The 54,245-nt window shown below is 65.9% G+C and carries 49 protein-coding genes (1 of these 49 only partly in view); 25 read left to right on the top strand and 24 right to left on the bottom strand.

What is annotated here, in order from left to right:
* Positions 1 to 694 precede the first annotated feature (694 nt).
* From ACZ9AQ_RS15765 to orn, 3 genes are read right to left on the bottom strand one after another with little or no spacing between them, the layout of a single operon-like run.
* Entirely contained in the window at positions 695 to 1,765 is a 1,071-nt protein-coding gene (locus ACZ9AQ_RS15765) for a glycoside hydrolase family 43 protein (protein WP_429204445.1), read from the bottom strand.
* A 49-nt stretch (positions 1,766 to 1,814) separates the two neighbouring features.
* Positions 1,815 to 4,319 (bottom strand): hybrid sensor histidine kinase/response regulator, encoded by a 2,505-nt coding sequence (locus ACZ9AQ_RS15760; RefSeq protein ID WP_429204444.1) that lies wholly within the window; start codon positions 4,317 to 4,319, stop codon positions 1,815 to 1,817.
* Between the two features lie 60 nt (positions 4,320 to 4,379).
* Positions 4,380 to 4,964 (bottom strand): oligoribonuclease, encoded by a 585-nt coding sequence (orn, locus tag ACZ9AQ_RS15755; protein ID WP_429204443.1) that lies wholly within the window; start codon positions 4,962 to 4,964, stop codon positions 4,380 to 4,382.
* A gap of 98 nt (positions 4,965 to 5,062) precedes the next feature.
* Here orn and ACZ9AQ_RS15750 point away from each other — a divergent pair, with 98 nt between their 5' ends.
* The 7 genes from ACZ9AQ_RS15750 (at position 5,063) to ACZ9AQ_RS15720 (ending at position 11,141) form a co-directional block, all read left to right on the top strand.
* Positions 5,063 to 6,325, top strand: coding sequence for a M48 family metallopeptidase (locus ACZ9AQ_RS15750; RefSeq protein WP_429204441.1), 1,263 nt, complete (start codon positions 5,063 to 5,065; stop codon positions 6,323 to 6,325).
* Entirely contained in the window at positions 6,322 to 6,654 is a 333-nt protein-coding gene (locus tag ACZ9AQ_RS15745; RefSeq protein WP_429204439.1) for a 4a-hydroxytetrahydrobiopterin dehydratase, read from the top strand. The genes ACZ9AQ_RS15750 and ACZ9AQ_RS15745 overlap by 4 nt, the downstream gene beginning before the upstream one ends.
* The gene (gene rsgA / locus ACZ9AQ_RS15740) at positions 6,651 to 7,553 is read left to right on the top strand and encodes a ribosome small subunit-dependent GTPase A (RefSeq protein WP_429204438.1); all 903 of its coding nucleotides are present in this window, start codon (positions 6,651 to 6,653) and stop codon (positions 7,551 to 7,553) included. Before ACZ9AQ_RS15745 ends, rsgA begins: the two co-directional genes overlap by 4 nt.
* 248 nt (positions 7,554 to 7,801) lie before the next feature.
* On the top strand, positions 7,802 to 8,725 hold the full coding sequence (gene argF, locus ACZ9AQ_RS15735; RefSeq protein ID WP_429204436.1) for an ornithine carbamoyltransferase: 924 nt from the start codon (positions 7,802 to 7,804) through the stop codon (positions 8,723 to 8,725).
* A gap of 112 nt (positions 8,726 to 8,837) precedes the next feature.
* A complete protein-coding gene (locus ACZ9AQ_RS15730) occupies positions 8,838 to 10,070 on the top strand; it encodes an argininosuccinate synthase (protein WP_429204435.1) in 1,233 nt (410 codons plus the stop codon).
* Positions 10,071 to 10,205: 135 nt separating this feature from the next.
* Positions 10,206 to 10,529: a YkgJ family cysteine cluster protein gene (locus tag ACZ9AQ_RS15725; RefSeq protein WP_429204434.1), complete on the top strand. Its 324-nt coding sequence runs from the start codon at positions 10,206 to 10,208 to the stop codon at positions 10,527 to 10,529.
* A gap of 69 nt (positions 10,530 to 10,598) precedes the next feature.
* Positions 10,599 to 11,141, top strand: a complete 543-nt coding sequence (locus ACZ9AQ_RS15720; RefSeq protein ID WP_429204432.1) for a GIY-YIG nuclease family protein — start codon at positions 10,599 to 10,601, stop codon at positions 11,139 to 11,141.
* 6 nt (positions 11,142 to 11,147) lie between these two features.
* On the opposite strand, the gene blaOXA is transcribed toward ACZ9AQ_RS15720, so the two are convergent.
* From blaOXA to murB, 6 genes are all read right to left on the bottom strand, one after another.
* Positions 11,148 to 11,876, bottom strand: a complete 729-nt coding sequence (blaOXA, locus tag ACZ9AQ_RS15715) for a class D beta-lactamase (protein ID WP_429204457.1) — start codon at positions 11,874 to 11,876, stop codon at positions 11,148 to 11,150.
* Entirely contained in the window at positions 11,770 to 12,732 is a 963-nt protein-coding gene (bla, locus tag ACZ9AQ_RS15710; RefSeq protein WP_429204430.1) for a subclass B3 metallo-beta-lactamase, read from the bottom strand. The genes blaOXA and bla overlap by 107 nt, the downstream gene beginning before the upstream one ends.
* Positions 12,733 to 12,753: 21 nt before the next feature.
* The gene (locus ACZ9AQ_RS15705; protein ID WP_429204428.1) at positions 12,754 to 14,472 is read right to left on the bottom strand and encodes a penicillin-binding transpeptidase domain-containing protein; all 1,719 of its coding nucleotides are present in this window, start codon (positions 14,470 to 14,472) and stop codon (positions 12,754 to 12,756) included.
* Entirely contained in the window at positions 14,469 to 14,852 is a 384-nt protein-coding gene (locus tag ACZ9AQ_RS15700; RefSeq protein WP_429204426.1) for a BlaI/MecI/CopY family transcriptional regulator, read from the bottom strand. Before ACZ9AQ_RS15700 ends, ACZ9AQ_RS15705 begins: the two co-directional genes overlap by 4 nt.
* A 73-nt stretch (positions 14,853 to 14,925) precedes the next feature.
* On the bottom strand, positions 14,926 to 15,633 hold the full coding sequence (locus ACZ9AQ_RS15695; protein WP_429204424.1) for an SDR family oxidoreductase: 708 nt from the start codon (positions 15,631 to 15,633) through the stop codon (positions 14,926 to 14,928).
* 28 nt (positions 15,634 to 15,661) lie between these two features.
* A complete protein-coding gene (gene murB, locus ACZ9AQ_RS15690) occupies positions 15,662 to 16,690 on the bottom strand; it encodes a UDP-N-acetylmuramate dehydrogenase (protein WP_429204422.1) in 1,029 nt (342 codons plus the stop codon).
* Between the two features lie 142 nt (positions 16,691 to 16,832).
* Between murB and ACZ9AQ_RS15685 the strand changes: the two genes are divergently transcribed.
* Positions 16,833 to 17,318 (top strand): YajQ family cyclic di-GMP-binding protein, encoded by a 486-nt coding sequence (locus ACZ9AQ_RS15685; protein ID WP_429204420.1) that lies wholly within the window; start codon positions 16,833 to 16,835, stop codon positions 17,316 to 17,318.
* A gap of 178 nt (positions 17,319 to 17,496) precedes the next feature.
* A complete protein-coding gene (locus ACZ9AQ_RS15680) occupies positions 17,497 to 18,765 on the top strand; it encodes a nitronate monooxygenase (RefSeq protein ID WP_429204419.1) in 1,269 nt (422 codons plus the stop codon).
* Positions 18,766 to 19,058: 293 nt separating this feature from the next.
* On the opposite strand, the gene ACZ9AQ_RS15675 is transcribed toward ACZ9AQ_RS15680, so the two are convergent.
* Positions 19,059 to 20,606 carry a catalase gene (locus ACZ9AQ_RS15675; protein WP_429204417.1) on the bottom strand — a complete coding sequence of 516 codons (1,548 nt, stop codon included), beginning with the start codon at positions 20,604 to 20,606 and terminating at the stop codon, positions 19,059 to 19,061.
* A 251-nt stretch (positions 20,607 to 20,857) separates the two neighbouring features.
* Here ACZ9AQ_RS15675 and ACZ9AQ_RS15670 point away from each other — a divergent pair, with 251 nt between their 5' ends.
* The 4 genes from ACZ9AQ_RS15670 (at position 20,858) to ACZ9AQ_RS15655 (ending at position 26,515) form a co-directional block, all read left to right on the top strand.
* Positions 20,858 to 23,167 carry an FdhF/YdeP family oxidoreductase gene (locus tag ACZ9AQ_RS15670; RefSeq protein WP_429204416.1) on the top strand — a complete coding sequence of 770 codons (2,310 nt, stop codon included), beginning with the start codon at positions 20,858 to 20,860 and terminating at the stop codon, positions 23,165 to 23,167.
* Positions 23,164 to 24,069 carry a formate dehydrogenase accessory sulfurtransferase FdhD gene (fdhD, locus tag ACZ9AQ_RS15665; protein ID WP_429204415.1) on the top strand — a complete coding sequence of 302 codons (906 nt, stop codon included), beginning with the start codon at positions 23,164 to 23,166 and terminating at the stop codon, positions 24,067 to 24,069. Before ACZ9AQ_RS15670 ends, fdhD begins: the two co-directional genes overlap by 4 nt.
* Before the next feature lie 94 nt (positions 24,070 to 24,163).
* The gene (locus ACZ9AQ_RS15660) at positions 24,164 to 24,319 is read left to right on the top strand and encodes a hypothetical protein (RefSeq protein ID WP_429204413.1); all 156 of its coding nucleotides are present in this window, start codon (positions 24,164 to 24,166) and stop codon (positions 24,317 to 24,319) included.
* A 36-nt stretch (positions 24,320 to 24,355) separates the two neighbouring features.
* Positions 24,356 to 26,515, top strand: coding sequence for a sensor domain-containing protein (locus tag ACZ9AQ_RS15655; protein WP_429204411.1), 2,160 nt, complete (start codon positions 24,356 to 24,358; stop codon positions 26,513 to 26,515).
* Between the two features lie 140 nt (positions 26,516 to 26,655).
* On the opposite strand, the gene ACZ9AQ_RS15650 is transcribed toward ACZ9AQ_RS15655, so the two are convergent.
* Positions 26,656 to 27,594, bottom strand: coding sequence for an exopolyphosphatase (locus tag ACZ9AQ_RS15650; RefSeq protein WP_429204410.1), 939 nt, complete (start codon positions 27,592 to 27,594; stop codon positions 26,656 to 26,658).
* 259 nt (positions 27,595 to 27,853) lie between these two features.
* Here ACZ9AQ_RS15650 and ACZ9AQ_RS15645 point away from each other — a divergent pair, with 259 nt between their 5' ends.
* The 4 genes from ACZ9AQ_RS15645 (at position 27,854) to ACZ9AQ_RS15630 (ending at position 32,524) form a co-directional block, all read left to right on the top strand.
* The gene (locus ACZ9AQ_RS15645) at positions 27,854 to 29,155 is read left to right on the top strand and encodes a sensor histidine kinase (protein WP_429204409.1); all 1,302 of its coding nucleotides are present in this window, start codon (positions 27,854 to 27,856) and stop codon (positions 29,153 to 29,155) included.
* 118 nt (positions 29,156 to 29,273) lie between these two features.
* On the top strand, positions 29,274 to 30,041 hold the full coding sequence (locus ACZ9AQ_RS15640; RefSeq protein WP_429204408.1) for a LytR/AlgR family response regulator transcription factor: 768 nt from the start codon (positions 29,274 to 29,276) through the stop codon (positions 30,039 to 30,041).
* Positions 30,042 to 30,154: 113 nt separating this feature from the next.
* Positions 30,155 to 31,333 (top strand): PAS domain-containing sensor histidine kinase, encoded by a 1,179-nt coding sequence (locus tag ACZ9AQ_RS15635; protein ID WP_429204407.1) that lies wholly within the window; start codon positions 30,155 to 30,157, stop codon positions 31,331 to 31,333.
* Positions 31,334 to 31,495: 162 nt separating this feature from the next.
* Positions 31,496 to 32,524, top strand: a complete 1,029-nt coding sequence (locus ACZ9AQ_RS15630; protein ID WP_429204405.1) for a porin — start codon at positions 31,496 to 31,498, stop codon at positions 32,522 to 32,524.
* 284 nt (positions 32,525 to 32,808) lie between these two features.
* Here the strand turns inward: ACZ9AQ_RS15630 and ACZ9AQ_RS15625 are convergent, their stop codons facing one another.
* The 4 genes from ACZ9AQ_RS15625 to ACZ9AQ_RS15610 all read right to left on the bottom strand — a co-directional run bounded on the left by ACZ9AQ_RS15625 (position 32,809) and on the right by ACZ9AQ_RS15610 (position 35,828).
* A complete protein-coding gene (locus tag ACZ9AQ_RS15625) occupies positions 32,809 to 33,462 on the bottom strand; it encodes a GNAT family N-acetyltransferase (protein WP_429204403.1) in 654 nt (217 codons plus the stop codon).
* Positions 33,463 to 33,700: 238 nt separating this feature from the next.
* Positions 33,701 to 34,201, bottom strand: a complete 501-nt coding sequence (locus ACZ9AQ_RS15620) for a YaiI/YqxD family protein (RefSeq protein ID WP_429204455.1) — start codon at positions 34,199 to 34,201, stop codon at positions 33,701 to 33,703.
* A gap of 11 nt (positions 34,202 to 34,212) precedes the next feature.
* Positions 34,213 to 34,890, bottom strand: coding sequence for a class I SAM-dependent methyltransferase (locus tag ACZ9AQ_RS15615; RefSeq protein ID WP_429204401.1), 678 nt, complete (start codon positions 34,888 to 34,890; stop codon positions 34,213 to 34,215).
* Positions 34,890 to 35,828, bottom strand: a complete 939-nt coding sequence (locus ACZ9AQ_RS15610; RefSeq protein ID WP_429204399.1) for a CysB family HTH-type transcriptional regulator — start codon at positions 35,826 to 35,828, stop codon at positions 34,890 to 34,892. The genes ACZ9AQ_RS15615 and ACZ9AQ_RS15610 overlap by 1 nt, the downstream gene beginning before the upstream one ends.
* 185 nt (positions 35,829 to 36,013) lie before the next feature.
* Between ACZ9AQ_RS15610 and ACZ9AQ_RS15605 the strand changes: the two genes are divergently transcribed.
* Genes ACZ9AQ_RS15605 through cobA form a run of 6 tightly spaced genes read left to right on the top strand, consistent with a single transcriptional unit; the run spans position 36,014 to position 42,010 of the window.
* Positions 36,014 to 37,702 (top strand): nitrite/sulfite reductase, encoded by a 1,689-nt coding sequence (locus ACZ9AQ_RS15605; RefSeq protein WP_429204397.1) that lies wholly within the window; start codon positions 36,014 to 36,016, stop codon positions 37,700 to 37,702.
* Positions 37,695 to 38,252 (top strand): DUF934 domain-containing protein, encoded by a 558-nt coding sequence (locus tag ACZ9AQ_RS15600; RefSeq protein WP_429204395.1) that lies wholly within the window; start codon positions 37,695 to 37,697, stop codon positions 38,250 to 38,252. Before ACZ9AQ_RS15605 ends, ACZ9AQ_RS15600 begins: the two co-directional genes overlap by 8 nt.
* A gap of 11 nt (positions 38,253 to 38,263) precedes the next feature.
* The gene (locus tag ACZ9AQ_RS15595) at positions 38,264 to 38,980 is read left to right on the top strand and encodes a phosphoadenylyl-sulfate reductase (protein ID WP_429204394.1); all 717 of its coding nucleotides are present in this window, start codon (positions 38,264 to 38,266) and stop codon (positions 38,978 to 38,980) included.
* Between the two features lie 31 nt (positions 38,981 to 39,011).
* Positions 39,012 to 39,947, top strand: coding sequence for a sulfate adenylyltransferase subunit CysD (gene cysD / locus ACZ9AQ_RS15590; protein WP_429204392.1), 936 nt, complete (start codon positions 39,012 to 39,014; stop codon positions 39,945 to 39,947).
* Positions 39,947 to 41,275: a sulfate adenylyltransferase subunit 1 gene (locus ACZ9AQ_RS15585; RefSeq protein ID WP_429204390.1), complete on the top strand. Its 1,329-nt coding sequence runs from the start codon at positions 39,947 to 39,949 to the stop codon at positions 41,273 to 41,275. The genes cysD and ACZ9AQ_RS15585 overlap by 1 nt, the downstream gene beginning before the upstream one ends.
* A gap of 18 nt (positions 41,276 to 41,293) precedes the next feature.
* Positions 41,294 to 42,010 carry a uroporphyrinogen-III C-methyltransferase gene (cobA, locus tag ACZ9AQ_RS15580; protein WP_429204388.1) on the top strand — a complete coding sequence of 239 codons (717 nt, stop codon included), beginning with the start codon at positions 41,294 to 41,296 and terminating at the stop codon, positions 42,008 to 42,010.
* A gap of 109 nt (positions 42,011 to 42,119) precedes the next feature.
* Here the strand turns inward: cobA and ACZ9AQ_RS15575 are convergent, their stop codons facing one another.
* The 3 genes from ACZ9AQ_RS15575 to lptF are packed head-to-tail and all read right to left on the bottom strand — an operon-like array spanning position 42,120 to position 44,841.
* Positions 42,120 to 42,503: a sirohydrochlorin chelatase gene (locus tag ACZ9AQ_RS15575; protein WP_429204386.1), complete on the bottom strand. Its 384-nt coding sequence runs from the start codon at positions 42,501 to 42,503 to the stop codon at positions 42,120 to 42,122.
* Entirely contained in the window at positions 42,503 to 43,687 is a 1,185-nt protein-coding gene (gene lptG, locus ACZ9AQ_RS15570) for an LPS export ABC transporter permease LptG (RefSeq protein ID WP_429204385.1), read from the bottom strand. Before lptG ends, ACZ9AQ_RS15575 begins: the two co-directional genes overlap by 1 nt.
* A complete protein-coding gene (lptF, locus tag ACZ9AQ_RS15565; protein ID WP_429204384.1) occupies positions 43,684 to 44,841 on the bottom strand; it encodes an LPS export ABC transporter permease LptF in 1,158 nt (385 codons plus the stop codon). The genes lptG and lptF overlap by 4 nt, the downstream gene beginning before the upstream one ends.
* Before the next feature lie 64 nt (positions 44,842 to 44,905).
* On the opposite strand from lptF, the gene ACZ9AQ_RS15560 reads away from it, so the two are divergent.
* Positions 44,906 to 46,399: a leucyl aminopeptidase gene (locus ACZ9AQ_RS15560; protein ID WP_429204383.1), complete on the top strand. Its 1,494-nt coding sequence runs from the start codon at positions 44,906 to 44,908 to the stop codon at positions 46,397 to 46,399.
* Positions 46,400 to 46,473: 74 nt separating this feature from the next.
* Here the strand turns inward: ACZ9AQ_RS15560 and ACZ9AQ_RS15555 are convergent, their stop codons facing one another.
* The 3 genes from ACZ9AQ_RS15555 to ACZ9AQ_RS15545 form a co-directional block, all read right to left on the bottom strand.
* A complete protein-coding gene (locus ACZ9AQ_RS15555) occupies positions 46,474 to 46,860 on the bottom strand; it encodes a hypothetical protein (RefSeq protein WP_429204382.1) in 387 nt (128 codons plus the stop codon).
* 140 nt (positions 46,861 to 47,000) lie between these two features.
* Positions 47,001 to 47,201 (bottom strand): DUF1653 domain-containing protein, encoded by a 201-nt coding sequence (locus tag ACZ9AQ_RS15550; RefSeq protein WP_429204453.1) that lies wholly within the window; start codon positions 47,199 to 47,201, stop codon positions 47,001 to 47,003.
* Positions 47,202 to 47,216: 15 nt separating this feature from the next.
* Entirely contained in the window at positions 47,217 to 47,561 is a 345-nt protein-coding gene (locus ACZ9AQ_RS15545) for a phiTE_015 family protein (RefSeq protein ID WP_429204381.1), read from the bottom strand.
* 458 nt (positions 47,562 to 48,019) lie between these two features.
* Here ACZ9AQ_RS15545 and xth point away from each other — a divergent pair, with 458 nt between their 5' ends.
* On the top strand, positions 48,020 to 48,787 hold the full coding sequence (gene xth, locus ACZ9AQ_RS15540; protein ID WP_429204379.1) for an exodeoxyribonuclease III: 768 nt from the start codon (positions 48,020 to 48,022) through the stop codon (positions 48,785 to 48,787).
* An 81-nt stretch (positions 48,788 to 48,868) separates the two neighbouring features.
* Here xth and ACZ9AQ_RS15535 read toward each other — a convergent pair whose 3' ends face one another.
* The 3 genes from ACZ9AQ_RS15535 to acnD form a co-directional block, all read right to left on the bottom strand.
* Positions 48,869 to 51,475, bottom strand: coding sequence for a bifunctional diguanylate cyclase/phosphodiesterase (locus ACZ9AQ_RS15535; protein ID WP_429204378.1), 2,607 nt, complete (start codon positions 51,473 to 51,475; stop codon positions 48,869 to 48,871).
* A 141-nt stretch (positions 51,476 to 51,616) separates the two neighbouring features.
* Positions 51,617 to 52,807, bottom strand: a complete 1,191-nt coding sequence (gene prpF / locus ACZ9AQ_RS15530; protein ID WP_429204377.1) for a 2-methylaconitate cis-trans isomerase PrpF — start codon at positions 52,805 to 52,807, stop codon at positions 51,617 to 51,619.
* Positions 52,808 to 52,920: 113 nt separating this feature from the next.
* On the bottom strand, positions 52,921 to 54,245 hold the 3' portion of the coding sequence (gene acnD / locus ACZ9AQ_RS15525) for a Fe/S-dependent 2-methylisocitrate dehydratase AcnD (protein ID WP_429204375.1). 1,294 nt of this gene lie beyond the right edge of the window; the window shows 1,325 of its 2,619 coding nt (coding positions 1,295-2,619); the start codon falls outside the window, past its right edge — the gene reads right to left on this strand; it ends in the stop codon at positions 52,921 to 52,923.

Below are 54,245 nucleotides of genomic sequence, written 5' to 3'. Positions count from 1 at the left end.
CCGAAGCTGAGGCAAACTATTACAAGCAGTTGAGCAGTCAGGCTATCCCGGCCTGACTCACACTAACCGGCCTCCACGAAAGCCGGGGCGGTTCAGAACGCGGGCGTAGCGTCTGCGCGATTGGTGACGCGAGTCGGACGGCGACAATGCCGTGGAAACGCATGGTCGCGAATCGACACCACAATACAAGCATGCCGGTGACAGGCAGGCGCGCCGCAACCAAAAGCAAGCGATTGGGAACGATAGGATTGTTGGGGTGAACTAGCACCTGGACAGCCAAGCCTTTTGACGTACCCGCCATGCGTCGGGATACGGATGGTAGTCGGACGAGTGTGTCGTCGCATACTCTCCACGGCCGTACATCGAATAGTATTTCGTCATCGCTTCGATATGGGATGCAGCCTCGAACGTCGCGACCAGGCGAGCCCTTTCGCCAAGTGTCGCTCTGAAAGCGTCTCCGTCCGGCCCAGCCAAGCATAACCCTTCAAGCGCTTGCCCATTCTCATCCAGCTCTTCCCAAACCTCATGCAATAACAACGCCATTCCAGCTCCATAGTTGAATGACCGGCCTTGGCCGGAAGCGGCAGAACAAATCCCTTGCTCACTATGTTCTCGGCCAGACTGACGCCGTTGCCCGGCTGCCTTCTCATTTCCTGCAGCAGCATCGAGCAGCCTCGTCAGCCGCTCGCCACCCTCAGCCGCCGGTCGACATCGGCCGCGGCGCCACACCCTCCGTGGTCATGACCACCGGCTTGATCGTACCGTCCGCATTGAAGTACAAATGCTCGATGGCCATCTCGCGATGATGTCCATCGTTGTCGTTCAGTGGCCGGCGGTGGTAGACGATTACCCAGTCGTCGGTGCCGGGAATATTGGCCACCGAATGATGCCCCGCCCCTTTGGCGATGGTCGTGTCCTGCTGCAAGATGGTGCCGATGCGCTTGAACGGGCCGAACGGCGACTTGCTCATCGCATAGGCGACGCGATAGTCCGGTCCCGTCCACCCGCCTTCCGACCACATGAAGTAGTACACGCCATTGCGCTTGACCATGAACGAACCCTCCACATACGCCGGGTCGGGCGTGATCTCCTTGTAGGTGGTCCCGTCCGGGAACGGCACCACGCTCAGCAGGTCTGGCGCCAGCTTGACCACGTTGGCGTGCTTCCAGCCGCCGTAATACATATATATCTGGCCGTCGTCGTCCTTGAACACCATCTGGTCGATCGGCTGGGCGCCGTTGTGGATCTTGTCGATCAGCGGGCGGCCCAGCGCATCCTTGAACGGCCCTTCGGGACGGTCGCTGACCGCCACGCCGATGCCGCCCGGCTGGCCGTTGGCCTTGATGTCGTTGGCGCCGAAGAACAGGTAGTACTTGCCGTTGTGCGCGATGGCGGACGGCGCCCACACGGCATATGCCGCCCACGCGACGTTCTCGACGTCGAGCACCTGGGTATGCCTGGTCCAGTTGACCAGGTCGGTCGACGAGAAGGCGTCGAGGAAGGTCTGCTTCAGGTAGGGTTCCCAGATCAGGTCGAACCTGGCGCGCATCCGCTCCTGCTCCGGGGTGAAGGCGCGCGAGGTGCGCGGGGCGCCGTAGTGGTCCGAATAGGTGGGGTAGATCCAGTACTTGTTGCCGTAGATCCGGATTTCGGGGTCGGCGTACCAGCCGGGGACGATCGGGTTGGCGGCCTGCAGGGACAGGCCGGCGCTGCTGAGCAAGGCGAGTGCGAACGTTTTAGCGATGAAGAGCGGTTTTTCTTTCATCTGGTCTCCTTGTTGGTTTTTCGGCGGCGCGACCGCCTTGGGCTCCCGCCTACGCGGGAGCGACGTTGGCCTGCTTGTTCTGCTCCTGCGTTGCCCCTGCTTCGCCCCGCACGCCATCCAGGACGCCCAGCAGCACATCGACATTGACCGGCTTGACCAGGTGATGCGCAAAGCCGGCAGCCAGCGCGGCGTCGCGGTCCTGCTGCTGGCCGTAGCCGGTGACGGCGATCAGGGTGGCGCCCGCGGTCGCCGGGTCGGCTTTCAGGCGGCGCGCCAGTTCGCGCCCGTCCATGTCGGGCAGGCCGATGTCGAGCAGGCAGGCGTCCGGCCGCATGCCGCGTGCGCGCTCGAGCGCCGGCAGCGAGGCGTACTCGATCGCCACCTCATGGCTCTGGGTCGACAGCAGCAGGCCCAGCGTCTCGGCGGCATCGATATTGTCGTCCACCACCAGGATGCGCAAGGGCGCGGCGCCGGCCGGACGGGCGGCGCCCGGCGCGGGCGCCGGCGCGTCTTCTTCGTGCAGCAGCGGCAGGCTGATCACGAAGGTGCTGCCTTTACCCAGGCCCGGGCTGGAACAGCCCACCGTGCCGCCGTGCAGCTCGACCAGGTGCTTGACCAGGGCCAGCCCCAGGCCCAGGCCGCCCTGGGAACGATCGGACGAGCGCTCGGCCTGGGTGAACAGGTCGAACACGCGGCCGGTGAGTTCGCGGTCCATGCCGATGCCCTCGTCGCGCACGCTCAGCACCAGGCGCGTGCCCAGCACCTCGGCGCGCAGGTCGATGCCGCGCCCCGAGGGCGTGTACTTGGCGGCGTTGCCCAGCACATTGGCCACCACCTGCACCAGGCGCGCCTTGTCGCCGCGCACCGCGGCGTGTTCCGGCGGCAGGCGCACGCCGAGCTGCTGCGAGCGCGCATCGATCGCCGGCCGCACCTGCTCCACCGCTTCTTCGACCACGGTGCGCGCCGCCACCCGCGCCTGGCCCAGGGTGATCAGGCCGCGCGTGACGCGCGACACGTCGAGCAGGTCGTCCACCAGGCGCGTCATGTGGCGCACCTGGCGTCCGATGATGGTGCTGCTCTGGTGTACCCGGCGCTCGTCCATATTGCCCAGCCGCAGCAGCTCGGCGGCGGCGCTGATCGGCGCCAAGGGGTTCCTCAACTCGTGCGCCAGCATGGCCAGGAATTCGTCCTTGCGGCGGTCGGCTTCCATCAGCTTTTCTTCGGCCAGCTTGCGGTCGGTGATATCGCGGAAGAAGGTGGCGATACCGCCGTCCTGGGTCGGATAGGCGCGGATGTCGGTCCAGATGCGGCGCCCGTCGGGGAACACGCGGCACTCCTCGGCGGCGCCGGCGCGGCGCGTGTCCATCACGCGGTGGTACATGCGGCCGGCCTCGCTGTCGGCCATGGCGGTGAACACGTCCCAGTGGTTGCGGCCGATCACCTCCTCGCGCGTGACGGCGCAGATGCGCAGGCCCTCGGCGTTCATGCGCTGCACGATCCAGTTGCGGTCGAACAGGGCGAAGCCTTCGGAGATGTTGTCGAAGATGTCGCGGCTGCGGTCGCGTTCTTCGCGCAGCAGCGCCTGCGCGCGCGCGGTCTCGGCCGCGCCCCAGGTGCGCTCGGCCACGTCGCGCGCGAGCTGGACGTCGTGGCAGGTCCAGGAGCGCGGCGTCGGCGCATCGACGCCCAGGCAGGCGATCAGGCGGCCGGCTTTCACCAGCGGCACCACCAGCATGGCGCCGATCCGCTCGCCCTTCCAGGCGGCGCGCAGGGCTTGCGCGCGCGGGTCGTTGGCCGCATCGTGGATCTGCACCACGGCGCCGCTGCGCAACTCGTCCACCACCGCCGGACCGAAGTCGTGCAGCGGCGAACGCATTGCGGCCGGGGCGGCGCCGTCCTGGGACCACAGGCGCGGCACGTCCAGGCGGCCGCTGAGCGGATCGATCTCGGCATACAGCACGCGCGCCGCGCCGAGCTCCACCCCGAGCAAGGCGCTGGCCGTGGCGATCACCTCGCCCGGATCCTCGATCGGGCCCAGCGCATCGGACACCCTGAGCTGGAAGGCGGCGCGCCGTTCGGCCAGCACGCGGCCGGTGGTTTCCATGCAGGTGCAGAACAGGCCGCCGACCTGGCCGGCCGCATCGACCAGCGGGGCATACGAGAAGGTGAACCAGGCGCGCTCGGGATAGCCGTTGCGCAGAAGGCTCAGCTCGAGGTCTTCGAAGAACACCGCCTCGCCCGCCACCGTGCGCTCGGCCAGCGGCCCCAGCTCGGGCCAGGCTTCGGGCCACACCTCGGCGAACGGCAGGCCGGGCGAGCACGGGTAGCGCCCGCCCAGGATGGGGATGTAGGCGTCGTTGAACAGGAAGGCGAACTGCGGACCCCACGCGATGAACATCGGGAAGGACGAATGCAGCATCATGTCCACCGCCGTGCGCAGCGACGGTGGCCAGCCCTCGGGAGGGCCGAGGCTGGACGTCCGCCAGTCGTGGCCGCGCATGCGCGCCGCCACCTGGCCGTCACTCGAAAAAGCGGGATGCGGGAGCGGAACCATACCGCCAATTGTCGCATACCTGCTTGTCAATACCGTGCAGTTTTTTCTGCTTTTGCCGGGCTATTTCTGAATGAAATGCTCGCGGTAATAGCGCAGTTCTTCGATCGACTCGGTGATGTCGGCCAGCGCCGTATGCTTCTGGTGCTTCTTGAAGCCGGTAGCGACTTCCGGCTTCCAGCGGCGGCACAGTTCCTTCAGGGTCGACACGTCCAGATTACGGTAGTGGAAGAAGGCTTCGAGCTTCGGCATGCCGCGCGCCATGAAGCGGCGGTCCTGGCAGATCGAGTTGCCGCACATCGGCGATTTATTCGACGCAACGTATTGCTTGAGGAAGGCGATCAGTTCCTGCTCGGCCTGGGCTTCGCTGACGGTCGAGGCTTTCACACGGTCGATCAGGCCCGACTTGCCGTGGGTGCCCTTGTTCCAGTTGTCCATCTTGTCCAGCGTCGCGTCCGACTGGTGGATGGCGAACACCGGGCCTTCGGCGATGATGTTCAGCTCGGGGTCGGTGACGACCACCGCCACTTCGATGATGCGGTCGTTGTCCGGATCCAGGCCAGTCATTTCCATGTCGACCCAGACCAGGTTGAAATCGTTTTGACGCGGCACCGCGGCGGACTCGGTGGTTGGTGTAGCTTGTGACATAATTCTCTCTTTGCCTAGACTTGTTTCACTCAGGTGGTTCACGCTTAGTTTTCACGCATCGTTTCACGCTTAATCCTGCATTTTCTCACAGGCACAGAATGTCCTCATTCGGGTTTTCGCTTTTGTTCGTCGTTTTTTTCGTGCTGACCATGGTGCTGCGCACCTGGCTGGCCGCGCGCCACATCCGGCACATCGCGCGCCACCGCGCCAGCGTGCCGGCCGAGTTTGCGCCAAAGGTGCCGCTGGCGGCGCACCAGAAAGCGGCCGACTATACCGTCGCCAAGACCCGGCTCGGCCTCATCGGCATGCTGTGGGGCGGCGCGGTCCTGATCGGCTTCACCCTGCTGGGCGGCCTGCAGCTGCTGTCGCTGGCGCTGCTGCCGCTGCTGGGGCCGGGCCTGTGGCACCAGCTGGCGCTGGTGGTGGCCTTCGGCGTCATCTCCGGCCTGCTCGACCTGCCGCTGGACTGGTACCGCCAGTTCGTGCTGGAGCAGCGCTTCGGCTTCAACAAGATGACGCCCGGCCTGTGGTTCACCGACCTGGTCAAGAGCACGATCATGGGCGCCGTCATCGGCCTGCCGCTGCTGTGGGTGGTGCTCACGCTGATGGAAAAGTCGGGCGACCTGTGGTGGCTGTACACCTGGCTGGTGTGGAGCGGGTTCCAGTTGCTCATGATCGCGATCTACCCGAGCGTGATCGCGCCGATGTTCAACAAGTTCACCCCGCTCGAAGACGCCAGCCTCAAGCAGCGCATCGAGGGCTTGATGGCGCGCGTCGGCTTCGCCTCGCGCGGCCTGTTCGTGATGGATGGCAGCAAGCGCAGCGCCCACGGCAACGCCTATTTCTCGGGCTTCGGCCGCGCCAAGCGCATCGTGTTCTTCGACACCCTGCTGTCGCGCCTCGAGCCGCAGGAGATCGAGGCCGTGCTGGCGCACGAGCTGGGCCACTTCAAGCTGCGCCACATCGTCAAGCGGGTCGCCGTGATGTTCGCCATGTCGCTGGCCTTCCTGGCCCTGCTCGGCTACCTGAAAGGCCAGGCCTGGTTCTATACCGGCCTGGGCGTGCTGCCCTTCATGAACGCTTCGAACGACGGCATGGCCCTGGTGCTTTTCATGCTGGTGCTGCCGGTGTTCACCTTCCCGCTGGCGCCGCTGTCGTCGATCACTTCGCGCAAGCACGAGTTCGAGGCCGACGCCTTCGCCGCGCAGCACACCGACTACCGCGACCTGGTATCGGCCCTGGTCAAGATGTACGAGGACAACGCCTCCACGCTCACCCCGGACCCGCTGCACTCGGCCTTCTACGATTCGCATCCGCCGGCCTCGGTGCGCGTGAAACACCTGACGCTGGCGGGCGCATGAAGCTCGAGCATCGCAACTGCGTCCGCCGCGCGACAGCGCTCGATCCGCTGGCGATCCAGGCCCTGCTTGCCGACGTACCCGGCTGGAGCGCGGCCGACGGCATCCTGTGGCGCGAATTCCGCCTGCCGGACTACCGCGCCACCATCGCCTTCGTGAACGCGGTGGCGCAGGTCGCCGAGTCGCAGGACCACCATCCGGAAATGACGGTCGGCTATGCGACCTGCCGCGTCGCCTGGAGCACCCACTCCGCCGGCGGCGCCCTGACTGAAAACGATTTTATCTGCGCCGCGAAAGTGAATGCGCTTTACCCTGGAATGACTGGCGCATGAGCGAACTGACCGGAATCATCATCGCGGCCCACGGCCGTCACTACCTGGCCGACGTGGACGGCGAAAAGCTGCAATGCGTCACGCGCGGCAAGAAGACCAACGTCGCCGTGGGCGACGTGGTGCACCTCAAGCGGACTTCGAACGACCAGGCCGTGATCGAACGGATCGCCGACCGCACCACCCTGCTCTATCGCTCCGACCAGTACAAATCGAAGCTGCTGGCGGCGAACATCTCGCGCCTGTTCATCGTCGTCGCCACCGAGCCGGGCTTCACCGACGACCTGGTGTCGCGCGCGCTGGTCGCCTGCGAGGCGGCCGGCATCGAGGCCCACCTCATCCTGAACAAGACCGACGTCGAAGACCTGCTGCCGCGCGCGCGCGAACGGGTCGCGCCGTACGCCGCGCTGGGTTATCCGGTGCACGAGGTGTCGGCCACCGGGCAGCCCGAACAGACCGTGGCGACCCTGGCCCCGCTGCTCGAAGGCCACTCGTCGATCTTCATCGGCCAATCCGGCATGGGCAAGTCGTCGATGATCAACCTTCTGGTGCCGGACGCCGACATCGCGGTGCGCGAGATCTCGGCCGCCCTCGACACCGGCAAGCACACCACGACCTTCACCCGCCTGTACCGGCTGTCCGGCGCGGGTGGCAAAACGTCCACGATCATCGATTCGCCGGGCTTCCAGGAATTCGGCCTGTACCACCTGACGGAAGGCATGCTGGAACGCGCCTTCGTCGAGTTCAAGCCCTACCTGGGCGGCTGCAAGTACTACAACTGCCGCCACTTGGCCGAACCGCAGTGCGCCGTGCTGGACGCGGTCGCCGATGGCAAGATCGCGCGCATGCGCCACGCGCTGTATGCGCAGCTGTTGCACGAATCCTCGCAAACCTTGTACTAGGAAAGCACTGATTGATTCATGGCGGCGGTCCCGACACATCAAAAAATGCCCTGCTGCGTTGCAAATCCTCGCCATGCCACGCGGTATGGCTGCGATTGGCGCGCGGCCGGCGAGGCCTTGCCGGACGCATTGTTATGTTGCCAATCCCATCCGCCAGAATAGATCCGTGCGTCCCTGGAGACTATACTTTCCCTAACGAAAAGAGAAACCCCTTATAATTCAAGGGATAACATTCGAGTTGACCCATTATGCCAGGCACCACTCCGATCAAGCACTTCCTGCAATTCTCCGACTTCACGCGCGACGAGTTCGAATACGTCATCAAGCGCGCGGCGATCATCAAGCGCAAGTTCAAGGCCTATGAGGTCTACCACCCGCTGGTCGACCGCACCCTGGTGATGGTGTTCGAAAAGAGCTCGACCCGTACCCGCCTGTCGTTCGAGGCCGGCATGCACCAGTTGGGCGGCGCCGCCATCTACCTGAACACCCGCGACAGCCAGCTGGGCCGCGGCGAGCCGGTCGAAGACGCCGGCCAGGTGATGAGCCGCATGTGCGACATCATCATGGTGCGCACCTTTGGCCAGGACATCATCGACCGCTTCGCCGCCAATTCGCGCGTCCCGGTCATCAATGGTTTGACCAACGAACACCATCCCTGCCAGGTGCTGGCCGACGTGTTCACCTTCTGGGAGCACCGTGGCTCGATCGCGGGCAAGACGGTGGCCTGGATCGGCGACGCCAACAATATGCTGTACTCGTGGCTGCAGGCAGCCGAGGTGTTCGGCTTCCACCTGAACGTCTCGACGCCGAAGGGCTACGAACTGGACCCAAGCCTGGTCAACACCCAGCGCTACACCCTGTTCGACGATCCGGCGGACGCCTGCCAGGGCGCCCACCTGGTCACTACCGACGTCTGGACCAGCATGGGCTACGAGAAGGAAAACGCGGAGCGCCTGAAAGCCTTCGACGGCTTCATCGTCGACGAAGCCAAGATGGCGCGCGCGGCCAGCGACGCCCTGTTCATGCACTGCCTGCCCGCGCACCGCGGCGAGGAAGTCTCGGCCGGCGTCATCGACGGCCCGCAATCGGTGGTCTGGGACGAAGCCGAGAACCGCCTGCACGTGCAAAAAGCCCTGATCGAGTACCTGCTGCTCGGTCGTATCGAAGATTGATTTTTACGCCTGAAGCTTGATCGTTGGCCATTCATCCTGTTGTAATGGCAGGATGAATTTGCGCGCCAGCTGACCATACCTCCCCTACTATCCCTCCATCACTGGAACTCCCATGAGCGACATCAAGAAAGTAGTCCTTGCCTATTCCGGCGGTCTCGACACCTCCGTCATCCTGAAATGGCTGCAGGATCATTACAACTGCGAAATCGTCACCTTTACCGCCGACCTCGGCCAGGGTGAGGAACTGGAACCGGCGCGCGCCAAGGCGCTGAAGTTCGGCATCAAGCCGGAAAACATCTACATCGACGACGTGCGCGAGGAGTTCGTGCGCGACTTCGTGTTCCCGATGTTCCGCGCCAACACCGTCTACGAAGGCGAATACCTGCTGGGCACCTCGATCGCGCGTCCGCTGATCGCCAAGCGCCTGATCGAGATCGCCAACGAGACCGGCGCCGACGCCGTCTCGCACGGCGCGACCGGCAAGGGCAACGACCAGGTGCGCTTCGAGCTGGGCGCCTATGCGCTGAAACCCGACGTCAAGATCATCGCGCCATGGCGCGAATGGGACCTGCTGTCGCGCGAAAAGCTGCTGAAGTACGCGGAAGACGCCGGCATCGCGGTCGACATGAAGCACAAGAACGGCGGCGCGCCGTACTCGATGGACGCCAACCTGCTGCACATCAGTTTCGAAGGCCGGCATCTGGAAAACCCGAGCGCCGAAGCCGAGGAATCGATGTGGCGCTGGACCGTGTCGCCCGAAGCGGCACCGGACGAAGCCGAGTACCTGGACATCGAATACGAAAAGGGCGACATCGTCGGCCTGAACGGCAAGCGCCTGTCGCCGGCCGCCGTCCTGACCGAGCTGAACCGCCTGGGCGGCAAGCACGGCATCGGCCGCCTGGACCTGGTGGAAAACCGCTACGTCGGCATGAAGTCGCGCGGCTGCTACGAAACCCCGGGCGGCACCATCATGCTGCGCGCGCACCGCGCGATCGAATCGATCACGCTGGACCGCGAAGTGGCGCACCTGAAGGACGACCTGATGCCGCGCTACGCCAGCATGATCTATAACGGCTACTGGTGGGCGCCGGAACGCGTCGCGCTGCAGACCCTGATCGACCACACCCAGCAGACCGTGAACGGCTGGGTGCGCATCAAGCTGTACAAGGGCAATGTGATCGTCGTGTCGCGCGATTCGAAGACCGATTCGCTGTTCGACATGAACATCGCCACCTTCGACGAAGACGGCGGCGCCTACAACCAGGCGGATGCGGGCGGCTTCATCAAGCTCAACGCGCTGCGCATGCGGATCGCGGCCAAGGCGCGCGCCAAGCGCGGCCAATAAGGCGGCCAGCAAGGTGACCAATAAGGTGACCAACAAGGGCTGACGGAACCGGCTTCGCAGCCGGTGTCGAACCGATCGGAAAGCCGCCTTCGGGCGGCTTTTTTTCGTCCCGCGTCCGCGCTAGAATTGGCCACCATGAGCGCCGACGACGTCCCTGCCTGCCTGAGCTGCGGAGCGTGTTGCAAGAGCTACCGCGTGTCCTTCTACTGGGCCGAAGCCCTCGACCTCGGGCTGCCCGACGCCATGACCGAACAGGTCACGCCGCATATCGCGTGCATGAAGGGCACCAATGCGTCCCGCCCCTACTGCGTCGCCCTGGCAACGGGCGATGCAGGACCGATGGCTTGCGGCGTGTATGCGCAGCGGCCGTCGGCATGCCGGGAGGTCCAGATCGGAGATACCAAGTGTAATGCGGCGCGTGAGCGGCATGGGTTGGGAGTGATCGGGGGCGTGACGTGATGGCCTGGATGGTCGTTGGCGGGGGCGGTGTGCGCGCGAACTTGGGTTCCCGCCTGCGCGGGAACGACATTGAGGCTGATCGTGGTGTGCGTGCGAACTTGGGTTCCCGCCTGCGCGGGAACGACATTGAGGCTGATCGTGGTGCGCGTGCGAACTTGGGTTCCCGCCTGCGCGGGAACGACGTTGAGGCTGATCGTGGCGCCTTCACGGCACGACTCCGGCCACGCAACGGAGCACGTCGTTCCCGCGAAGGCGGGAACCCAAGTTTCCTTGAGTCGCCACAATCCCATTCCACGCCATCCAGCGCAGGCTGCTCGCATGGACAAACCTTCCTACGTCTATATCCTGGCCAGCCGCCCCTACGGCACGCTCTATATCGGCGTCACCTCCGACCTCATCAAACGCGTATGGCAGCATCGGGAAGCCGCAGTAGCCAGCTTCACGAATCGGTACAACGTCAAACGCCTCGTCTGGTACGAAATCCACACCGACATCACCCAAGCCATCCTGCGCGAAAAACAGCTCAAGCGCTGGAACCGCGACTGGAAAATCAACCTGATCCAGTCCACCAACCCGGCCTGGCACGACCTGTACGCCTCGATATGTGGCTAGGAAGGTCTACAACAACCCCAACGACTGCAGGGCCGCCTTCCCGAGCGGCACCCGACTGGCGGCCGCGGCCTCGTCGGTAATATCGACGTTCAGGGCGAACGCATACACGTTGCCCTCTTTCTCGACCCAGCCGACCCACCACCCGATCTGGTTATTGCGGTCGTCGGGCATGTACCAGCCGGTCTTGGCGTACAGATTCGGGTTGTCCTCCTGGCGCACGATCTCGCGCACCGCCGCCAGCGCGGCTTTCGGGAACGGCAGCTTGCCCTGCGCCAGCCGGCCCAGGAAGCGGGTCTGCTCGAGCGCGCTGATCTTCAATGGCCCGTCCAGCCAGAAGGCGTCGATGACCGAACCTGTCTCCATATTGCCGTAGTCGAGCCGGCGCAGGCCTTCGCGCATGCGCGCCATGCCGATGCGGCGCGCCAGCTCCTTGTACACCGGGACGTTCGACACCCTGATCGCCTCGCGCAGCGGCATGTCCCTGGCCCATTGCGGCAGGTAGGTCGGCCCACCGCCATAGGGCAGCACGTCGTCGACGCTGGACACGGCGCCGGTGGCCAGGCCGATCAGCGAATTGGGAATCTTGTAGGTCGACGCCGGGACGTAGCGCACGGCGGCGCGCTGGCGGTCATGCCCGGTGTAGACGTTGGCGGCGACGTCGTGCACGACGAAGGTGCCGGTCACGCCCGCCTGGTCGAACATCTCGGTAATCCTGGCGTCGTCGCGCCAGACGATGGCCGGCGTCTTCGCTTCCGTCGCCAGCGTCTTCGCCAACTGCGCGCGGCCCTTGTCGGCGTAGGCGCGGCAGGCGGCCCTGTCGACGAAGGCCGCGTTGCCGAGCGTGGCGCCGCCACAAGTCGCTGCCTTCCGGGTGCGCCGAGACCAGCACGTCGCACGGCAGCGCCGCGACGGTCGCGATCGAGCGCTCGATATCGCTGCGCGCGTTCGGATAGGCCGGGTCGCCGCTGTAGCGGAAGGCCCCGGCGCCGATGGCGTTCAGGCTGTCGGCGTACACCATGTTCAGGCGCTTGCCGCCATCGTTCGATGCCCAGGTCCAGGTCGAGCCGCCCTGCGTGTGGCCGGGCGTCGCATGCAGGGTGACGGCCAGCGGGCCGACCCTGACCGTCTCGCCGTCGCGCACGACGCCGACCTTGGCGACCGCCGCCATGTCGAGTTCGAGCAGGCTGGCATATTGTGGATCGCCGCGACTGGCTTTGCCGGAACGCAGGACCGGCGCCGCGGCCGGCGTGGCCCTGACCTCGGCGCCGGACAGCTGCTGCAGCTCGGCAATGCCGCCCGCGTGGTCGACGTGCTCGTGCGAATTGAGGATGATGCGGATGTCCTCGACCTTGAAACCGAGCTTGCGGACGTTGGCCGCGATCTGGCTGGCCGCGCCCGGACTCGCGCCGTCGATCAGGATGTGGCCCTGCTTCGACGTGATCAGGACCGAACTCAGGCCGCGCGTGCCGACGTAATAGCTGTCGCTCGACAGGTCGAACGGTTCCTGCGGCGTGTTCCAGCCGCCGGCGGATGCGAACGGCATGCACGCAACGAGTCCCGCCGCGGCCAAGGCCAGGCTTGTGATCTTCATGAAGTGTTCCTCAGGGTGGGGTCAGAGCGCGTCCAGCCGTGCCGGCAGTTCGCGCAGGAAGGCTTCTTTCAATAGCGGTCCGGCCGCGCGCTGCGGGTGCTGCCGGTCGAGGGTCAGGCGCGCGAACACGATCGTGCGGCCATCCTTGCTGGCCCAGCCGACGAACCAGCCATAGCAACGCGGCGGATCTTGCGCGCCCGTGGGCGGCTCCAGCACGGCGGTGCCGGTCTTGGCGTACACGTCCCAGCCGTTCGGCAGCGCGGGCAGCCGCAACAGCGTCTGCGTCATGTCGTAGGCGTGCGGCGTCAAGCCCAGCTCGCGGTTGACGATCCTGCGCAGGAAGGCCGCCTGCTCCTGCGCCGAAATCTGCAGCGAAGAACCGATCCAGGCAGCGGCGACGCCGCCCGACAGGTCCCGGTTGCCGTAATCAAAGCGCTCCATGTACGACTGCAGGCCTTCCAGCCCGAGGCGCGTCGTGACCTGCTGCGCATACCACACGGTCGAGTTGCGGATCCAGCTGGTCGGGTCGGTGGTGGTGCGCCAGGCCGGCAACCAGTCGATATAGCCTGGCTTGAACGGCAGCGCCGGGGTGCGGGCGTCGGCCAGGATGCCGGCGTCATAGCCGGCCAGGCTGACCGCGATATTGAAGGTGGAGGCCGGCGTGGCGCGCACGTCGCAATCGCCCTGCTCGACCAGGGGCGCGCCGCTCGCGGCGTCCAGCATCAGGGTGCAATCGAGCCTGGCCGGCTGGCCGCTCCAGGCCAGCGCCGGCTGCAGCGCCAGGTTGCCGCCGAAGGCCAGCGCCAGGGTCGCGAAGCCCGCGCCGCGGGCCCAGGCCGCGTGCCGCGCCGCGCCGGGCGTGCGGATCAGTTCTACCCGGGCCGCCAGCGTATCGGGGGTGACGCCGCCGAACGCCAGGGCGCCCCTCATGCCACGGTGCGCATGGTGCTGCAGGCGCAGCTGCGCGACCAGGGCGGCGGCGTAGGCGCGGCGCTCGAACGGCGGCCGGCCGCGCAGCACGTCGCGGTCGCACCCGAGTTCCTGCGCCCAGGCGAGTCGGTCGCGCAACAGGCGCATGGCGGGATTGAACCAGCACAGCGCCTGCAGCGCGGCGCCCACCGTCAGCCACCACAGGTCGCCGCGGCGCCAGTGCGTCAGCTCGTGGGCCACGATCAGCTCGCGCTGCAGCGGATCGATGTCGCGCAAGCCCCGCGGCAGCAGCAGGCGTGGCCTGAAGGGGCCGACCAGCATGGGTGGGATCGGGGCGTCGACTTCAACGACGGCTGGGTACGCCGGATGCGCCTGGGGCGTCCCATGGCGCAGCAGCCGATGCACGGTGCGCTGGCCGCGCCACAGCCGGCCGAGCATCCAGGCCAGGCCGCAGGCATAGGCCGACGCCCAGGCCCAGGCCAGCCACGCGAGCCACGAGCGCTGATCCACGATGGAGGCCGGCACGCCGGCGGCGAGGCCGGACTGCGCGAGCGCGGCCGGCATCGCCGCCGCGCTCACGTCGACTTCGAACACCGGGTGCATCGGCGCCTGCTGCGCCGGCGGCGCGAGCAGCAGCAGGAAGGTGGCCGCGATCGCGGCCTGCCCCAGCAGCCAGGTCGAGCGCTGCATGGCCAGCGCCGGCAGCGCACGCCGCGCCAGCCAGGCCGCGCCCCATACCGCCAGCCCGGCCGCCACGCAGCCGGCGCTGGCGAACAGGAAGCGGATGGCGAGCTGGTCGAGCGCGTTCATGGAGCGCCATCCTGGTCATCGGGCCAGTCGTTGAGCAGCTGCTCCAGGCGCGCCAGTTCGGCGTCGTCGACCAGCTTGCTGCCGGTGAACATATTGACGGGCAGCGGCGTGTCGATCTCCATCACGCGCCGGCCGAAATCATGGGCGAAGGCGGCCAGGGTGTCGACCTTGTCGCTCACCGCCTCGTACACCTGCACGCCATGGCGCAGCTCCTGGCGCACCATCTTCTTCTCGAGCATGCGTTCGAGCGTCTTGCGGGTCGACGAATACGACCACGCCAGTTCCCCGGCCACGGCGTCGTGGATTTCGCGGGCGCTCAGCGGCTGCCGGCGCCACAGGGCTTTGAGCAGGCTCAGTTCGGAGATCGAGGGGACAGCCATGGGACAACTCCATCATGCGACGATGGACGCAATGATGCGACAAACGTCGCACGGCTGTCAACGGGCATGTCGATCAAGTCCGCAAATCGTCGACCGGTTCGCTGCCGAAGCCCGGCGCCAGCAGGTAGTCGACCAGCTTCTGCGCGCAGGCCGCGGGCGAATCGAGCGCGCCGCCCTCCTTCAGCGCCACGAAGCGCTCGCGCATCGGGAAATCGGCATCCGGCGTGGCGCGGATCGCGGCCTGCATATCGGTGTCGATCACGCCCGGCGCCAGGCTGCAGGCGCGCACGCCCACGTCGCCATCGAGCAGCACCGCGCGCGCATGCTGGTCGAGCGCCGCCTTGGTCGCGCAGTACACGGCCCAGCCGGGATAGGCGTTGCGCGCCGCCCCGCTCGACACGTGCAGGATGCGCCGCCGGGCCTGTGGCGCGGCCCGCACGAAGGCGGCGGCCAGCGCCAGCGGCGCCCCGACGTTGAGCGACACGGCGCGCAGCACCTCTGCCGGGTCCTGCGCGGCAAGCGGGCCGACCGGCGTGACGACGCCGGCATTGTTCACCAACAGCGCTTCGTCCGCGTCGTGGAGAAAATCGCGCAGCGCGGCGCCTGCGAGCCAGGCTTGCAAGGCGGCCGGATCGGCCAGGTCGAGCGCGATCTGTTCGATGCCGGCCAGTGGCGAGCGTGCGCGCGCCAGGCCCAGCACGGCGATCCCGCGCGCCTGCAGGTCGGCCGCGATCGCGGCGCCGAGGCCGCGGGTGTGGCCGGTGACGATTGCCTTCTTCATGCTGTAGTCCTTATCTATGAATACGTCCTCAAATGAATACGGGTTCGGGTTCCAGCGCCACGCCGTAGCGGGCCGCCACGTCGGACTGGATGGCCTGGGCCAGGCGCACCACGTCGGTCCCCGTCGCGCCGCCCAGGTTGACCAGGACCAGGGCCTGCTTGTGGTAAACACCGGCCGGGCCGATATGCTTTCCTTTCCAGCCGCACTGGTCGATGAGCCAGCCCGCGGCCAGCTTTTCGCTGCCGTCCGGCTGGGCATGGTGGACGAGGTTCGGATACATTTCAAGCAGGCGCCGGCATGCTTCGTTCGACACCACCGGGTTCTTGAAGAAGCTGCCGGCATTGCCGATGTCGAGCGGATCGGGCAACTTGCGGCGGCGGATCGCCTCCACGATGGCGCCGATGTCGCGCGGCGTCGGCGCCGCCGGCGTCGCTTCCTGCACCGCGTTGGCCAGCTCGGCATAGCGCAGGTTCGGCCGCCAGGCCGCCGGCAGGGCGAAGGTGACGTCCAGCACGATGAGGTCGCGCCCTTCGGCGTGCTTGAAAATGCTGTCGCGGTAGCCGAAACGACAGGCGGCGGCGTCCAGCGTGCGCAACGCTCCGCTGGCCATGTCGTAGGCCGTCAGGCTGTGGAACACGTCCTTGGTTTCGACGCCGTACGCCCCCACGTTCTGGATGGGCGCGGCGCCCACCGTGCCGGGGATCAGGGACAGGTTTTCCAGCCCGCCCAGGCCCTGCTCCAGCGTGTACTGCACGAAGGCATGCCAGTTTTCTCCGGCCTGGGCGCGCACCAGCACTTTGCCATCCTGCTCGCCCAGGATCTCCCTCCCCTGGCCCGCCATGTGCAGCACCAGCCCGTCGAAGTCCCGGGTGAACAACAGGTTGCTGCCGCCGCCCAGCACCAGGCGCGGCAGTTGGGCGAGCGCGGGATCGGCGCGTACCGCCGCCAGTTGCCCGGCGCCGGTGACGCGCAGGTAGTGGCGGGCCGTGGCGGGAATGCGGAAGGTATTCAGGCCGGCGAGCGGCTGGTCGTGGACGATGAGCAGGTCTGGATGCATGACGGTCGGGGTAGAAAATGTCGTTTCATTATAGTGGTTCGCGCACTCCCGACTTTCCAGGCTGGCAAAACGGTCGCGATCCGGGCCGTTGTCCGCTAAAATAGAGGGATTCATCTAAAGCTTTATCAAAAAAGGACACTCCATGCCATCGTTTGATGTCGTCTGCGAAGCAGACATGGTCGAAGTCAAGAACGCGGTCGAGCAATCGAACAAGGAAATCACGACCCGTTTCGACTTCAAGGGCAGCTCGGCCAATGTCGAACAAAAAGAGCGCGAACTGACCCTGCTCGCCGATTCCGATTTCCAGCTCAGCCAGGTCAAGGACGTGCTCATCAACAAGATGTCGAAGCGCAAGGTCGACGTGCGTTTCCTTGACGAAGGCAAAGTCGAGAAGATCGGCGGCGACAAGGTCAAGCAGGTGATCAAGGTGCGTAACGGCATCGAGACCGAAGACGCGAAAAAGATCACCAAGCTGGTCAAGGAAAGCAAGATGAAGGTGCAGGCCAGCATCCAGGGCGAATCGGTGCGCATCACCGGCGCCAAGCGCGACGACCTGCAGACGGCGATGGCGATGCTGCGCAAGGACGTGCAAGACCTGCCGCTGGCGTTCAATAATTTCCGCGACTGATTTTCACGATTGAGTCGCATGTGGCCGGCATGCCCGGCTTGAGAGCAACGCGCGCGCGGACATGTTTCGCGGCGCCTTGCCCGCTTAGAGTAGAATGGCGCGTGCGAATTCGTGCGCATTTCCTACGACGTTGCGCGCCGCCGCAACCCCGGGCAGATTAGGTAGTCTAAGGATAGCAATGAAACGTGTTGATGATTTCCGCCTGCGTATGGGCAACAAGGAATATGTGCCCATCATGATCGGCGGAATGGGCGTGGACATTTCGACGTCCGAGTTGGCCCTGGAAGCGGCCCGCCTCGGCGGCATCGGTCATATCTCCGACGCCATGTCCCAGGACGTGTCCGACCGCAAGTTCGACACCACCTTCGTTAAAGACAAGACGAAGACCTACAAGTTCAACATCAACAACATGAACAAGGCGGTGGTCCAGTTCGACCTGGATCACCTGGCCGAGGCGACCCGTCGCCACGTCGGCGCGACCATGGAAGCGAAGAAAGGCGATGGCCTTATCTACGTCAATTGCATGGAAAAGCTGACCATGAACGCGCCGAAGGACACCCTGCGCGTGCGCCTGGCCTCGGCGCTGGACGCCGGCATCGACGGCATCACCCTGTCGGCCGGCCTGCACCTGGGTTCGTTCGAGCTGATCAAGGACCACCCGCGCTTCCGCGACGCCCACCTGGGCATCATCGTATCGTCGGTGCGCGCGCTGCAGCTGTTCCTCAAGAAAGTTTCGCGCCTGGACCGCAAGCCCGACTTCGTCATCGTCGAAGGCCCGCTGGCCGGCGGCCACCTGGGCTTCGGTCTCGACGACTGGAAGCAGTACGACCTGCACACGATCATGGACGAGGTGCTCGCCTTCATGCAGGCCGAGCAACTGGGCATCCCGGTGATCGCCGCCGGTGGCGTATTTACCGGCTCCGATGCGGCCGGCTTCCTGGAAAAAGGCGCGGGCGGCGTGCAGGTGGCGACCCGCTTCACCGTCACCCACGAATGCGGCCTGCCGGACAACGTCAAGCAGGAATACTTCCGCGCCAACGAAGACGACATCGAAGTCAACGGCGTGTCGCCGACCGGCTATCCGATGCGCATGCTCAAGAACACGCCGGCGATCGGCTCCGGCATCCGTCCCGGCTGCGAATCCTACGGCTACCTGCTCGACGCCACCGGCAACTGCGCCTATATCAATTCGTACAACCGCGAGGTGCAGGCCCATCCGGACCAGAAGAAGGTCTCGGTGATGGACAAGACCTGCCTGTGCACGCACATGCGCAACTTCAATTGCTGGACCTGCGGCCACTACACCTACCGCCTGAAGGACACCACGCATCTGCTGGCCGACGGCAACTACCAGATCCTGAGCGCGGAACACGTGTTCAAGGATTACCAGTTCAGCACGAACAACGAGATCGCGCTGCCGGTGAAGCAGGAAGTCGCTGCCGCGTAAGCCACTCTTTTGTATCGACGCGAGCCACGGTATTGCCGTGGCTTTTTTTTTGCCCTGCATACAACCGTAACGTGGGCGACTCGCCGCCTACGCGTTCAGCCGGCGCAAGCGCGAGGTCGCGCGAACACCAGAGAGCGCAATAGACTGGACGCGTGGACGAAAGACCCGTCCGCCCGACGTTCCTTTCCCATGCAAAAAGCCACGGCATTGCCGTGGCTTTTTGTTATGCGCTTGTCGTTACGGCTTACCGGCACCACGCCGTCACCTGCTCCGTGCGGCGCGGTGCTATTCCATTACTCCTTCAGTTGCGCGGCCAGTGCTGCGATCTTCGCCGCATCGCCGCCCACCGCCTTCACCAGGCGCTTGCCGTAGTCGGCGTCCGCCTTCCAGAAGTGCGACAGCATGGTCTCGCGGGTCTCGACGTTCTGCACACGCTTCAGGTCGCCCGACAGGTTGGCGATCAGGTCGTCACGATCCTGGCTGCTCAGCGAGCGGTAGAACTCGCCGGCCTGGCGGAAGTTGAGCGTCTTGGCGATGCGCTGCTGCTGGGTGGTGCCGGTCAGCGGCAGGTTGCTCGAGCGTGCGTTCGGATCCTCGACCAGCGGCGCCAGGCGGCTTGGCTGGTAGTTCACGCTGCCCTTGCGACCATCGATATTGCCCTGGCCATCTTGCTGGTGGTTACGCACCGGCACCAGCGGCTTGTTGATCGGCAGCGACTGGAAGTTCGCGCCGAGGCGGTGGTGCTGGGTGTCGATGTACGAGAACAGGCGGCCCTGCAGCATGCGGTCTTCCGACGGCTCGATGCCCGGGACCAGGTTGCCCGGCGCCAGCGCGACTTGCTCGGTTGCTTCGAAGAAGTTGTCAGGCACGCGGTCCAGGGTCATGGTGCCGACCTTGCGCTCCGGGATGCCAGGCCAGATCTTGGTCGCATCCAGTGGATCGAAGTCGAACTTGTCCAGGTCTTGCGGCTTGAGCACCTGCACGGTCAGGTCCCAGCGCGGGAACTTGCCGGCCTTGATCGACTCGTACAGGTCGACGGTGGCGTGCGACGTGCTCTTGCCCTGCACCAGCGGGATCTCATGCGGACGCAGGTTGCGCTCGCCCTGCTTCGTTTTCCAGGCGAACTTGGCGTACACATACTCGCCCTTGGCATTGACCAGCTTGAGCGCATGCACGCTGCTGCCGTCCATCTGGCGGTAGTTGGCCGGCGTGCCGTAGTTCGAATACACGCGGGTCAGCATGGCGGTCGACTCGGGAATGTGCGAGAAGAAGTCGAACACGCGTTCCGGCTCCTGCACATTGGTGACCGGGTCCGGTTTCAGCGCGTGGATCATGTCCGGGAACTTGATCGCGTCGCGGATGAAGAAGATCGGCAGGTTGTTGCCGACCAGGTCCCAGTTGCCTTCCTGGGTATAGAACTTGGTGGCGAAGCCGCGCGGATCGCGCGCGGTTTCCGCGCCTGAGCGGCTCGGGATCACGGTCGAGAAGCGCACGAACACCGGGGTCACGGTATCGCGCTTGAACATCTTGGCGCGGGTCAGGTCGGACAAGTCGTCGGTGACGACGAAGCTGCCGTGGGCGCCGGTGCCGGTCGCGTGCACCACGCGTTCCGGGATGCGCTCGCGGTCGAAGCGCTGCAGCTTCTGGATCAGATGCACGTCCTGCAGCAGGGTCGGACCACCAGGGCCGGCGGTCTGGCTGTTCTGGTTGTCGCCAACCGGGGCGCCATTGTCCTTGGTCAGCGTCTGGGCGTAAGCACCCTGTGCCAGGGCCATGGCCCCGGCCGACAACGTCAATGCGCACAGGGCCAGGCGCCCGGCAGAAGGTAAGGCGTAGCTCATAGTCAAAACCTATTTAAGTTAATGTAGAGATAGGTAGCTTATAGATGAGTATGACGTTTATGAAATGAATTATTTTTATTGTGATCATAGGTATTTCACTAATGACGGATGACAGGTAGCGCATCACCGACGCCTGCCGCCCTCGGAATGACCCGTGATTTGTTCATGATTCCCTGTCAATGTGCGCGGACGCACCGAAAAGCCGGTGGCGTGGAAGCTACGGTAGACCCTCCACCAGCAGGGAGAGCCCGATGAGCCAGCAACACAAACCCGTCCGCGTCGAACCCGCCACCATGCCTGCCGGCGGCTGGGGCTCGGTGGACGACGTCAAGAAAGCCCTGACCGGCCAGAACGTGGTGCTGAAGGACGCGCGCCTGTTGCTCAAGCAGAACAAGCCCGACGGCTATGCCTGCGTCAGCTGCGCCTGGGCCAAGCCGGCCGACCCGCATCCTTTCGAGTTCTGTTCCAGCGGCGCCAAGGCCACCGCCTGGGAAACCACGAGCAAGGCGATCGGACCGGAATTCTTCGAGCGCCATACGCTCACCGAACTGGAAAGCTGGAGCGACCACGCGCTGGAAGACCACGGCCGCCTGACGGCGCCGCTGCGCTACGACCCTGCCAGCGACAAATACCGCCCGGTCGACTGGGAGGTGGCGTTCGCCGAGATCGGCGCCCGGTTGCGCGCCTGCGAGCGCAGCAAGGTGGTGTTCTATGCCTCGGGCCGCGCCTCGCTGGAGACCGCGTACATGTACCAGTTGCTGGCGCGCATGTACGGCAACAACAACCTGCCGGACAGCTCGAACATGTGCCACGAGAGCACCTCGGTCGGCCTGCAAAAGACCATCGGGGTCGGCGTGGGCACGGTGGGGCTGAACGACTTCAAGCACACCGACTGCATCCTGTTCTTCGGCCAGAACGTGGGCGTGAACAGCCCGCGCATGCTGCACCAGCTGCAGGAAGCGCGCGGGCGCGACGTGCCGATCATCACCTTCAACCCCTTGCGCGAGCGCGGCCTGGTGAGCTTCACCAATCCGCAATCGCCGTTCGAGATGCTGACCGGGCACGAGACCGCGATCAGCACCCAGTACCACCAGGTCAGGCCGGGCGGCGACACCGCCGCCATCATGGGCATGTCCAAGGCCGTCTTCGCGTTCGACGACGTCGCCAGGGCGGCCGGCGCGCAGCGCGTGATCGACGTCGCCTTCATCCAGGAGCACACCCATGGCTTCGAGGAATTCGAGCGCGCCGTGCGCGCCTGCGCCTGGGACGCGATCGAGCGCGAATCGGGCCTGCCGCGCGCCGCGCTCGAAGAGGCGGCCGAGGTCTATTGCAAGGCCGGCGCCGCGATGGGCGTGTACGGCATGGGCCTGACCCAGCACCGCAACGGCGTGCAGAACGTGACCATGCTGGTCAACTTGCTGCTGCTGCGCGGCAATATCGGCAAGCCGGGGGCCGGCATCTGCCCGGTGCGCGGCCACTCCAACGTGCAGGGCCAGCGCACGGTCGGCATCACCGAAAAGCCCGAACTCGCCCCGCTGGATCGACTCAAGGAACAGTACGGTTTCGAGCCGCCGCGCGACGAGGGATTGACCACGGTCGACGCCTGCGACGCGATCCTCAAGCACGAACTGCAAGCCTTCATCGGCCTGGGCGGCAACTTCCTGCGCGCGGTGCCGGAAACCCGCCTGATGGAAGCGGCCTGGCGTGAACTGCCGCTGACGGTGCAGGTCGCCACCAAGCTCAATCGCAATCACGTCATCCACGGCAAAGCCGCGTATCTGCTGCCCTGCCTGGGCCGGATCGAGATCGACCGCCAGCGCTCGGGCGCGCAGGCCGTGACGGTCGAGGACAGCACCTCGTGCATGCACGGCTCGCGCGGCATGGCCGAGCCGGCCGCCTCGACCCTGCTGTCCGAACCGGCCATCGTGGCCGGCATCGCCAAGGCCACGCTCGACCCGAACCCGCGCGTCGACTGGGATGCCTGGGTGGCCGACTACGCCACGATCCGCGACGCCATCGCCACGACCTATCCCGAGATCTTCCACGACTTCAACGAGCGCATGTGGACGCCCGGGGGCTTTCGCAAGCCGCTCGGCGCGGCCGAACGGATCTGGAAGACCGGGAGCGGCAAGGCCGAATTCACGGCGCCGGACGAACTGCCCGGCAATCCGGACATGGACGGCGGCGCCGGGGTCCTGCGCCTGTTCACGATCCGCAGCGACGGCCAGTTCAACACCACGATCTACAGTAATGACGACCGTTTCCGCGGCGTGCACGGCAGCCGCATGGTCCTGTTCATGAGCGAGGCCGACATGGCGCGCCTTGGGTTGCGCCAGGGCGACCTGGTGGACTTGCGCACGGCCGCCGACGACGGCGTCGAGCGCCGCGTCGACGGCCTGCAGATCGTGCCCTACGACGTGCCGCCCGGCTGCATCGCCGGCTACTACCCGGAGTGCAATCCCTTGATTCCGCTGTGGCATCACGCCAAGGAAAGCAAGGTGCCGGCGGCCAAGGCAATCGACGTGCTGCTCGAGCGCAGCGCCGCCGCGACGACGCCATGAACGCGCGCGCGCCGCTTGCCGGGGCCGACGATGCCGCATTCGCGCCTGCCAGCAGCGTGCCGGCGACAAGCTGGCGCGACGGCCGGCACGAAGACGGAAGCGAACTGCTGGCCGAGGAAGTGCCGGTGGCCCTGGTCTACAACGGCATCAGCCACGCCGTGATGCTGGCGTCTCCGCAAGACCTCGAGGACTTCGCCGTCGGCTTCTCGCTGTCCGAACGCATCGTCCGCTCGGCGCGCGACGTGCGCGGCGTTGAGGCCGAGGCCGGCCCGCACGGCATCGCGCTGGCCATCGACATCGCCCCCGGCGCCATGGCGCGCCTGAAGGGGACGCGGCGCGCACGCCTCGGCAAGACCGGCTGCGGCCTGTGCGGCATCGACAGCCTGGCCTGGTTCGAACGCGAGACGGCGCCGGACGAGCGCCAGCCGCCCGACGCGTGCGCCGCGCGCGCCGGCGACGCCCGCGATGCGGGCGATTCGTTCGCGCCGGAAGCGCTGCAGCGCGCCATGGCCGCCATGGCCGGCCGGCAGCGCCTGCACCAGGCCACCGGCGCCATGCATGCGGCCGGCTGGGCCGACCGCGACGGCCGCCTGCTGCTGGTGCGCGAGGACGTGGGCCGCCACAACGCCCTCGACAAGCTGGTCGGGGCACTGGCGCGCGCCGGCATCGATGCCGGCGGCGGCTGTGCGCTCGTCACCAGCCGCGCCAGCTTCGAGATGGTGCAGAAGGCGGCGCGCGCCGGCATGGGCCTGCTGGCCGCCATCTCGGCCCCGACCGCGATGGCGGTGCGGCTGGCGGACCGCGCGGGACTGACCCTGGCCGGCTTCGTGCGCGGCGGCCGCCACGTGGTCTACACGCATCCATGGCGCCTGGCGCCACGCGCCGTCGTGCATGGCTCGTAACGTTTGCCAAGTCATTTCGGAACAGGTGTAAGCTGGCTTCACGCAAGCGCGGGCCGCAGCGGCACGTGCGCGCAAGCGAGAAAGGCGGCCCGACATGTCAGCGTTCGACCCCTCCGAGCAAGTCAGCTTCCTGGCTGATGAGGCAGGGACGATCATCACCTGGTCACCCCAGTGCGCCGCGCTGTTCGGCCTGGCGGCGGGGGATGCCCTCGGCCGCCAGGCCTCCAGGTTGCTGGGCGCGGCGCCCTAGCCCGAGCTGCGCGAGGCCGGCGCCGCCGAGCTCGCGTTGCGGGCGGGGCGCGCGGCCAGCATCACGCTCACGGCCCAGCGCGATGCGAGCGGCGCCGCACGCGGCTACCACGTCAACGTCATTCCGGCAGCCCACGCCCTGCCCGATGCCGAACGCCTCGGCGCCACCGCGCTCAAGGACGTGGTCGACCTGTTGCCGGGCACCTTCTACATCCTGGACCGCAAAGGCCGCGTGCTGATGTGGAACCACAACCTCGAGCGCGTTTGTGAAATGATGCCGGAAGAACTGGCGACGGCCAATGCGTTCGAGATGCTCGACGTGAGCGACCGGGCCGAATTCGCCGACAAGCTGCGCCGCATGTTCGACGAAAATATCGAACTCGAGATGGAAGTCGACTACGTCTCGCGCAGCGGACGCGTCACCCCTGCCCTGCTGCGCGGCGCCCGCATCGACTGCGACGGCGGCCAGTACCTGTTCGGCATGGGTATCGACATCGCCAAGCGCCGCGCGCACGAGCGCCAGCTGAACCTGTACAAGCGGGCCCTGGACGCGGCCAGCAACGGCGTGATCATCGCCAGAAACGGCAGCCCCGACCAGCCGATCGAATACGTGAACCCGGCCTTCGAACGCATCACCGGCTACACCGCCGACGAGGTCATCGGCCGCGACCCGCGCTTCATGGCGGCGCCGGGGCTGGACGAGGACGAGCGCAGGCGCATGAGCCAGGCGCTGCACGAGCAGCGCTCGGTCCATGTGGTGCTGCGCAACCTGCGCAAGAACGGCGAACTGTTCTGGAACGACCTGCACATCACCCCGGTGCACGACGAAAATGGCCAGGTGACCCACTTCGTCGGCATCCTGGTCGACGTCACCGCGAGCAAGGAGCGCGCCGACCGCCTGGAACACGAGGTCAACCACGACAGCCTGACGGGCCTGGCCAACCGCACGCTGCTGTGGGACCGGCTCGACCACGCGCTGCACCTGGCCCAGCGCCACCAGACGCTGGTGGCGGCCGTGCTGATCGACCTCGACAACTTCAAGACCATCAACGACACCTTCGGCCACGACGCCGGCGACGCGGTCCTGAAGATGGTGGCGCGGCGCCTGCAGGCGACCGTGCGCGACAGCGACACCGTGGCGCGCATGTCGGGCGACGAGTTCGTGATGGTGCTGGTCGAGCAGCCCAGCCTGCGCTACACGCTGCGCATGGTCGAACGCGTGCGCCGCGCCCTGGTGATGCCGGTGGCCTTCGGCGGCAGCGAAATCCCGGTCGGCGCCAGCCTGGGCGTGGCGGCCTTCCCGCACGATGGCCGCACCTCGGCCGACCTGGTGCGGGCGGCCGACATGGCCATGTACCGGGCCAAGAGCACCGGTGGCGGCCTGCATTTCTATTCCAGCGAAATGCGCTCGGCCAGCGAGGCGCGCGCGACCCTGGCCGGCAACATGAAAAGCGCGCTCGACGACGACCAGTTGTTCCTGCTGTTCCAGCCGCGCATGGACGCGCGCAGCGGCAAGGTGCGCGGCTTCGAGGCGCTGCTACGCTGGCGCCATCCCGAACACGGGGTGATGCTGCCGGCGTCCTTCCTGGCCGAGGCCGAGGAAAGCGGGCAGATCGTCGAGATCGGCAACCGGGTGCTGGACCGGGCCTGCGCCTTCGCGCGCGAGCTGCGCGATGCCGGCTATACCGCGCTGCCGGTCGCGGTCAACGTGTCGCACCGCGAATACAGCCGCCCCACGTTCATCGCCGGCATCGCCGAACGCATGTCGCGCTACGGCCTGCCGCCCGGTACCCTCGAGATCGAAATTCCCGAGGCCGACCTGATCAGGAATCCCGGACTGGCCCGCGACCTGGCCGCCCAGTTGCGTGACGTCGGCGCCATGCTGTCGATCGACCAGTTCGGGCGCGGCATCTCCGACCTGACCTTCCTGCAGCAGCTGTCGGTGCGCCAGGTCAAACTGTCGAGGGTGGCGGTGCACAATATCGCCGACCATGGCGGCGGCTCGCTGGCCAAGGCCCTGATCGACATCGGCCGCAACCTCGACATCACGGTGGTCGGCGAAGCGGTCGAGACCGAGGCGCAGGTGGAGTTCCTGCGCACCCACGGCTGCGACCAGTTGCAGGGCCAGTGGTTCAGCGAACCGCTGTCGGCCGACGCCGCGCGGCATTTGCTGGCGCAGCGGCAGCATATGGCCTAGGTCGGCGGACGCCAGAGAGAAGCGTCAGAACGTCATTCCCGCGAAGGCGGGAATCCAATGCCTGTATGCAGCGGTAAATCACCCCGTAGCGAACACGCCGGCAAACCTGGATTCCCGCCTGCGCGGGAATGACGTGTCAACTACCCTTCACTGGTGATGCGCTTGATCAACGCGCCAAGCACCTCTTCGGCCAGCTCATTGTCCACCTGGCAGGTGCCGGCATTCTCGTGCCCGCCTCCACCATATTCCAGCATCAGCGCGCCGATATTCGTCTTCGAGGTGCGGTTGAGGATCGACTTCCCGGTGGCAAACACGGTGTTCTGCTGCTTCAGGCCCCACAGCACGTGGATCGAGATGTTCGTCTCGGGGAACAGGGCATAGATGATGAAGCGGTTGCCGGCATAGATCACGCTCTCTTGCCGCAGGTCGAGCACCACCAGGTTGCCCTCGACTTTCGCGCAGCGCCGTATCTGCTCCTTGCAGCGCGCGCTGTGCTCGCGGTACAGGGTGCTGCGCTCGACGACGTCCGGCAGCGCCATCAGGTGGTCGATGTCCTGGCTGGCGCAATGGCCGATCAGGTCCATCATGAGCTGGTAGTTCGAGATGCGGAAATCGTGGAAGCGCCCGAGGCCGGTGCGCGCGTCCATCAAGAAATTGAGCAGGTCCCAGCCTTGCGGGTCGAGCACCTCCTCGCGCGTGAAACGCGCCGAATCGCCCTTGTCGACCGCCGCCATCATGGTGTTCCAGGCGGCCGGGAAGGTGCGTGCGCCACCGTAGTGGTTGTACACCACGCGCGCCGCCGACGGCGCATCGGGATGGATGACGTGGTTCTCGCGGCGGCCGGTGTTGCGGATGGTTTCCGACAGGTGGTGGTCGAACACCAGATGGGCGCCCGCGACATAAGGCAGGTTGGTCGTGATGTCGCGGGCGGTGATCACGATCTTGCCGTCCTGCATGTCCTTGGGATGGACGAACAGGATGTCGTCGATCAGTTCGAGATGCCTGAGCAGCACGGCGCAGACCAGGCCGTCGAAATCGCTGCGGGTCACGAGGCGGAATTTGTGGGGAATAGCGGACATCTAGCACACCCTTTCGTCGTCGGTTGTGATTGGTCCCGGCATGGCCCGGCCATCGGAGAAGAGCATCATACCTTGCAATGTTTCTAATTAGTAGCTGTTGAGTTCGATCATTCCCAGCGCATGTGCACCGTCCATTCCCCGAATCCTGCAGGCTGTCGCAGGGGGCTGGTCCTGATGCGTCCGGCGCGTTAGAGTTGCATCATTCCAACGCTCATCGTCGACTTCCTCCGGCGCTGGCGGCCAAACGAGATTGACGACCATGCAAGCACGCAGTTCGATACAACACTATTTGACGGGCATCCTGTCCTGGCTCTACCGGGCCTTCGACGCGGTGGCCACCTGGGTTACCCAGCTCTCGTGGTGGAAGTTCCTCCTGTTCGCCTGCCTGACCCTGACCGCCGCCGGCATCCTGCAGGAAGAACTGTTCAACGGCCCGGTCCAGGAAGAAATCGCGCGCGCCGAGCGCGACGCCGGGCGCCGCAGCGAAGCGAGCATCCTGATCGACGAGAGCGGCATCCGCTTCAATCCGCGCACCCGTGCCCGCAGCGGCGCGGCCGAGCCGGCGGAACCGGCCGACGCGGCCGACCCTGCGGAGCCGGCGGCGCCGGCCGATCCGGATGCGCCGGCGGCGCCCCGTGCGCCGCTGCCGCCCAAGCCGCCCGCCAGCGGCGTCAGCGGCGTCAGCATCCACCCGGGCGACGATTCGGTCCATATCGAGCTGCCGCCCCAGATCGGCGAAGAACTGTCCAACGCCATCGAAGCGGCGGTCGAGGACGCCGCCGAGCAAAAGGTGTCGCGCTACCACAAGCAGGCCTCGACCTGGTTCATGAACTTCGTGCTGCTACTGCTGCTCGCCCTGTTCGGCACCAAGGCCCTGGTCGGCGGCAAGAAGCGCGCCGATGCCGAGGCCCAGGTCGCCAATGCCGCCGCCGAGCGCGAAGCCATGCAGCGCCAGCTGTCGGAAACCAGGATGCAGATGATGCAGGCCCAGGTCGAGCCGCACTTCCTGTTCAACACGCTGGCCTCGGTCGAGCACCTGATCCGGGTCGACCCGCCGCGCGCGTCGGCCATGCAGCGCAGCCTGATCCAGTACCTGCGCGCGGTGCTGCCGCAGATGCGCGACAACGCGGTGCTCACCGGCCTGGGGCGCGAAGTGGACATGGTGAACGCCTACCTGGCCCTGCTCAAGATGCGGATGGAAGAACGCCTGACGGTCGATTGGCAGATCCCGGACGGCCTGCGCAGCGCGGCCTTCCCGCCGATGATGCTGCAGTCGCTGGTCGAGAACGCGATCAAGCACGGCCTGGAATGCAAGCCCGAGGGCGGCACCCTCAAGATCGTGGCCGAGGTGGCCGACAGCAAGCTGCGCGTGACCGTGACCGACGACGGCGTGGGCTTCGGCGTGGTGCCGAGCGACGGCACCGGCCTGGGGCTGCAGACGATCCGCGAGCGCCTCAAGCTGCTGCACGGCGACAGCGCCCGCCTGCACATCGGCGCCAACAGCCCGGGCGGCGTGATCGCGACGATCGAAGTGCCTTATCAGTTGTCGAAACAGGCTTGAGCGTAAAGCTCGAGAATGACGCGCGAGGATAAGACCGAGATGCATGCGACCGCCCGGCTTGCCTGACGCCCGGTTTCATTGAATAATCATTGGATAACAAACCCGAGAAGAGACCGCCATGCCTACCGCGATAATTGCCGATGACGAAAGACTGATGCGCGACCAGCTGCGCATGCGCCTGCAGGACGCCTGGCCCGAGCTGCAGATCGTCGGCGAAGCGAAGAACGGCGACGAAGCCGTGCAGCTGGTCGGCGAGCTCAAGCCCGACCTGACCTTCCTCGACATCCGCATGCCGGGCAAGACCGGCATGGAAGCGGCGCGCGAGATCGGCGACGCCAGCCGGATCGTGTTCGTCACCGCCTACGACCAGTACGCCGTGGAAGCCTTCGAGCGCGGCGCGATCGACTACGTGCTCAAGCCGACCGAGCCGGACCGCCTGAAGATCACCGTCGACCGCCTCAAGGAACGCCTGGAGCAACCGCAGGCCGCCGGCAGCGTCAACGACAGCGTGTCGGCCATGCTGAGCCAGCTGGCCGAGAAGATCGCCGCGCCGAAGCAAAAGCACCTGCAATGGATCCAGGCCAGCATCGGCCAGGACCTGCGCATGATCCCGGTCGAGGACATCCTGTTCTTCCGGTCGGACGAGAAATACACGGCCGTACAGACGTCCAGCTTCGAAGCCCTGATCCGCAAGCCGGTGCGCGACCTGGCCGAAGAGCTCGACCCGTCGCTGTTCTGGCAGATCCATCGCGCGACCCTGGTCAACGTGAATGCGATCGAGGGCGTGACGCGCGACATCCGCGGCCGTCACCTCGTACTGGTCAAGGGGCGCCCGGAAAAGCTCGAGGTCAGCCGCAGCTTCCTGCACCTGTTCAAGCAGATGTGATCGCGCCGGCGCGCCGGCGCCTTGTCTCCCCTCAACGCCCCGCCCTTCTTCCGCGCGTAATGTAGAGGTCCCGGTCCGCGTCCGCGGCCGTCCCCTCTAACTAAGTTTCCCGCATGAGACCTCAGCGCAGGGCACGCAGTCGCCGCACCGGTCCGGTCGTGCTGGTAGCCGGCTTCCTGAGCGGCTATTGCGCCGGCAATATGGCCGCCGCCCTGCGCCGCGCCCGCGGTCCGCAGCGCGGCGTGCGCGGCTTCGACAGTCGGCGCATCGTCCACAGCGCCAGCGACGCCATCCTGTCGGTCGACGAGCACACCACCATCCTGCTGGCCAACCCGGCCGCAGCCCAGATGTTCGGTTCCAGCGTCAGCGCGATGCAGGGCTCCCAGCTGTCGCGCTTCGTCCAGCCCCCCACGCCAGAGGCGCGCACGCCGCTCGACTATTTCCCGGCCGGCGGCGGCCGTGCGGGACGGCGCGCCACCGACTACGCCGTCACCGGCATCCGCACCGGCGGCCAGCTGTTTCCCATCGAGGGCTCGATTTCGAGCGTCGAGCATGACGGCCGCCCCGTGTTCACGGTGATCCTGCGCGACGTGTCCGAGCGCCACCTGGTGCAGCAAAAGCTGGCGCGCTCGCATGACCAGCTGCGCCAGCTGTCCTCCGCCCTGCAAAGCATCCGCGAAGAAGAACGCACCCACATCGCGCGCGAGCTGCACGACGACCTGGGCCAGCTGCTCGCCTCGCTGCGCATGGACCTGACCCTGCTGGCCCGCATCGACGAATTGCCGGATGCCAGCGCACGCCTCCTGGCCGGCATGGAAACCAATCTCCTGACCGCCATCGCCTCGCTGCGCCGCATTGCCACCAACCTGCGCCCGCGCGCCCTGGACGAAGGCGGCCTGTATTTCGCGCTGCAGGGCTTGCGCGACGAGTTCGTCGAACGACACGGCATCGCCTGCACCCTGCTGGCCGACGAAGCCGAGCTGCGCCTGGACGACGCCGCTAGCACGGCCGTGTTTCGCATCGTGCAAGAAGCGCTGACCAATATCGCGCGCCATGCAGAGGCCCGCAACGTGCTGCTCAATCTGTATCGCACCAATGGCGAGCTGCTGGTGACGATCCAGGACGACGGCCGCGGCATCCGCGCCGAGGACATGGAAAAGGCCGAGTCGCTGGGCCTGGTCGGCATGCGCGAGCGGGTCTGGGCCATGCACGGCGACATCACCATCGCCGGCGACGAGCCGCCCGGCACCCGCATCGACATCGTGCTGCCGCTGAGCGGCCACGTGGTCTAGCGTTGTCTACGGATGCCCACACTAAAGGATATTGTTCACGCCATTGCGTAAAAACAACATGGTCAGACTGTCATGAACTCGACATATTGGCTCGATAAGATCGCTGTCGATCTGAGTTGATTGATCACTCAACATCTTGTCGAAACCAAACTGGAGATCTTCATGAAGTATAAGTTCCTGGCCGCCGCCGTGCTGTCGTCCCTGCCACTGTTCGCCCACGCCCAGACCAACGTCCAGATCTATGGCGTGATGGACGCTGCCATCGCGGTCGAGGATACCGACGCGCCGGGTCAAGACCGTCGTACCACCGTCAGCTCGGGCAACCAGTCGAGCAGCCGCCTGGGCTTTCGCGGTACCGAAGATCTCGGCAATGGCCTGAAAGCCCTGTTCAACATCGAAGCCGGCGTGTCGCTCGACACCGGCGCCACCGATACCCAGACCTTCGGCCGCCGCGCCGTGGTCGGCCTGCAGGGCGATTTCGGCACCCTGACCGTCGGTCGCGAATATTCGCCGATCGCCGCCGTCGCCGCCGCCACCGACATCAACGGCCAGGGCCTGTACGGTTCGAACCTGTCAGCGTTCGGCACCAATCGCCTGACCCGCCGCCTGTCGAACTCGGTCAATTACAAATCGAATTCGCTGTCCGGCTTCGTCGTCAACGCCGCCTACGCGACCGGCGAGCAGACCGCCGATCCGTCGCTCGACCTGCTGGGCGTGTCGCTCGAATACAAGAACGGCGGCCTGTACCTGGGCGCCGGCTACCACGCCATCGAGCGCCTGAACGAAGGCGACGACAAGGAAATGGCGTTTGGCGCCGGCTACAACTTCGGCGCGTTCGAAATCAAGGGTAACTGGATGAAAGCGGAGCTGGAGGGCGCCGGCGCCGCCGTCAACCCTGAATACACCAACGCCAACATCGGCGCTTCGTACGCCGTCGGCGCGAACAAGTTCTTCCTGAACTTCCAGCAGCAGAAGCTGGACAACACCGACGCCAAGGGCAACACCGTCTCGGTGTCGTACACCTACTCGCTGTCGAAGCGCACCAACATCTACACCACCTACGCCCAGCTGCGCAACAACAGCCGCGGCGTGTTCGGCATCAACGCGTCGTCGAACAACGTGACCCCGCCGGCCACCGCGCTGGGCGCCGATCCTTCGGTGTTCACGGTGGGCCTGCGTCACGCGTTCTGATCCGCGCGGGCATCCAACGCCGGCCATGCCGGCAATACCGTTAAGTCAAGCTGCTGATCTAGCCGTCAAATGCGTCGTCCCCGCGCAGGCGGGGACCCAAGTTCTGCAAACGTCGCCGAAACGCTTGCAAGATTGGGTCCCCACCTTCGTGGGGAGTCGTTACTGCCAGTGGCAGTAACGACGTTCTTACGCTAACTCAAGAAGACTTTCGCCTTAACTTACCGTCATGACGGCCATGCCGGCATTTTTTCATGGCGCCGCCAGTGCGGCGGCATCAACAGCGCCTAGGCTGCCTCCGATCGCACCAGGCGGGCCGCAATGCCCCGCTCTTCTTCGGGCGAGAAAAAATAGGGGTAGAACGAGCGCTCGCCGGTGTCGATGCCGCGCTTGAAGGCGCCGCCGAACGCCTCGACCTGTTGCGCCACGTAGGCCAGGCTGACGTGCAGCAGGAACGACGGCGCGTTCACCCGCGGATTCACCTTCAGCCCCCCTACCTGGCGAAACCCGAGCATGCGCTCGTAGAAACGGCGGTGGCGCGGATTGACTTCGATGACGGCGTCGGTGCAGCCGTGCATCGCGCGCGCGTAGATGAAGGCGAGGTGGAATACGCTGGCCAGCGCATGCTTGGACTGGACCGAATGGTCGAACGCCAGCTTGGTCACCTCGGCCAGGCGCGCGCCCTTGCCCCGGAAGGCGTCCAGTTCTTCCTTGTACATCTGGTCGGCCATCAGCGCGCGGCTGGCATCGATCCCGATGGTCAGGGTGCCCACCACCTCGTCCTGGTCCGACGCGGTCAGCGTGATGCGGTGCGGGTCGTCGGCGTCGAGCCGCGCCGCCTGGTAGCCGCGCCAGGCGTACATGCGCTCGATCAGCAGGCTGGCGCCGCTGCGGCCGTCGGGGCTGTCGGGCGAACGCAGGCCGTAGCGGGTACGCGTCATGCGGCCACCCGCGGGGTTGCTGACGATGATGGTTCGGTGCGGAGTTTGCGTGTGACGTTAGCGTGCATGGCAAGCTTTCAACGCTCACGCCGGTGTCAGGTTGACATGGACGTGAACTGTTTCGCGTGGCGGCCCGACCATCGCGCATCCTGCCCCGCTCCCGAACGGAGCGTGCACCCTTGCCCCATTATAACAAGAACAACATTGTTATCAACAGCACAACAGCACCGTGCGCGCGTCAATCCATGTTGCCATCCGGCGCCGCGGCGCCGGGGTGGCGCTCCGGCGCGCGCGGCCTGGACCGCGCCAGCTGGCGGTCGAGCGCATTCGCGAAGTGCTGGCGATCGGCCTGGCTGAAGGCGGCCGGCCCGCCGGTGTCGACGCCGCTGCCACGCAGCTCTTCCATGAAGGCGCGCATCGTCAATTGCTGGGCGATCGTGTCCTTGGTGTACCACTCGCCGCGGGGATTGAGCGGCAGGCCGCCCTTGTCCAGCACCAGGGCCGCGAGTGGAATATCGCCGGTCACGACGATGTCGCCGGGATTGACGCGCGCGACGATCTCGGCGTCGGCCGCGTCGGGCCCGGCCGGCACCTGCAGCGCGCGGATGAAGCGCGAACCCGGCACCCGCATCAGCTGGTTCGCCACCAGGGTCACGTTCAGCTGCAGGCGCTCGGCCACGCGAAACAGGATGTCCTTGATGACGGCGGGGCAGGCGTCGGCGTCGACCCAGATGTGCAACTGCCCGGGCATCACTTCAGGCGGCAGGTCAGCACCCAGTAGAACTCCCAGCGCGCAATCTTGATCTCGCGGCCGACCTTGTCCAGGCGCTTGCGCAGATAGCTGTCGGTCGGGTAGTTCTTCACCAGCTCGTGTTGATTGCCGTCGGCGTCGAGCTGGAATTCATGCGTGTTGCCCTGCAGGTCGGTGCGGGCGATGGTGGCGCTCTCGGTTTCGACGTAGGCGTCGTCGAAGATCACCAGCAGCACGTCCTTGCCCAGTCGTTTCCTGAGCGACAGCAGCAGCGCTTCCTGCTGGTCGCGCGTCAGGCGCGACCACAGGCCGGCCATGAACACGGCGCTGAACTTGTCGCCGCCGGCCAGGTCGTCAGGCAAGTCCAGCGCGTCGCCCAGGCGGTAGGCGACGTTGTCCAGGTCTTCGCCATGCAGGCGCGCCAGCTCGAGCATGGCTTCGCTGGCATCGAGCGCCAGGACGGAGTCGGCGGTTTCGGCCAGCACTTCGGTCCAGGCGCCGGTGCCGCAGCCCAGTTCCAGGATGCGGTGGCCGGCCAGCAAGGCGGCGAGCTGCTCGCGCGACTCGTCCAGGTCTTCCAGCTGCTCTTCCGAATACCCGGCGGCGGCGTTGTCGTAGTGGGCGGCGATGCCGTCGTAGTAGGCGATGACGCCGTTCTTGTCCATCTTTGATTCCATTACAGTTCGTAGTTTTCCCCACCGCGCATCGCCGACTCGACCATCTTGCGGTTGAGCGTCGGCGCCAGCAGTTCGATGAAGGTGTAGATATAGCTGCGCAGGTACGCGCCCTGCTTGATCGCCACGCGCGAGGTGTTCATGCCGAACAGGTGGCCGACCGGCAGCGCGCGCAGGTTGCGGTCGCGCTCGGGGTCGAAGGCCATCCCGGCGATGATGCCGACGCCCATGCCCAGCTCGACATAGGTCTTGATCACGTCGGCGTCGATCGCTTCCAGCAACACGTCCGGCTTCAGGTTGCGCAGGCCAAAGGCGTGGTCGATCTTGCTGCGGCCGGCGAAGGCGGCATCATACGTGATCACGGGGTAGCTGGCGATTTCCTCGAGCGAAATGGCGCGCGACTTGAACAGCGGGTGGTCCGGAGGCGCCACTACCACGTGCTCCCACTGGTAAGCGGGCAAGGTGATCAGGCCGTCGACGGCGGTGATCGATTCGGTGGCGATGGCCAGGTCGGCCTGGTCGTTCTTGACCATGTCGGCGATCTGCTTTGGATTACCCTGCAGCAGCGACAGGCGCACCTTCGGATACTTCTGCATGAAGGCCTGGACCACCTTCGGCAGCATGTAGCGCGCCTGGGTGTGAGTGGTGGCGATGGTAAAGCTGCCGCTGTCGTGGGCCGCATACTCCTTGCCGATGCGTTTCAGGCTGTCGATCTCCTGCATGATCAGCTCGACCGACTGCAGCACCAGCCGCCCCGGCTCGGTCAGGCCGCGGATGCGCTTGCCGTGACGGGTGAAAATGTCGACCCCAAGCTCTTCCTCCAGCTCGATGATGGCCTTCGAGACCCCGGGCTGGGAGGTAAACAATGCCTTGGCGGCATCAGTCAGATTGTAGTTCTGGCGGACGGCCTCGCGCACGAAGCGCAGTTGATGGAGATTCATTTGATCATTATTGTTGTTAAAGAGGCAGCGAAGCGCCAACGAACGACATTCTAAGATGCTTATTCGGGTTACGCATATAAGCAAATAAATTATCCGTAGTTTGGAATATAAGCTTAGCTCCGTATGATCGGGGACATTATTTAATGGGCGAACACCATCCGCCTCACCTCATTCGGACCCAGCACATGTACCGTTACGACCATTATGACCACCTCATCGTGCGCGAGCGCATCGCCCAGTATCGCGACCAGGTCGCCCGCCGCCTGAGCGGCGAGCTGCTGGAAGAGGAATTCCTGCCCCTGCGCCTGCAGAATGGCCTGTACATGCAGCGCCACGCCTACATGCTGCGCGTCGCGGTGCCGTACGGCCTGCTGTCGGCGGACCAGATGCGCATGTTCGCCCATATCGCCCGTAAGTACGACCGCGGCTACGGCCACTTCACCACGCGCCAGAACATCCAGTACAACTGGATCGAGCTGGAGCAGACGCCGGACATCCTGACCGACCTGGCTTCGGTCGAAATGCACGCGATCCAAACCTCGGGCAATTGCATCCGCAACATTACCACCGACGAGTATGCCGGTGTGGCGGCCGACGAGATCGTCGATCCGCGTCCCTTCGCCGAGATCCTGCGCCAGTGGAGCACGTTCCACCCAGAATTCCTGGCCTTGCCGCGCAAGTTCAAGGTGGCCATCAATGGCGCGCTGGAAGACCGCGCCGCGATCGCCGTGCACGACATCGGCCTGACCGTCGTGCGCAACGAATCCGGCGAAGTCGGCTTCAAGTTCATGGCCGGCGGCGGCATGGGCCGCACCCCGATCCTGGGCAGCGTGATCCGCGAGTTCCTGCCGTGGCGGCACCTGCTGACCTATACCGAAGCCGTGATGCGTGTGTATAACACGCATGGCCGCCGCGACAACAAGTACAAGGCCCGCATCAAGATCCTGCTCAAGGCTGTGGGCGTCGAGGAATTCACGCGCCAGGTCGAGGAAGAATGGGCCGACCTGAAGGACGGTCCCGAAACCCTCACCCAGGAAGAATTCGACCGCGTGGCCAAGTGGTTCCAGCCGCACGCCTACCGCGAGCTGGCCGATACCGACGTCGTCGCCGCGCAACCGGACGACCGCGCCTTCGCCAACTGGCTCAACCGCAACGTCAAGCCGCACAAGGTGCCTGGTTACGCCGCCGTCGTGCTGTCGCTCAAGAAAAACGGCGTGCCGCCGGGCGACGCCACCGCCGAGCAGATGGACTTCGTGGCCGAGCTGGCCGACCGCTTCAGCTTCGGCCAGGTGCGCGTGACCCACGAGCAGAACCTGGTGCTGGCCGACGTCGAGCAGGGCAAGCTGTTCGAGGTGTGGCAGCTGGCCAAGTCGAAAGGCATGGCCACGCCGAACATCGGCCTGCTGACCGACATTATCGCCTGCCCGGGCGGCGACTACTGCTCGCTGGCGAACGCGAAATCGCTCCCGATCGCCGCCGCCATCGCCGAGCGTTTCGACGACCTGGACTTCCAGCACGATATCGGCGACATCGAACTGAATATCTCGGGCTGCATCAATGCCTGCGGCCACCATCACGTCGGCAATATCGGCGTGCTGGGCGTCGACAAGGACGGCAGCGAGTGGTACCAGGTGTCGATCGGCGGCGCCCAGGGCAACGAGTCCGCCATCGGCAAGATCATCGGCCCATCGTTCTCGGCGGTGCAGATGCCGGAAGTGATCGGACGCTTGCTCGAAGTCTATGTTCGCTGCCGCATCGACGGTGAGCGCTTCGTCGACACCGTGCAGCGCCTGGGCATCGCCCCATTCAAGGAACACGTCTATGCCACGCCGATCCCGGCGGGCGAACTGGTTGGAGAGGACCACTATGCTTGATCAACACCCACAGATCATCAAGGGTCGCGAAGTGGTCAACGACGACTGGAGCGTCCTGAAACTCGACGAGAACCAGACGCCGGAGACCGTTGAGGTCCCGGCCGGCAAGATCATCGTGCCGCTGAGCGTATGGCAGGCGCAGCGCGATGCGCTGCTCGCACGCGCCGCGCTGGGCGTCTGGCTGGCGCCGGACGAGAGCGCCGCCGCCATCAAGGACGAGTTGCAGCGCTTCCAGGTGATCGCCATCGATTTCCCGAAATTCACCGATGGCCGCGGCTATTCGATCGCCTACAACCTGCGCAAGCGCCTGGGCTGGACCGGCGAATTGCGCGCGATCGGCGACGTGCTGCGCGACCAGCTGTTCCAGATGGCGCGCTGCGGCTTCGACGCCTTCGCCACCCGGCCAGACCGCAGCATCCACGACGCGCTCAAGGGCTTGTCGGTGTTTTCAGAAACCTACCAGGCGACGGTCGACAATCCGATCCCGCTGTTCCGCCGGGTTCCACGCGATACCCCGGCTGAACACCGCGACGTCGGCGCCGGTATCTAGGAGCTTCCAGCATGAGTGACCTCCATCATCGCGTGGAAGAAACCCACGCGATACTGGCCCGTATTGCCCGCGACTTCACGCCGGCCGTGTTCGCATCGAGCCTGGCGGCCGAAGACATGGTGCTGACTGACTTGATCTTGAAGGCAAAATTGCCGATCGCGATCTTCTCGCTCGAAACCGGCCGCCTGCACGCCGAAACGCTGTCGATGGTCGAACGCGTCAAGGAAAACTATGACTACGACATCGCGCTATATCGCCCGCAACCCGAGGCGGTCGCGCGCTACGTGGCCGACCATGGCCTGAACGCCTTCTACGACAGCGTCGAGATGCGCAAGGAATGCTGCCGCATCCGCAAGGTCGAGCCGCTGGGCCGCGCCCTGGCGGGCAAGCGCGCCTGGATCACCGGCCAGCGCCGTGCCCAGTCGAGCACGCGCGCCGAACTGGCGGTGCAAGAAGACGATCAGGCCCACGGCATGCAGAAATTCAATCCGCTGACCGACTGGAGCGAGCAGAACGTCTGGGACTACTTACGCAACAATAACGTTCCCTACAATCCCCTGCATGACCGCGGCTACCCGTCGATCGGCTGCGAACCCTGCACCCGGGCCATCCAGCCGGGCGAGGACGTGCGCGCCGGACGCTGGTGGTGGGAAAACCCGGACTCCAAGGAGTGCGGCTTGCACGTGGTGGACGGCAAACTTATTCGTATCAAATCCGTGGCCGTTTGAGCCACGACCCGAGAAAAGAACAGGCACAGCCATGACAACTGTTAGCGACAACGTAGTACTGAGCGACGTCAATGCCGCCCACCTGGACGCGCTGGAATCGGAAGCGATTCACATCATGCGCGAAGTGGCGGCCGAATGCAGCAACCCTGCCCTGCTGTTCTCGGGCGGCAAGGACTCGGTGGTCCTGCTGCGCCTGGCCGAGAAGGCTTTCCGCCCGGGCAAATTCCCCTTCCCGCTGGTGCACATCGACACCGGCCACAACTTCGACGAAGTGATCGCCTTCCGCGACGCACGTGCGGCCGAGCTGGGCGAGCGCCTGATCGTCGGCAGCGTCGAAGACTCGATCAAGCGCGGCACCGTACGCCTGCGCAATCCACAGCTCGACTCGCGCAACGCGGCCCAGGCCGTGACCTTGCTGGAAACCATTGCCGAACACGGCTTCGACGCCTGCATCGGCGGCGCCCGCCGCGACGAAGAAAAAGCGCGCGCCAAGGAACGCATCTTTTCCTTCCGCGACGAGTTCGGCCAGTGGGACCCGAAAGCCCAGCGCCCCGAGCTGTGGGACCTGTATAACACCCGCGTGCATCCGGGCGAGAACATGCGCGTGTTCCCGATCTCGAACTGGACCGAGCTCGACGTGTGGCAGTACATCGCCCGCGAAAAGCTGGCGCTGCCGTCGATCTATTTTGCCCACCAGCGCGACGTGATCCCGCGTAACGGCCTGCTGGTGCCGCTGACCCCGCTCACCCCGGCGCGCGAAGGCGAAACCGTCGAAAACCGCACCGTGCGCTTCCGGACCGTCGGCGACATCTCGTGCACCTGCCCGGTGGCGTCCACTGCCGATACCGTGGCCGGCATCATCGCCGAGACGGCCGTCACCGAAGTGACCGAACGCGGCGCGACCCGGATGGACGACCAGACTTCCGAAGCCTCGATGGAAAAACGCAAGAAAGCAGGATACTTCTGATGAACGCCCGCACCGACAATTTCGAAGACACATTGGACCAACAAGCCGGCTCGACCCTGCTGCGCTTCATCACCGCCGGCTCGGTGGACGATGGCAAGAGCACCCTGATCGGCCGCCTGCTGTTCGACAGCAAGGGCATCTTCGCCGACCAGCTGGCCGCCGTCTCGCGCGCCAAGCACAAGCGCACCGTGGGCGACACCATCGACCTGTCGCTGCTGACCGACGGCCTCGAAGCCGAGCGCGAGCAGGGCATCACGATCGACGTGGCCTACCGTTATTTCGCCACGCCGAAGCGCAAGTTCATCATCGCCGACACCCCGGGCCACGAGCAGTACACCCGCAACATGGTCACCGGCGCCTCGACCGCCGACGCCGTGATCATCCTGATCGACGTGTCGAAAGTGAAGCTGCGCGAGGACGGCGGCGTCGACCTGCTCACGCAGACCAAGCGCCACTCCACCATCGCCAAGCTGCTGCAGATCGAGCACGTGGTGGTGGCCGTGAACAAGATGGACCTGATCGACTACGACCGCACCGTCTACGAGCGCATCGTGGCCGAGTACGAGAAGTTTGCCCAGTCGCTGGGCCTGAAGGACATTACCGCGATTCCGCTGTCGGCGCTGGCCGGCGACAACGTCGTGGAGCGTTCCGACAAACTGGCCTGGTACGAAGGCCCGACCCTGATCGAGCTGCTCGAATCGCTGTCGGTCTATGACCAGTCGCACGCCGCGCCATTCCGCTTCCCGGTGCAGCTGGTGGCGCGCCACAACGGCCACGAGGCGAACGACTTCCGCGGCTATATGGGCCGCATCGAATCGGGCGTGGTCAAGGTCGGCGACCAGCTGGTGGTGCAGCCCTCGAACCAGGCCGCGACGGTCAAAGAGATCGTCACCTTCGACGGTCCGCTGGAATCGGCCGTGGCCGGCCAGTCGGTGACCCTGGTGCTGAACGAATACGTCGATGTCTCGCGCGGCGACATGCTGGCCGGCAGCGCGCAGCCGGCGACCCTGCTCAAGCAGGTGACGGCCGACGTGTGCTGGATGGCCGACGAGCCGCTCGACCTGCGCCGCAAGTACTGGATCAAGCACGGCACCCGCCAGACCGCGGCCAAGGTGGCGCGCCTGGACACCATCCTGGACGTGAACACGCAAGAGCGCCATCCGGCGGAGGGACTGAAGTTGAACGACATCGCGCGCGTGCAGCTGACCGTCCAGCAGCCGCTGGCGGCCGACGCCTACGCCGACATCCGCGCCACCGGCGCCTTCATCCTGATCGATGAAGTCACCCACCAGACCGTCGCAGCGGGTATGATCCGCATCGAAGACTAATCGATACAAGAGGACTGTATGGCGGCGCTGGGCAAGGTATATCTCGTGGGAGCCGGACCCGGCGCGGCTGACCTCATCACGGTGCGCGGCGCGCGCCTGCTGGCCCAGGCCGACGTGGTGCTGTACGACGCCCTCGTCACGCCCGAGATGCTGGAACTGTGTGCACGCGCACAGAAGATCCCGGTCGGCAAGCGCTCCGGCCAGCGCTCGACGGCGCAGTCCCTGATCAACGAACAGCTGGTCGAGTGCGCACGCAATTTCTCGCTCGTGGTGCGGTTGAAGGGCGGCGACCCGATGCTGTTCGGCCGCGCCGACGAGGAATTGCGCGCGCTGGAGGCACAGGGCATCGAGGTCGAGGTCGTCCCCGGCATCACCACCGCCGTGGCCGCCGCCGCCGCGACCAGGCAGCCGCTCACCAAGCGCGGCGTCGCGCGCAGCGTCGCCTTCTTCACGTCCAGCACCGCGCCGGACGAACCCGATCATCCGGCCCTGCCCGAAACCGACACCCTCGTCCAGTACATGGGCGGGCGCGAAGCCGCCGCCACCGCCGAGCGCCTGCTGGCCGAAGGCCGGCGTCCCGACCTGCCGGTGGTGGTGGTGGAAAACTGCAGCCGCGCCGACGAGCGCATCCTGCGCCTGACGCTGACGGACCTGGCGCGCGGCCTCGAGCCGGGCAATGGTCCGGTGCTGGTGATGATGGGCGAGGCGCTCGCCAAGCGCGAACACCAGGTCTGACTCCCCCACGGCGCGAACACGATCGCGTCCCGCATCGCCCCGGAACGGACGCGCCTCGCGGCACATGCTGCATGACGCCCGTCGCGCGGCCGACGGCCGCCGCGGGCAATCAGTCGGCGGCCGCGGCCACGCAATAATCGGTCATGGCGCGCTGCACGCCCGGGTCCTCGCCGATTGCCCCGACCACGTTCAGCTTCAGGCCGGGATGCGCGGCGCGGATGGTGTCGCACAGGGCCGGCAGATCGCGCAGCAAGTGGCCGCCCTGCCCCAGGAATACCGGCACCACGGTGATCTGCGCGATGCCGCGCGCGACCATCGCCGCCACCGTGTCCGGCAGGTTCGGCGTCATCAGTTCCAGGAAGGCCAGCGCCACCTGGGCGTGCGGCGCCTGCGCCTGCGTGGCGTCGCGCAGGCGCTCGAACGGCGCGGCCCAGCTGGCGGCGCGCGCGCCGTGGGCAAACAGGACCAGGCCGCGTTGCGTTGGATTACTCATCAGTGCCTTTCCACCCACCACAGCGCCCCGAGCGCCATCAGCAGGAACAGCAGGCTGGGCGCCACCGCCGTCAGGAAAGCCGGCAGGATGGTCAGCACGCCCAGGTGCGAAAACAGTGAATTGATGAGCAGGAAGCTCACCCCGATCATGATGCCGATGAAGATCTTGAGGCTGACGCCGCCGCTGCGCGTGTGCAGGTAGGCGAACGGCAGCGCCAGCGCCATCAGCACGAAGATCGAGAACGGGTCGACGACCTTCTTCCAGAACGCGACCTTGAAGCGTTCGGTCTCTTGCCGGTTTTCAGCCAGGTGGCGCGTATAGACGGCCAGTTCGGCGGCCGACATGCGTTCGGGGTCGGAGCGGGACACCGACAGGATCTTGGGTGTGATCTCGGAAGCGAGCACGTAGCTGTCGAGCTTGCGGGTCGAGACCGAGGCCGTTTCCTGGCCATAGGTGCTCTGGATGGTCTGCCCGTCCGGGACCTTTGATCCAGGCGCCGGCAGCTCGCGGCTATTGGTGAACATGGTCTCGGTAACGTCGGAAAGACGCCAGGTATTGTTGCCGCCATAGGTGCCGCGCGCCGCCGTGACCACCGAGCGCATGCGCATATTGTTGTCGAATTCGTAGAGGCGCACGTCTTCGAGCTGGCCGTCGGCCGCAATGCGGCGCACGTTGAAGAAGCGCGAGCCGGTGACGTTGCCGCGCACACCGTCCGCGTGCACGCTGTCCTTGGTCCACATGCCCGACCGGAATTCGGCCGACACCGAGCCGCCCTTGGCGGTCAGGCGCATGCGCTCGGCGATCGGCGCCGTGCGCGGCGTGATCAGTTCGCCGAACACGAAGGCGATCAGGACGAACACCGCGCCGATCTTGAACAGCATCATGACGGCCTGGCGGGTCGACATCGAAGAGGCGCGCATGATGGTGAATTCGGAGCTCGAGGCAAATTGCGCCATGGTATAGATGGTGCCGATCAGGGCGGCCACCGGCATCACCTGATACACATTGCCCGGCACCAGCAGCAACACGTACAACAAGGCGTGCTGCATGCCGAAGTCGTTCTTGCCGACCGACGGCAGGATGCTGGTCAGGTCCATGAAGGCGACCAGGGCCAGGAAGGCGGCCAGCACGAAGGCCACTGCCTGGATAATATTGACGGCGAAATAGCGTTGGAGGATTTTCATTCTGCGCGCGCCTCCTCGCGCCTGGCGGCAGGCGACTTCTTCAGGACGCGGCGGCGCTTGAAGGCGCTGATCAGGACCAGCGGATGATAGCGGTGGTTCACGTTCAGGCGCCACGCGAACAGCCCCACCACCACCAGCAGCGCCGTGAGGTGCAATGGCCACCAGCCCATGGCGAAGGCGAGCTTGCCCTGCTTGACGCTGGCTTCGGACAGGCGCACCAGGTTGTTATAGGTGAAGAAGATCAGCAGCGCGACGATCAGGTTGGCCGACGAACCCGCGCGCGGATTGACGAAACCGAGCGGGATCGCCAGCAGCATCAGGACAAGGCAGGTGAGCGGCGCCGCGATACGGGCCAGCAGCTCGGCCTGGGTAAACCGGTTGGGCGCGATCAGGAGCGCCGGCGTGGACAGCGCCGATACCGGCACGTCGGCGCCGATCATCGGCGCCTGGGTCGCCACGCGCATGCTGTAGCGCTCGAATTCCATGGTCTGGAAATCGGCCTGGCCCGGCACGCCCTCATAGCGGCGACCATTGCTGAGCACCAGGAACTGGCCGCCCTTGCCGTCCGATTCGATCACGCCCTGCTTGGCCACCACCACCGAGTGGCTGTCGCCGTCGACGCCGCCGACGAACACGTTCTGCACCACGGTCGAACCCTCGGCGCTGCGTTCGACGAAGAACACGCGGTCGCTCGAGCTGGACTCGCGGAACTGGCCCGGCGCCACCCGCTGCAGGTCTTCGCGCTTCTGGAAGCGCTCGACGAATTCGGCGCTCTTCATCTTGGCCCAGGGCGTGACGACGAAGGACAGCGCGCCGACCAGGGCCACCATCGGCAGGCCCAGGGTCAGCACCGGACGAATCCATCCGAGCAGGGATTGACCCGAGGCGAACCAGACCACCATCTCGGAATCGCGGTAGCTGCGCGTGATGGTCGCGACCACCGCGATGAAGGACGTCAGGATCAGGATGATCGGCAAGAGCTCGGCGCTGCGGAAGACGATCAGCGCCAGCACGTCGCCGGATGCCACCTTGCCGCCCGCGGCCCGGCCCAGGATGGCGATCAGGGTCCAGGTGACGAGGATCGAAAACAGCACCGTGAAAGTAGCGCCCGCGGCGCTCGCCAGTTCACGTTGCAGGGAACGTCGAAAGATCATTCAATAGAGTAGTTATAATTGCAGATTAGGCAGTCCGCCGCCACATATCGAAACGGAGAACCAAATGGACTTTAGCATAAAAGCATTCGACACAAAAAACACCCTGGCCGCTGCGAAATCCGGCTGCATCGCGGTTGCGGTGTACGAGAACAAGAAACTGTCGGCTGCGGCAAAGGCGCTCGATGTGAACGGCGACATCAGCGCGGCGCTCAAGTCGGGCGACATCAGCGGCAAGCCGGGTTCGACCCTGCTGCTGCGCGGCGTGGCCGGCGTGGCGGCTGCGCGCGTGCTGCTGGTCGGTCTCGGCGCCGATGAAGTCGCCAGCGAAAAAAGCTTCGCCGCCGGCGTCGGCGCCGCACTGAAGGTGTTCTCCACCCTGGGCGCGGCGGATGCCATTATCGCACTCCCGCTCGACAGCGTGAAAGAGCGCGACGCAAACTGGGCGCTGCGCGCCCTGGTGATCGGCGCCAGCGAAGTGGAATTCCGTACCGACGCGCAAAAGAGCAAGAAGGATCCAGTCATCGCCGGCGTGCGCAAGATCGTCGTCGCCGCACCAGCCGCCGGCCTGGACAAGGCAACGCTGACCCAGGCCGCGGCCATCGCCAACGGCATGAACCTGACCAAGGAGCTGGGCAACCTGTCGCCGAACGTCTGCACCCCGACCTTCCTTGCCAATACCGCGCGCAAGCTGGCCGACGACTATGGCTTCGACATCGAAGTCCTGGAACGCAAGCAGCTCGAAGCGCTCAAGATGGGCAGCTTCCTGTCGGTGGCCAAGGGCAGCGACGAGCCGCCGAAGTTCATCGTCCTCAAGCACAACGGCGGCAAGCCGAAGGATGCGCCGGTGGTCCTGGTCGGCAAGGGCATCACCTTCGACTCCGGCGGCATCTCGCTCAAGCCCGGCCCCGGCATGGACGAGATGAAATACGATATGTGCGGCGCCGGCTCGGTGCTGGGCACCTTCCGCGCCATCGGCGAGATGGGCCTGAAGCTCAACGTGGTCGCCATCGTTGCCGCCTGCGAGAACATGCCATCGGGCCGCGCCAGTAAGCCCGGCGACATCGTCACCGCGATGAACGGCACCACCATCGAGATCCTGAATACCGACGCCGAGGGCCGCCTGATCCTGTGCGACGCCCTGACCTACGCCGAGCGCTTCAAGCCGGCCGCCGTGGTCGACGTCGCGACCCTGACCGGCGCCTGCATCGTGGCCCTGGGCCACCACACCAGCGGCCTGTTCACGCGCGACGAAGCTGCCCACGACCAGCTCGCGACCGAGCTGCTGGACGCCGGCAAACAGACCGGCGACGTCGCCTGGCGCTTCCCGCTGGGCGAGGTCTACAACGACCAGCTCAAGTCGAACTTCGCCGACCTGGCCAATATCGGCACCCCGGGCGCGGCCTCGATCACCGCGGCCTGCTTCCTGGAGAACTTTACCCGCAAGTACACCTGGGCCCACCTGGACATCGCCGGCACCGCCTGGAAATCGGGCGCGAACAAGGGCGCGACCGGCCGTCCGGTGCCGCTGTTGACGACTTTCCTGATGAACCGGGTGTGACCGCGCGCGTGACTGCCGCCTGATGCGCCGCAACGAGAACAGCCCCGCATGCGGGGCTGTTCTCATTCGGTGGCTCAGAAGACCCGCGTCTCGAGCGGATTCGCCCCCGCCGTCTCGGGCGGCGGCGCGGCCGGCTGCATCACGACGGTCAGGATGGCCGGATAACCATAGCCGGCGCCCGAATGACGGTCGACGAAGTAGCCGAGCCCGGCGCTGGTGACCAGGTTGCCCATCAGGTTGCCGGTGTCGAGCCTGGCCTGGACGACTTCGGCGGCGCTGGCGGCCGCCCCCTTCTTGCAGCTGACCGACATCGGCTGGCTGCTGCGGGTGACGGTCACGCGCCCGGGCGCGATCATGTACCAGCGGCCGACGTCATTGCTGAGGATGCAACCCACCCCGCCGATCTCGCGATAGTCGAGCACGGCGCGCACCTCGAGCTGCTGCACGGGAGAATCGGACATGGTCGCGCATCCGCCCAGGGCGAGGGAGGCGAGAGCGGCGACGGCAAACGGGAGAAATGATAACGGCATGGCGAGCATCGAGAGGCAGATGCCTCATTAACGGCAGCAGCGCGCCGATACTGAAGCCCTGCGCGCTGCGCTCACGCGGGCGTCGCGTCGAGCAGGGTAAAGCGCGGCAGGGTCTTGCCGGCGACCGCTACTTCCCCGAAGAAGGCGTCGTGGGGCCGTACCCACACGACGCCATCCTGGCCGCGATAGACGACCACCGGTGTGTGATCGGCTTCCAGCACTGCTTCGCACACCAGCTCGTAGATGCCGCCCTTGTAATGGCGGTAACGCATCGGCATGCGGACGGGTCAGACCTTCTCGGTCTCGGCCTTCTTTTTCTTCAGGCCCTGGATGACCTTGAGCACGCCTTCCATGCCGGCGGTTTCGTCCAGCTCGCTGAACGCGTCCAGCACTTCGTTCAGCACGCGATTGCGCACGGCTGCCTCGTCCTGGGCGATCGCCGGCTTCTGCTCGCCGTCCTTGGCGAACTTCGACGGGGCATCGGCGGCGGCCTTGGCGCCATGCGCCAACGCTGCCTGCCAGATCACCCAACGGCGCTGGGTTTCAAAAACGAGGTATTCCTCGGGCTTGTCTTCGCGGCGGCGAACGATGTGGCCCTCACGCTGGGCCCACGCTTCAAATGCACTGCGCATTTCTGTCCTTTTTCAAATCTGCGTTCGGATTATTAACTCGTGAAACCGAATATTTCACAATAGTACCACTACCGCGTGTCGATGGCCTTGGACAACTGTGTGGTCCGGCCAAACCTGCTTCACGACACGCTAATGGTACAATGGAAGTTGCCCATACGCAATTTTAATATTACCGAAAAGCAACAAACTCACACTGCCGAGTTCATTTGTATCAAACTCCGCCCTGATCTTGTTATAACGCCGACCGGGCGGTAGAGCAATACTCTTTGGCAATCTGTTAATCAATTTTATTATCACCTGTTGCGACATCACCAAGCGCGTTGCCTGCATTTTCCCTGCGGGAATGGACGGCCAGCCGATGGAGCGTCGCAAAGTCAGTGATAATAGCTCGTTGGCAAGCAACTTGGCCGCACGACAGTATGTTACGGCCAACACTTTACCATGACACATATAGAACAATGAAAATAGTTACCTGGAATGTTAACTCGCTGAAAGTCCGACTCCCACACCTGCTGCAATGGTTGCAGGCCAATCCGGTCGACGTACTCTGCATCCAGGAGACCAAGCTCACGGATGACAAATTCCCCCTGGCCGAACTGAACGCCGCCGGCTACCAGGTCGCGTTCTCGGGCCAGAAGACCTATAACGGCGTCGCCATCCTGTCGAAGCACCCGATCGAGGACGTGGTCAGGAACAACCCGCATTACGAAGACGCCCAGCAGCGCCTGCTGGCGGCCACGATCGGGGGCGTGCGCTTCATCTGCGCCTATGTGCCGAACGGGCAGGAAGTCGGTTCCGACAAATATACGTACAAGCTGGCCTGGCTGGACGCGCTGCGCACCTGGGTGGCGGCCGAAATGGCTGCGCACGCGCAGTTCGCGATCCTGGGCGACTACAATATCGCGCCCGAAGCGCGCGACGTGCATGACCCGGCCGAATGGGAAGGCCGCATTCACTTTTCGCTGCCCGAGCGCGCGGCGCTGCAGGCGCTGATGGCGCTCGGCCTCGCGGACGCGTTCCGCCTGTTCGAGCAGCCCGAGAAGCAATACAGCTGGTGGGACTACCGCCAGATGGCGTTCCGCCGCAACCGCGGCCTGCGCATCGACCACATCCTGCTGTCCAAGTCCCTGGCCGAGCGCTGCACCGCCTGCCATATCGACCGCGAGACGCGCAAGTGGGAACAGCCGTCGGATCACGCGCCGGTGGTGGCGACGCTGGCTGACTGAATTGCTCGCTGCAGTGGGATTCAGAGGCCGGGTGAACGCGGGCAGTCATGGTCCGGTGGACCAGATGACGCGTCTTGCACCCTACCCTGCCAGCAACCCTGCCACCTGCTCCGCCGGCAGCGGCCGCGCGAACAGATAGCCCTGCGCATACTGGCAACCGAAGGAGCGCAGCAATGCGTACTGCCCTTCCGTCTCCACGCCCTCGGCCACCACCGCCAATTGCAGGCTGCCCGCCAGCGCCATCACCGCCGCCACGATGGCGCGATCCTCGGTGCTGACCTCGAGCTCGCGCACGAAGGCGCGGTCGATCTTGATCTTGCGTACCGGGAAGCGCTTCAGGTAGGCCAGGCTCGAATAGCCGGTGCCGAAATCGTCGATCGACAGGCGCATCCCCATCGCATTGATCTGCCGCAGGATGTCGAGCGTCTGGCCGCCGTGCTGCATCAGCGCGGTCTCGGTGATCTCGAACTCCACCAGGCCTGGCGCGATCCCCGTCTCGTCGACGATGGCGCGGATCGAGTCGACCAGGCCCTGGTGCTTGAACTGGCGCGCCGACAGATTGATCGCCAGCGGCACCACGTCCAGCCCCTCGCGTTGCCACTGCATGACCTGGACGCAGGCGCTGCGGATCACCCACTCGCCGACTTCCATGATCATGCCGTTTTCTTCGAGGATCGGGATGAATTCGTCCGGCCCCACCAGCACGCCGCCGCGGCGCCAGCGCAGCAGCACCTCCAGTGCGCTCGGACGGCGCGTTTCGGTGCACACGATCGGCTGAAAATACAGCACGAACTCCTCCCGCGCCAGCGCGCCGCGCAGGCTCGATTCGAGCTCGAAATGGCGCGCCGCCGCCAGGTTCATGCGCTCGGTGAAGAACTGGTAATTGTTGCGGCCGGCCGCCTTGGCCTGGTACATCGCGGCGTCGGCGTGGCGCATCAAGGTCTCGACGTCGAGCCCATCGTCCGGATACAGGCAGATCCCGATCGACGGCGAGATGTGCAGGCAGTGGCCGTCGATCTGGCACGCCTCCGACAGCGCGGCGATGATCCGGTCGGCCACCGCGGCGGCATCATCGGCGCCGGCGATGTCCGGCATCAGTACCACGAACTCGTCGCCGCCGAGGCGCGCCACCAGGTCGCGGGGCCGCACCGCGGTCACCAGGCGCAGGGCGACGTCGCGCAGCAGCTGGTCGCCGACCATGTGGCCGAGGGTGTCGTTGATGTTCTTGAAGCGGTCGAGGTCGATGAACATCAGGGCCAGCTTCACGCCCGGGTGCGGCGCGTCGCCCGAGACCACCACGCGCATCGCCGCATCGAGCCGCTCGGACAGCATGGCGCGGTTGGGCAAACCGGTCAGGCTGTCGTGGTAGGCCATGTGGTGCACGCGCGCCTCGGCCTGGCGGCGCTCGTTGATCTCTTCCTGCAGCAGGGCGTTGGCGCCGGCCAGCTCGGCGGTGCGCTCGGCCACCCGCACCTCGAGTTCGTCGCGCGCGCGCAGGATCGCGTCGGCGGCCTCGCGCTGCGCGGTGACGTCGTCCACCAGCCACACGCTCCTGCCGCCCGCCTGCGCCAGGTCGAACAGGCGTCCCGACAGGCGCGCCCAGAAGCGGCTGCCGTCGCGCCGCACCATCTCGTGCTCGGCCATATGGGCCTGGCCGAGCGCGAACTGGCGCCCGGACAGCGCGCGCGCCCTTGCCCAGCTGGCCTCGTCCGGATACAGCGCGCGCACCGCGAAGCCGTCCATGCCGCCCGGCGGCGCGCCGAACAGTTCTTCCATCTTGCGGTTGCAGTGCAGGGTGCGACCGCCCTCGACCACGGCGATGCCCAGCACCGCGTTGTCGAGGATGGCGCGGTTTTCCATCAGCGCCTCGCGCAGCGATTGCTCGTCGCTGCGCTCGCGGGTGCGGTCTTCGAGCATCCAGATCGTGCCCTTGTCGGGGTCTTTCGCATTGACCTGGTAGCCGATCATCTGGACCCAGGCCGGCGTGCCGCACTTGCGCACCAGGGTGCGCGAGGTCGTGAACGGCCGGCCCTGGGCCAGTTCCGGATAGGCCTCGGCGCCGAGCTGGCGATAGGCGGCTTCGTCCGGGTAGATCATGCGCGTGGACAGTCCGACCGGCTCGTCCTCGGCATAGCCGAACATCTGGCAGAAGGCGGGATTGGCGCGCCGGATCACGCGGTTGCGCGTGAACATGATGCCGATCGAGGCATTGGTCATGATCGCCTGCACCTCGTTCATCGCCTGGCGCGCCTCGGTCACGTCCTCGACGATCCAGATGGTGCCGGCGGCGCGGTTGCCCGGCTCGACCGCGCAGCCGCGCAGGCGCGCCCAGAAGATGGCGCCGTCGCGGCGCCGGAACTGCTGCTCGCTCTTTTCGAACAGGCCGCCCTTGGCCAGCACCGCGAACGCTTCCCGCATCAGCCCCTCGTAATCCTCGGGCGATAGGCAGACCTCGGCCGGCGCGATGCTGCCGACTTCGTCCTGCCCAAAGCCGAACATCTCGCCCAGGCGCGGGTTGAAGGAGCGGATCTGGTCGGGCTGGGTGACGGCGATGCCGACCGGCGCGTTCTCGAACACGGCGCGCTGCTCGCGCACCATGCGCCGCAGCGCGGCAAGGTCGGTCAGCGCCGCATCGGCGTCGCCGGCATCAGCAACGTCCACTAAGTGCAGGTTCGAAAATCCATCCATCGGTCGTTGCTGTCGCGGCTAGGCGCATGGTTGCATTTAGTTTCCGGCTGGAAACTAGGGCAACATGATACCCCGGAACGGCCGCCTGCTGCACTCATTGCAGCAAGAAAGCGACACCGTACGGACGCCGCCGCGGCGTTTTCAGAACGCGTCACCCGGCACGCATATCCGCCCCTCCATCAAGACCCGCGCGCTGCGGCTCATGATGGCCTTGCCGACGGTCCAGGCGCCGTCGCGCCGGACCGCCTCGGCGCCCACGCGCAGGATGCCGGACGGATGGCCGAAGCGCACCGCGCTGCGTTCGCCGCCGCCGGCCGCGAGGTTGACCAGGGTGCCGGGAACCGCCGCCGCGGCGCCGATCGCCACCGCCGCCGTCCCCATCATCGCATGGTGCAGCTTGCCCATCGAGAGCGCGCGCACCAGCAGATCGACGTCGCCCTGCGCCACCTGCTTGCCGCTGGACGAGAGGTAGCCCGCCGCTTTCGCGACGAACGCGACCTTCGGTGTGTGCTGGCGCTTGCCGGCGTCCTCGATGCGCTCGATCAGGCCCATGCGCAGCGCGCCATGGGCGCGGATGGTCTCGAACATGGCCAGCGCGCGCGCGTCGCCATTGATCGCGTCCTGCAGCTCGGTGCCGTCGTAGCCGAGCGCACTGGCCTCGACGAAGATGGTCGGGATGCCGGCATTGATCATGGTCGCGCGCAGGGTGCCGACGCCGGGCACGTCCAGTTCGTCGACCAGGTTACCGGTCGGGAACATCGCACCGGCGCTGCCCTCCTCCTCGGCCGCCGGATCCATGAATTCGAGCTGCACCTCGGCCGCCGGGAAGGTCACGCCATCGAGTTCGAAGTCGCCCGTTTCCTGGACCTGTCCATCCGTCATCGGCACATGGGCGACGATCGTCTTGCCGATATTGGCCTGCCAGATGCGCACGACCGCGATGCCGTCCCGCGGCACCCGGGCCGGGTCGACCAGGCCGTTGGCGATGGCGAAGGGCCCGACCGCGGCCGACAGGTTGCCGCAGTTGCCGCTCCAGTCGACGAAGGGCTTGTCGATCGCCACCTGGCCGAACAGGTAGTCGATGTCGTGCTCGGGACGGGCGCTGCGCTCGACGATCACGGCCTTGCTGGTGCTGGAGGTGGCGCCGCCCATGCCGTCGATCTGCTTGGCGTAGGGGTCGGGGCTGCCGATCACGCGCAGCAGCAGGGCGTCGCGCGCGGCGCCGGGCACGCGCGTCGATTCGGGCAGGTCGTCGAGCTTGAAGAACACGCCCTTGCTGGTGCCGCCGCGCATATAGGTCGCCGGGATCTTGATTTGAGGGATGTGAGGCATACGGTGTCCGTGGTGTGTTGGAGCAGGTTGGACGCGTCGGCAGCTTCGCCGCCGAGGCGTCCAATTCACGTTCGCGTCGACGCGATCTCGCGATCTCGCGATCTCCCGATCTATTATGCAGCCGCCTTCGGCGCCGACGATTCAAGGAAGTCCTGCGCGAAGCGCTGCAGCACCCCGCCCGCCTCATAGATGGCGACTTCCTCGGCCGTATCGAGGCGGCAGGTCACCGTCACCTCGCGCCGTTCTCCGTTGCTGCGATGGATCACCAGCGTCAGGTCGGCGCGCGGCGTGCGCTCGCCCGTCACGTCGAAGGTCTCGGTGCCGTCGATGCCGAGCGTGAGGCGATTCTCGCCGGGCTTGAACTCGAGCGGCAGCACGCCCATGCCGACCAGGTTGGTGCGGTGGATGCGCTCGAAGCCCTCGGCCACGATCGCTTCCACGCCCGCCAGCCGCACGCCCTTGGCCGCCCAGTCGCGCGACGAACCCTGGCCATAGTCGGCGCCGGCCACCACGATCAGCGGCTGCTTGCGTTCCATGTAATGCTCGATTGCTTCCCACATGCGGGTCACCTCGCCGGACGGCTCGATGCGCGCCAGCGAACCGGCGATCACGTTGCCCAGGCCGTCCTTCACCATCTCGTTCCTGAGCGTCGGATTGGCGAAGGTCGCGCGCTGCGCCGTCAGGTGGTCGCCGCGGTGGGTGGCGTAGGAATTGAAGTCTTCTTCGGGCAGGCCCATCTTCGCCAGGTATTCGCCGGCGGCCGAGTCGAGCAGGATCGCGTTCGACGGCGACAGGTGGTCGGTGGTGATGTTGTCGCCCAGGACCGCCAGCGGACGCATCCCGCGCAGGCTGCGCTCGCCCGCCAGCGCGCCTTCCCAGTATGGCGGACGGCGGATGTAGGTGCTGTGTGGACGCCAGTCGTACAGCGGGCTGACCGCGGCGCCATCGTCGACGACGCGCGCGAACATCGGCGTATAGACCTTGCGGAACTGGTCGGGCTTGACGCTGGCGGCGACCACGGCGTCGATTTCTTCGTCCGACGGCCACAGGTCGGCCAGGCGGATCTCTCGGCCCGTGGCGTCCAGTCCGAGCACGTCCTTCTCGATGTCGAAGCGGATCGTGCCGGCGATCGCATACGCGACCACCAGCGGGGGCGAGGCCAGGAACGCCTGCTTGGCATAGGGATGGATGCGGCCGTCGAAGTTGCGGTTGCCCGACAGGACGGCGGTCGCATACAGGTCACGCTCGATGATCTCCTGCTGGATGGTCGGGTCGAGCGCGCCGCTCATGCCGTTGCAGGTGGTGCAGGCGAACGCCACGACGCCGAAGCCCAGCTTGTCCAGCTCGGGCGTGAGGCCGGCTTCGTCCAGATAGAGGGCGACCGCCTTCGAGCCCGGCGCCAGCGAACTTTTCACCCAGGGTTTGCGCTGCAGGCCGG

The organism is Massilia sp. UYP34 (genome assembly GCF_056279385.1).
The sequence above is the reverse complement of the archived record's forward strand: the minus strand, read 5'-3'. Positions and strand labels throughout refer to the sequence as shown.

Bases quoted from the DNA above. Each gene is read 5' to 3' on its own strand.
- ACZ9AQ_RS15535 (WP_429204378.1), bottom strand. From the start codon at position 51,475: ATGGATGGATTTTCGAACCTGCACTTAGTGGACGTTGCTGATGCCGGC.
- ACZ9AQ_RS15680 (WP_429204419.1), top strand. From the start codon at position 17,497: ATGAAACGTGTTGATGATTTCCGCCTGCGTATGGGCAACAAGGAATAT.
- ACZ9AQ_RS15640 (WP_429204408.1), top strand. From the start codon at position 29,274: ATGCCTACCGCGATAATTGCCGATGACGAAAGACTGATGCGCGACCAG.
- murB (WP_429204422.1), bottom strand. From the start codon at position 16,690: ATGCATCCAGACCTGCTCATCGTCCACGACCAGCCGCTCGCCGGCCTG.
- ACZ9AQ_RS15625 (WP_429204403.1), bottom strand. From the start codon at position 33,462: ATGACGCGTACCCGCTACGGCCTGCGTTCGCCCGACAGCCCCGACGGC.
- rsgA (WP_429204438.1), top strand. From the start codon at position 6,651: ATGAGCGAACTGACCGGAATCATCATCGCGGCCCACGGCCGTCACTAC.
- ACZ9AQ_RS15730 (WP_429204435.1), top strand. From the start codon at position 8,838: ATGAGCGACATCAAGAAAGTAGTCCTTGCCTATTCCGGCGGTCTCGAC.
- ACZ9AQ_RS15545 (WP_429204381.1), bottom strand. From the start codon at position 47,561: ATGCGCAGTGCATTTGAAGCGTGGGCCCAGCGTGAGGGCCACATCGTT.
- ACZ9AQ_RS15560 (WP_429204383.1), top strand. From the start codon at position 44,906: ATGGACTTTAGCATAAAAGCATTCGACACAAAAAACACCCTGGCCGCT.
- ACZ9AQ_RS15645 (WP_429204409.1), top strand. From the start codon at position 27,854: ATGCAAGCACGCAGTTCGATACAACACTATTTGACGGGCATCCTGTCC.
- ACZ9AQ_RS15660 (WP_429204413.1), top strand. From the start codon at position 24,164: ATGTCAGCGTTCGACCCCTCCGAGCAAGTCAGCTTCCTGGCTGATGAG.
- ACZ9AQ_RS15650 (WP_429204410.1), bottom strand. From the start codon at position 27,594: ATGTCCGCTATTCCCCACAAATTCCGCCTCGTGACCCGCAGCGATTTC.
- ACZ9AQ_RS15555 (WP_429204382.1), bottom strand. From the start codon at position 46,860: ATGTCCGATTCTCCCGTGCAGCAGCTCGAGGTGCGCGCCGTGCTCGAC.
- ACZ9AQ_RS15675 (WP_429204417.1), bottom strand. From the start codon at position 20,606: ATGAGCTACGCCTTACCTTCTGCCGGGCGCCTGGCCCTGTGCGCATTG.
- orn (WP_429204443.1), bottom strand. From the start codon at position 4,964: ATGTCACAAGCTACACCAACCACCGAGTCCGCCGCGGTGCCGCGTCAA.
- ACZ9AQ_RS15600 (WP_429204395.1), top strand. From the start codon at position 37,695: ATGCTTGATCAACACCCACAGATCATCAAGGGTCGCGAAGTGGTCAAC.
- ACZ9AQ_RS15725 (WP_429204434.1), top strand. From the start codon at position 10,206: ATGAGCGCCGACGACGTCCCTGCCTGCCTGAGCTGCGGAGCGTGTTGC.
- ACZ9AQ_RS15705 (WP_429204428.1), bottom strand. From the start codon at position 14,472: ATGAACGCGCTCGACCAGCTCGCCATCCGCTTCCTGTTCGCCAGCGCC.
- cobA (WP_429204388.1), top strand. From the start codon at position 41,294: ATGGCGGCGCTGGGCAAGGTATATCTCGTGGGAGCCGGACCCGGCGCG.
- ACZ9AQ_RS15630 (WP_429204405.1), top strand. From the start codon at position 31,496: ATGAAGTATAAGTTCCTGGCCGCCGCCGTGCTGTCGTCCCTGCCACTG.
- lptG (WP_429204385.1), bottom strand. From the start codon at position 43,687: ATGAAAATCCTCCAACGCTATTTCGCCGTCAATATTATCCAGGCAGTG.
- ACZ9AQ_RS15550 (WP_429204453.1), bottom strand. From the start codon at position 47,201: ATGCGTTACCGCCATTACAAGGGCGGCATCTACGAGCTGGTGTGCGAA.
- ACZ9AQ_RS15750 (WP_429204441.1), top strand. From the start codon at position 5,063: ATGTCCTCATTCGGGTTTTCGCTTTTGTTCGTCGTTTTTTTCGTGCTG.
- ACZ9AQ_RS15685 (WP_429204420.1), top strand. From the start codon at position 16,833: ATGCCATCGTTTGATGTCGTCTGCGAAGCAGACATGGTCGAAGTCAAG.
- ACZ9AQ_RS15695 (WP_429204424.1), bottom strand. From the start codon at position 15,633: ATGAAGAAGGCAATCGTCACCGGCCACACCCGCGGCCTCGGCGCCGCG.
- xth (WP_429204379.1), top strand. From the start codon at position 48,020: ATGAAAATAGTTACCTGGAATGTTAACTCGCTGAAAGTCCGACTCCCA.
- ACZ9AQ_RS15635 (WP_429204407.1), top strand. From the start codon at position 30,155: ATGAGACCTCAGCGCAGGGCACGCAGTCGCCGCACCGGTCCGGTCGTG.
- cysD (WP_429204392.1), top strand. From the start codon at position 39,012: ATGACAACTGTTAGCGACAACGTAGTACTGAGCGACGTCAATGCCGCC.
- bla (WP_429204430.1), bottom strand. From the start codon at position 12,732: ATGAAGATCACAAGCCTGGCCTTGGCCGCGGCGGGACTCGTTGCGTGC.
- lptF (WP_429204384.1), bottom strand. From the start codon at position 44,841: ATGATCTTTCGACGTTCCCTGCAACGTGAACTGGCGAGCGCCGCGGGC.
- ACZ9AQ_RS15595 (WP_429204394.1), top strand. From the start codon at position 38,264: ATGAGTGACCTCCATCATCGCGTGGAAGAAACCCACGCGATACTGGCC.
- ACZ9AQ_RS15700 (WP_429204426.1), bottom strand. From the start codon at position 14,852: ATGGCTGTCCCCTCGATCTCCGAACTGAGCCTGCTCAAAGCCCTGTGG.
- ACZ9AQ_RS15585 (WP_429204390.1), top strand. From the start codon at position 39,947: ATGAACGCCCGCACCGACAATTTCGAAGACACATTGGACCAACAAGCC.
- fdhD (WP_429204415.1), top strand. From the start codon at position 23,164: ATGAACGCGCGCGCGCCGCTTGCCGGGGCCGACGATGCCGCATTCGCG.
- ACZ9AQ_RS15615 (WP_429204401.1), bottom strand. From the start codon at position 34,890: ATGGAATCAAAGATGGACAAGAACGGCGTCATCGCCTACTACGACGGC.
- ACZ9AQ_RS15575 (WP_429204386.1), bottom strand. From the start codon at position 42,503: ATGAGTAATCCAACGCAACGCGGCCTGGTCCTGTTTGCCCACGGCGCG.
- ACZ9AQ_RS15760 (WP_429204444.1), bottom strand. From the start codon at position 4,319: ATGGTTCCGCTCCCGCATCCCGCTTTTTCGAGTGACGGCCAGGTGGCG.
- ACZ9AQ_RS15765 (WP_429204445.1), bottom strand. From the start codon at position 1,765: ATGAAAGAAAAACCGCTCTTCATCGCTAAAACGTTCGCACTCGCCTTG.
- ACZ9AQ_RS15610 (WP_429204399.1), bottom strand. From the start codon at position 35,828: ATGAATCTCCATCAACTGCGCTTCGTGCGCGAGGCCGTCCGCCAGAAC.
- ACZ9AQ_RS15605 (WP_429204397.1), top strand. From the start codon at position 36,014: ATGTACCGTTACGACCATTATGACCACCTCATCGTGCGCGAGCGCATC.
- prpF (WP_429204377.1), bottom strand. From the start codon at position 52,807: ATGCCTCACATCCCTCAAATCAAGATCCCGGCGACCTATATGCGCGGC.
- ACZ9AQ_RS15745 (WP_429204439.1), top strand. From the start codon at position 6,322: ATGAAGCTCGAGCATCGCAACTGCGTCCGCCGCGCGACAGCGCTCGAT.
- ACZ9AQ_RS15670 (WP_429204416.1), top strand. From the start codon at position 20,858: ATGAGCCAGCAACACAAACCCGTCCGCGTCGAACCCGCCACCATGCCT.
- argF (WP_429204436.1), top strand. From the start codon at position 7,802: ATGCCAGGCACCACTCCGATCAAGCACTTCCTGCAATTCTCCGACTTC.